Source organism: Pseudophaeobacter sp. (assembly GCF_048267565.1).
GTDB classification, from domain to species: domain Bacteria; phylum Pseudomonadota; class Alphaproteobacteria; order Rhodobacterales; family Rhodobacteraceae; genus Pseudophaeobacter; species Pseudophaeobacter profundi.
The window spans coordinates 1-56849 of sequence record NZ_JBLWXG010000011.1 but is presented as its reverse complement, the minus strand read 5'-3'; the positions used below and the strand labels follow the sequence as shown (position 1 = coordinate 56849).

The following is a 56849-nucleotide window of genomic DNA, read 5'->3' as shown; positions in this document are numbered from 1 at the left end:
GATGGGCGCGGTCTTCATGGCGCTCACCTTTGTGGTCTTTGTGCTCTATGGGGTCTTTGCCGCCCAGGCCCGGCAATTTGTGCTTGGCTCTGAAACCGTGGTGACCTGGCTCAACCGGGGGTTTGCCGCCATTTTTGCCGGTCTTGCCACCCGCCTGGCCCTGGAACGCGCCTAGAGGTCCGATGATGAGCGATCCCGAAACCCTGCAGATCTATGACACCCGCGCAGCGGATTATGCCGCCAGGAATCGCGATCATCTGTTGCAGGATCCGCGCCTGCAGAGCTTCATTGCTGCCTGCCCCACAGGCGGGCGCGTGCTGGATCTTGGCTGTGGCCCCGGCACCTCTGCCCTGGTGATGGCCAAGGCGGGATTGCGGGCAGATGCCATGGATGCCTCGCGCGAAATGGTTGCGCTGGCCAATGCCCAAGACGGCGTCACCGCCTGGCAGGCAACCTTTTGCGACCTCGCACAAGACGCCATCTATGATGGGGTCTGGGCCAACTTCAGCCTGTTGCACGCCCCGCGCCAGGACCTGCCGCTGCATCTGGCAGCGATAAAGTGCAGCCTCAAACCCAAAGGTGCCTTTTATATCGCGCTGAAGCTGGGTAAGGGCGAGGCCCGCGACACCCTGGGGCGGCTTTATACCTACTACAAGGAAGATGAATTGAAAAATCTGCTCAAGACTGCCGGTTTTACCGTGCTGGATTGTTCTTATGGCAAGGGCGAAGGCCTGGACGGCAAGATGGCCCGCTGGATTTCGGTGGCGACCCATGGCTAAACTTTATGCCTATACCGATGGTGCCTGTTCCGGCAATCCCGGCCCCGGAGGCTGGGGTGCGCTGTTGCGGGCCATGGACGGCGATACCGTGGTCAAAGAAAAAGAACTGAAGGGCGGCGAGGCCAATACCACCAACAACCGGATGGAGCTTTTGGCGGCCATCAATGCGCTGGAAAGCCTGGACCGGCCCTCGACGCTGACCGTGGTGACCGACAGCAACTATGTGAAAAACGGCATCACCGGCTGGATTTTTGGCTGGAAGAAGAACGGCTGGAAGAATGCCGCCAAAAAGCCGGTGAAAAACGTCGAGCTTTGGCAGCGCCTTGATGCCGCCCAAAACCGCCACCAGGTCACCTGGGAATGGGTCAAGGGCCACGCAGGCCACCCCGAGAACGAACGCGCGGATGAGCTCGCCCGCGCGGGCATGGCCCCCTTCAAAAAGAGCAAATCAAAAGCATGACTGGCGCGACAGGGATCCGGGAGAGACAGCCATGACCCTGGTCACCCTGCTGGATTACGCCTCGGTTCTGGTCTTTGCCCTGACCGGGGCGCTGGTGGCCAGCCGGGCGCAGCTGGATATCGTCGGTTTTGCCTTCATTTCCTGCCTGACGGCGGTGGGCGGCGGCACGGTACGGGATTTGTTGCTGAACCGCGATCAGGTGTTTTGGGTCGGTGATCCCAATTTCATTCTGCTGGCATCCGGTGCGGCGGTGGTGGTATTCTTCACCGCCCATCTTGTCGAAAGCCGCCTGCGCTGGGTGATCTGGCTGGACAGTTTTGCCCTTGCTATCGCGGTATCTGCCGGCACTGGCGCGGCCCTGTCGATGGGCAAACCCGCCGTCATCGTCGTCTTGATGGGCATGGCCACCGGGAGCCTTGGCGGTTTGATGCGTGATGTGGTGGTGGGCGAGGTCCCCCTGGTGCTGAAACAAGGCGAGCTATACATCAGCTGCGCCATGATCGGGGCCATTGTCGCCGTTGCCGCAATTTCACTTGGCATCACATCGGGGCTGGCGCTTATTCTCTGCGCAGGCGTGTGCTGGGGGTTGCGGGCGGGCTCTATCGCTTTTGGCTGGCATCTACCTGTCTACAAAAGCCGCCCACCGCGCAGCTAGGCCAGGCCAGCCCGGTTGGGCAGATCACGTCAGCCCGTGCTGCTAGCGTTTGACATAGACTTGCCAAAGCCAGATCAGCACCAGCGCCCCAAGAACCGCGCCCACCAGCCCGGCCATCATCCCCATCACCGACAGCAGCATCCGCAAAACCAGCCCGCCAATCAATGCACCCGCGATGCCAATCACCACAGTGGAGATGATATCCAGCTCAAGCCCCATGATCCGCGTTGCCAGAAAGCCTGCCGCAGCGCCAATGATGATCAGAAAGATAATAGCCATGAAAGCTCTCCCTCAGCGGCGCCAGTGGAACGGCACTATGATCAGCGCACCGATAGAGGACAGGATGGCGTTCACCCCCGGCGATACAAAGCCAAGGCCGAACATGATCCGCATGAAATAAAACAGAAAGGCTCCGCCGATACAGATGATGATCGACGCCAGATAGCCATTCTGAGTAAAGCCGCTTTTCTCGGCAATATAGCCGGTGATCCCGGCGATCACCATGGTTCCCGTCAGGGCTAAAAACATCGCCACGCTCTCCTTATAGCTGACGACCACTTTCCAGCGGAAAGCCCAGCACAAATATGTCGCGATCCTGCGCGCCTTTACCGGCCCGTTGCAACCGCAAAAGCTCAATCGCGCCAGCACCGTCGCCCGTGCCACAGGCAATGGTCAGGCGATCACCATCCAGCACCTGCCCCGGCTGGCCAGTTCCGCTCGCCAAACGCGAGGCCAGCAACTTGACCCGCTGACCATCAATTTCCACCCAGGCACCGGGAAAAGGCGACAGCCCGCGGATCTTGCGGTCGACCTCCTCGGCGGGCTGTGTCCAGTCGATCTGCGCTTCGGCCTTGTCGATCTTGGCGGCATAGGTCACGCCCTCATCGGGTTGCACCTGCGGCGACAGCCCATCGAGATGGCCAAGCGCGGTGACAATCAGCGAGGCACCCATGTCTGACAGGCGGTCGTGCAGCTGGCTGGTGGTTTCTTCTGCACCAATGGGGGTGCCTTCGCGCAGCAGCACCGGGCCGGTATCCAGACCTGCCTCCATCTGCATGATGCAGACGCCGGTTTCCTCATCCCCTGCCATGATCGCGCGATGAATGGGGGCTGCGCCGCGCCACCGCGGCAGCAGGCTGGCATGAATATTCAGACAGCCGCGTTTCGGCGCATCCAATACCGCCTGCGGCAGGATCAGCCCGTAGGCTACAACCACTGCAACATCCGCCTGCAAGGCCGCAAAGGCCTCTTGTTCGGCCGCGCCCTTCAGCGATACCGGATGGCGCACCTCAAAACCCAGTTCAAGCGCGCGGGCATGCACCGGGGTCGGCCGATCCTTCTTGCCGCGCCCTGCGGGGCGCGGGGGCTGGCAATAGACGGCGGCGATGTCATGTCCCGCTGCAACCAGCGCGTCCAATACCGGCACCGAAAAATCCGGCGTTCCCATAAAGATGATGCGCATGGAGCTGCTCCCTGGCTTTTAGCCGTTCAATTTCCTGGATTTCTTTATCAGCATGTCACGCTTCACCTTGCTGAGGTGATCAAAATACAGCTTGCCGTTCAAGTGGTCGATCTGATGCTGTACGCTGGTGGCCTCGATGCCGACAAAATCGCGTTCCGTCATCGCGCCGGTTTCATCCATGTAGCGCACGGTGACGGCACGCGGGCGTTTAATCTTGGCCGAGACACCAGGCAGATTGGGGCTGGCTTCTTCGTGTTCGCGCAACTGAGTGGAGGCATGCAACACCTCGGGATTGGCCATCCGCACAGCGCGGCCACGCTCCTTGGAGCCATCAACCACCGCAAGGCGCAGCATCACCCCGATCTGATTGGCACCAAGTCCAACACCGGGCATCGCCTCCATCGTGTCGATCATATCCTGCCAGATCTGGCAGATTTCATCGGTGATTTCATCAACCGGGGCAGCCGCAGTCCGCAGGCGTTTGTCGGGCCAGGGCAGGCAAATACGTGCGGTCATGCAGAACTCTCCAGAGTGCGGCGATAGGTGCCTTCGGCCTCGGCGCGGGCGGCAGGGCCCAGCCGGTCAAAGGTGACAAGCCCATCAAGGTGGTCATATTCATGCTGAATACAGCGGGCGGCAAAGCCATCAAAGCGTCCCTGCTGCCAGGCGCGTCCAGCGTCCTGCCAGCGCAGTGTCACGGTGGTGGGGCGCTGCACTGCCACAAGAACGCCTGGTATGGACAGGCAGCCTTCTTCACCCGGCTGCTGGGCCTCGCCAAAAGACAGGATTTCGGGATTGATCATCACCAGCGGCGTCGGCGCGCCCTCTTTCCAGCTGACATCCATCACGAACAGCCGTTTCAACACCCCGACCTGCGGCGCAGCCAGGCCGCGCCCCGGCGCGTCATACATGGTATCAAACATATCCGCGATCAGCGCTGTCAGATCCTCATCGCCCACCGCAGCGCAGTGGGTCGACAGGCCGGGATCGGGCCACTGAACGATCGGCAAGAGCGCCATCCCCGTCAGTCCCGCGCCATTTCGCGCTTCAGCTTTTGCATCTTGCGCGTGATCATCTGCCGCTTCAACGGTTTCAGGTAGTCGATGAACAGCTTGCCTTGCAGATGGTCGATTTCATGCTGGACACAGGTGGCCCAAAGCCCATCAAAAGTCTCGCGCTGCACCTTTCCGTTCCGGTCCACCCACTGCACCTCGACCTCTTTGGGGCGGGTCACTTCGGCATATTGGTCCGGGATCGACAGGCAGCCTTCGTCATAGACGTTTGTCTCGTCCGAGGCGGCGATGACTTCAGGGTTGAACATCACCAGAGGCTTGGCCGCGACACCCTCGGCCTTTTCGCAATCCAGCACGATCAGGCGATCCAGAACCCCGATCTGCGGCGCAGCCAGGCCAATGCCGGGGGCCGCATACATGGTTTCCAGCATGTCATCGGCCAGCAGACGCAGTTTATCCGAAAGATCCGACACCGGGGCGCAGACCTTTTTCAAACGGGGATCAGGATGGATCAGGATCGAATGTTTCATGGGGGTGATTTAGGCCATTGCCCCCATCACTGCAACGGCTAGGCACCGCAGATCCCTGCCCGCCGCCCAAAAAGTACCGCAGGCGCCATGCCATCGCGGACTGAAAGCACGGATACGCTTGCACATGGCGCGTTTGCCGCTAGCTTCGCTGAAAACAACCGGAGGATCTCATGGATTTTGACAGCATCATTGACCGTCGCGGCACCTATTGCGCCAAATGGGACTACATGGAGAGCCTCTATGGCGTCTCTCCTGATGATGGGCTGGCGATGTGGGTCGCGGATATGGATTTTGCCGTGCCACCCATGGTCACAGACAAGATGCGCGAAATGGCCGATCACGGGATCTATGGCTATGTCAACTGTGACACCCCCTACAAGGATGCGATTTGCTGGTGGATGCAAAACCGTCATGGCTGGACTGTCGAGCCAGAGGCGATCTTTACCACCACCGGCCTGGTGAACGGCGTTGGCATGTGCCTGGATACCTTCACCCAGCCAGGCGACGGCATCGTTCTGTTCACGCCTGTCTATCACGCCTTTGCCAAGGTCATTAACAATGCCGGCCGCGAAGTGGTCGAATGCCAGATGATCAATGAAAACGGCCGCTATGAAATGGATATGGCAGCCTATGACGCCCAGATGACCGGCAAGGAAAAGATGGTCATCCTCTGTTCACCGCATAACCCCGGCGGCCGCGTCTGGACCCAGGAAGAGTTGCAGGCGGTGGCGGATTTTGCCAAACGCCATGACCTGATCCTGCTGTCGGATGAAATCCACCACGATCTGGTGTTTGATGGCGCGACACATATCCCGATGCAGAACGCGGTCCCCGAGATCACTGACCGGTTGCTGATGCTGACCGCTCCGTCCAAGACCTTTAACTTTGCCGGGCTGCACACCGGGCAGGTGATCATCCCCGACCCCGATCTGCGGGAAAAATTTCAGCGCCGCATGCTGGCGCTGGCGCTGGCGCCAAATTCAGCCGGACAGCTGGCCACCGCGGCGGTCTATTCGCCCGAAGGTGCCAAATGGGCGGATGAGCTGGTCGCCTATATCGATGGCAACCGTCAGGTCTTTGATGCCGCCATCGCGGAAATTCCCGGCCTCAGCACGATGAAGCTGCAGGCGACATATCTGTCATGGGTTGATTTTTCCGGCACCGGGATGAGCCGGGAAGAATTCACAAAACGGGTTGAACAGGGGGCCGGCATTGCTGCCAACCATGGCACCACCTTTGGCACCGGCGGCGAAACCTTCCTGCGCTTCAACATGGGCACCCAGCGCAGCCGCGTGATCGAGGCAGGCGAACGTCTGGCGCGGGCCTTTTCAGACCTGCAGTGAAACATCCAAAGACCCGCTAAACAAAAGACCCGCAGCCATCCGACTGCGGGTCTTTTTTCATTCTGGCCTAGGCCTGTGCAGCACAGATGAACGCGCTGTCGTTATCCAAGGCGGCTTTCGGCGCCCTCATTGCCCAGCAGACCCACCGGCGCATCCGGGGCGCGGTAGAAATCCAGCGGGGCGCTGGCCGCTGCTGCGGTGGAACGCTTAAACTCATAGCGCATTTCACCGCCCTCGGCCTCGGAGGCGACGATCAGGCACTGCGACACATGGCGCGCGCCATCATAAATATCGACCAGCCCACGCAGCTGCGGCACAAATGCCTCTTCGACAGAAAAGCCATTCTTCCAGGTGCGCAGCACCGGAAAATAGCCACCATCGACAGCCACCCGCAGGCGGCTTTTCTTTTTCAGGCCCGAAACGCGCGCAGCATCCAGCGCCTCTTGTACAGCTTTTGGCACATAGGTGGTCATGGCAGTGGCCCTTTTTGCAAGTGAACGAGCGATGGAGAATCGCATCCGGGTCGGCTGTGTCTTTCCCTTCTGAGGGTGACTTGAAAATGGATAAAATCAAGTGAACATTTTGAGACAACCGCGCCGTCTGCCTGCAACACCCAGGTGTGATGTGCGCCGATGCAGAGCCCCTGCGCGACCACAAGCCTAGGCCTGAACGCCAGCTGCGCCTATCTGTGATGCAACGACGATACACCGACGGGCTGGCCCGCCCGCAGTTGAGGAGAGATGCGCCCATGGGACTTTTGATTGACGGGATCTGGAAAGATCAGTGGTATGATACCAAATCAACCGGCGGTGCCTTTGAGCGTTCCAAATCGCAGTTTCGCAATTGGATCACGCCGGATGGCAGCGCTGGTCCCAGCGGCAAGGATGGCTTTCAGGCCGAAAGCGGACGCTATCATCTTTATGTCTCGCTGGCCTGCCCCTGGGCCCATCGCACCCTGATTTTTCGCGCCCTGAAAGGACTGGAAGATCATATCTCGGTCTCGGTTGTGCATCCTGACATGCTGGGCGACGGCTGGACCTTTGAGCGCGACGACCATGGTGCCACCGGCGATCATCTGTTTCAGTCCGACTATGCGCATCAGATCTATACACGTGCCGATCCCAAATACTCCGGCCGCGTCACCGTCCCGATACTCTGGGACAAGCAACGCGGCACCATCGTGTCAAACGAAAGCGCCGAGATCATTCGCATGTTCAATTCGGCCTTTGATGACATCACCGGCAACACCCGTGATTTTTGGCCGGAAGAGCTGCGCGAGCCAATCGAGGCGGTCAATACGCGGGTCTATGACACGGTGAATAATGGCGTCTACAGATGTGGATTTGCCACCAGCCAAGAGGCCTATGACGCCGCCGTGGGGCCGTTGTTTGACTCGCTTGACTGGCTGGAAGATCTGCTGTCGCAGCATCGCTATCTGATGGGCACAGAACTGACCGAAGCAGACTGGCGCCTGTTCACCACGCTGCTGCGGTTTGATCCAGTCTATCACCTGCATTTCAAATGCAACAAGAAGCGGATCATCGACTATCCCAATCTCTGGGCCTATTGCCGCGAACTGTTTCAGATTCCTGGTGTTGCCGACACCGTGGGCATGGACCATATCGTGCGCCACTATCACTACAGCCATGACACCATAAACCCCTACCGCATCATTCCGGTGAACCCGGATATCGACTGGATGGCCCCACATAATCGCGGCTAACCCCTGCCCGGCCCCACCCCAGAACGGCCCGGCAGAGCTGGCTTGCCTTATGCTCTGGCCTGTTTCATACCCGCATGGCACACTCGCGATATGCGGTGGGGTTGATAGCAGGTCGGAGCCTTTTCCATGTCGGCAAAAACGTCTGAAGCCAGGATAGAAACCGGCGCCACCCAGCGCGACCATGGCGGCAACCTGAGCGCCGCCATCACCCGATATGGCGGGGCGCGCGCCACTTGGATTGATCTCTCGACCGGGATCAATCCCACCCCCTATACGCTACCGTTTTTCACTGACACAGATTGGACCGCCCTGCCGGACAGTGCCGCCAATGAGGCGCTGCAACAGGCCGCGCGACAATTCTGGTCGGTGCCCGACGGGGCTGCGGTTCTGCCTGCGCCCGGTGCTTCGGCGCTGATTGCCCTGTTGCCCGGCCTTGTCCCTGCGGCTCAGGTCAGGATCGAAACGCCCACCTATAACGAACATGCTGCGGCCTTCGCGCATCATGGCTGGTCCATTTCCGCTGCGGCAGCAACCGCCGCACAGGTGGCCGTGCATCCCAACAACCCCGACGGCCGTCTGTGGCGCGCGGCGGAACTGGATGCGCCATTCACCATCATCGACGAGAGTTTCTGCGACATCTGCCCCGATCAGAGCCTGATCCATATGGCCGCGCGCCCTGGTGTGGTCGTGCTGAAAAGCTTTGGAAAATTTTGGGGCCTTGCCGGGATGCGGCTGGGATTTGCCATTGGCGATCCGGCCTTAATCCAGGCGCTGGCGCATATTCAGGGGCCCTGGGCCGTCTCTGGCCCGGCGCTCAAGACCGGGATCAAAGCCCTGCAGGATCATCACTGGGCCAGCCAGACCCGCCAGAGCCTTGCCCGCGACGCGATACGCCTGGATCAACTGGCAACCAAGCGGGGCGCCCGACTGGTCGGCGGCACCGATTTGTTTCGCCTCTATGAGGTGGACGAGGCCGCCGCCTGGCAGGACCGTCTGGCCAAGGCTCATATCTGGAGCCGCACCTTCCCCTACTCTGAAACCTATATCCGTCTTGGCCTGCCACCCGCGTCCGGCTGGGATCGGCTGGAGGCCGCGCTATGAACACCGCCGAAATGCTGCTGCTGGCGCTCTTGCTCGATGCCCTGCTGGGAGAGCCAGGCTGGCTCTGGTCGCGGGTGCCACACCCGGCGGTCTTGATGGGCAAATGCGTCACCTGGCTGGACACCCGGCTGAACGCTGGAACGGCCAAGCGCGCCAAAGGGATGCTGGCCGCCGGCAGCCTGCTTGGGCTGGGCTTGACCCTCGGCTGGCTCCTGTCGCTGTTTGGCCCATTTGTCGAAGTGCTGATTGCCGCCATCCTTTTGGCGCAGCGTTCGCTGGTACAACACCTGCACGCCGTGGCCGAAGGGCTGTCGCAATCGCTGGCCAAAGGCCGCGCGGCAGTGGCGATGATCGTCAGCCGCGACACCGAAACCATGACAGGACCACAGGTTGCGCGTTCCGCCATCGAGAGCGGCGCGGAAAACATGTCGGATGGGGTGGTCGCCCCGGCCTTTTGGTTCCTGCTGGCCGGTCTACCGGGATTGCTGGCCTATAAGATGATCAACACAGGCGACAGCATGATCGGGTATCGCAATGCCCGATACCGCGATTTTGGCTGGGCCACAGCGCGGCTGGATGATCTGGTCAACCTGCTGCCCGCGCGGCTAACGGCAGTGCTGATGGCCACGGTCGGCGGTTGCCTGCGTGACTGGCCTGCCATTGGCCAGGATGCAGCCCGGCACCGCTCGCCCAATGCCGGCTGGCCCGAAGCTGCCATGGCGCGCGCGCTCGGGCTCTCTCTGGCCGGGCCGCGATCTTACGATGGCGAAATGCACAACTTTGCCTGGGTCAATGCGGCTGGCACCAAGAGCATAACCGGACCCGCCATCCGGCGCTGCTGCGATGTTCTTTGGCAGACCTGGGCCCTGGGGCTGGGGCTTCTGGTTGCTTTTACCGTCATCTTTTAGCACATACGTTGCTTTAGAGCTTCATCAAGGACCGCCCGACATGCGCATTTTGCCCCTCGCCCTTGCCGCCCTGCTGATGCCCTCTGTGGCCCTCGCCCAATGTGGCGGCAGCTTCTCCGGCTTTGTGGCGTCCCTGAAACAAGAGGCCCTGACCGCAGGCTATGATCGCACCACGGTCAACGGTTTTTTCAAAGGCGCGCGTCAGGATCCAAAGGTGCTCAGGGCGGACCGCGCCCAGGGGGTGTTTCAAAAACCCTTCATCGACTTTTCGCGCCACCTGATTTCACAAAACCGTATCGACCGTGGGCGTTCCATGGCGCAGAAATACGACAGCACCTTTCGCCGGATCGAGGCCACCTATGGCATCAATCGCGGTGTTTTGCTGGCCTTTTGGGCGTTTGAAACCGACTACGGTGCCTTTCAGGGGGATTTCAACACCCGCGATGCGCTGATGACCCTGGCGCATGATTGCCGCCGCCCCGCGTTGTTCCGCCCGCAGATCTTTGCCGCGCTGGAACTGTACAAGAGGGGCAATTTTGATCCCGCCAGAACCACCGGCGCCTGGGCGGGCGAAATTGGCATGGTACAGATGCTGCCGCAGGATATTCTCGACAACGGGGTTGATGCCGATGGCGACGGCCATGTCAGCCTCAAGACCTCGGCGCCGGATGCGCTGATGTCCGGTGCCAAGATGCTGTCGCATCTGGGCTGGCAGCCGGGACAACCCTGGCTGCAAGAGGTCACCCTGCCGCGCGATCTGGATCTGGCACAAACAGGCACCGAAACAAAGCTGTCAGTCCGGGACTGGCAGCGCCAGGGCCTGCGCGCCAAAGAGGGGTCTTTGGCCTCTGGCAATATGATGGCCTCTCTGCTTTTGCCGCAGGGCCACCGGGGGCCGGCCTTTCTCGCCTACCCCAACTTTGACGTCTATTTTGAGTGGAACCAAAGCTTTACCTATGTTTTGACCGCCGCATACTTTGCCAACCGCCTAGAGGGCGCTTCGATCTATAACGCGGGCAAACCCGATCAGGGGCTGTCTAGCGCGCAGATGAAGCAACTGCAGGAGCGGTTGCAAAACCTGGGCCATGACGTGGGCAAGGTTGATGGCATCCTTGGCGCCAAAACACGCGCCGCCGTGCAAAACGAACAGCAACGCCTGGGCCTGCCCGCCGATGCCTGGCCAACACCGGCGCTGCTGAAACGGCTCTAGCTCCGGCAGAGCGGCACAACAGAAAAGGGGCATGATGGATATCATGCCCCCAGCCAACCAGACAAAACACCAGAACAGTCCAGCCGCCTTCAGGCCTGGCGGCTGCTGGCTTTAGTTGAAGTCGATAGCTGCTTCAAAATCGCTCATGTGGCGCGACCACAGGCCTACAGTGGTGGCAAAATCATCGGCGCTGATGCCCGCATCGCCCATATAGACATCCATTTCCAGCTTGGTGGACCCATCATCCGCCACATAGGCCCGCACCCAGCGCTTTTCAGCGTTGAATTCATTCACTGTTTTCAGCCGCACACCACCATTGCTGGCATAGCCAGAATAAAACTGAATGGAATCACAGTTGGTGCTATCGGAGCAACCATAATAAAAAATCGTGAACTCACTACCATAATGGGTGACGTTCAGCTGCGGGTCGCCAACATTGTCAGTCAACAGCTCGACATCAGCACCTTCACTCAGAAAGAAAGATTGCAGGCTGCTGGCCGATTTGGCTGTCACATTTTCAGCATGGGCAGCGAATGGGGTGGCTGCCAGTGCGGCAACTGCAAAAAATTTGGTCAGGTTCATAATGTCCTCCGATTGGTATTGTTCTTGTCATGGGCGCGAGCGACCTCGCCTCTGGTTATAAAACCATCACCCTGCGGGGCAAGGGGGCCGTTTGGCCCTGTTTTCCCCCAAGACCACAACGCGATGCCGACGCCAGCTATCAAAGCTTGCGCGGGTTTCACCTAGGCCACAAGGGCTTCGGCCTTTTTCAGATCAACAGAGACCAGCTGACTAACGCCTTTTTCCTGCATCGTGACGCCAAACAGCCGATCCATCCGCGCCATAGTCACCGCATGGTGGGTAATGATCAGAAAACGGGTTTCAGTCTGGCGGCACATTTCATCCAAGAGATCGCAGAACCGTGTCACATTGGCATCGTCCAGCGGCGCGTCCACCTCGTCGAGCACACAGATCGGCGCCGGGTTGGACAGGAACACCGCAAAGATCAGCGCCATGGCCGTCAGCGTCTGCTCGCCGCCGGACAACAGCGACAGGGTCGACAGCTTCTTGCCCGGTGGCTGGCACATGATTTCCAGCCCCGCGTCCAAGGGATCATCGCTTTCCACCATCACCAGATTGGCCTCGCCGCCGCCAAACAGATGGGTAAAGAGATTGGCAAAGCTGGCGTTCACCTCTTCAAAAGCGGTCAGCAACCGTTCGCGCCCCTCGCGGTTGAGGCTGGCAATACCGCTGCGCAGGGTTTTGATCGCCTCTTCCAGATCCAATTTTTCCGAGACCAACTCATCATGTTCGGTCTGAATTTCGCGGGCGTCTTCCTCGGCGCGCAGGTTCACCGCGCCAAGGGCATCGCGCTGCCGTTTGTGCCGGTTCACTTCCGCCTCCAACTCCTCGGCGTCAGGCATCTGGTCGGGGCTGACCTCTAGCTGCTCCAACAGGGTCTGAGGGCTGCAATTCTGCACTTCGCTGATCCGTTCAGCCGCATGGGTCACGGTTTCACGCGCCGCCTCACACAGGGCTTCAGAGCGCGCCCGCGCCTCGCGCGCTTCCGAGGCGAGCCGCTCTGCTTCGCGTTCGATCTGCACCTTTTCACGCAGGCTGTTTTCTGCGGCAACCAGCGCCTCCGAGGCCGTGGTCTTGCGCGCCTCTGCATCCTCAATGGCCTCGCTCAGCTCCTCGCGCTTTTCAGCGAGTTCAGCAGGGACGGCATGGGCTTCTTCCAGCTCTTCCTGCGAGGCCTCGCGCCGTTCCGCCAGTTCAGCGATACGCCGTTCGGCAGTCTCCAGACGGTGGCGCCAGCCGGACAGTTCCTTTGTCACCTGCTGGGCGCGTTTGATGCGCGCCTCGCCGTCGCGGCGCAGCTCATCATGGGATGACCGGTGGGTGAGCATGGTAATACGCGCCGCCTCGACCGCCTGTTTGACGTCTTCAACCCCGGCACGGGCAGCGTCCAGATCCCCCAGATCGGCTTGGGCCGTCTGGGCCTGCGACAACTGCAACGCCGCATTCATCGCATCCTCGCCGTGGCGCGTCACCGCAATGCCCAGGGTTTCCAGCTTGCCTTCCGCCAGGTTGCGCTCTGCCTCGGCCCGGCTGAGCGCGCGCGCCGCATCCGCCACCCGCTGATCCGCCACCCGCCGGGCCTGGCGGGCGTTTTGATCGGCTTGGGTCACCTCTTCCAAGCGACGCATCAGCGTTTCATGCGCGGCACGGGTGCCATCAGCCTTGGCGCTGACCCGCTCCAGCTCTTGCTTTAGGGATTCCAGCCGGTTCAGCTGTTCCAACCGCAGCGCCGCCGCGCTGGGGGCATCCTCGGCCCAGGCGCGGTAGCCATCCCAGCGCCAGATATCGCCCTCCAGGGTGACCAGCCGCTGCCCCGGCTGCAGATCTGCCTGCAGGTTGCGCGCGGTGTCACTGTCGACAAGGCCAATCTGGCCAATACGACGCGCCAGAGCGTCAGGCCCTGAGACATATTTCGCCAGCGGATCCACCCCATCCGGCAGGGGCACATCGCGGTCATAGCTCGGCAGGGTCAGCCACCCTGTCGGACCATCCGCCGCAGCCAAAGGCGCGCGCAGATCATCCGCCAGCGCCGCCCCCAGCGCCTTTTCATAGCCTGGAGATACGCTCAGCTCATCCAGGATCTGGCCGCTTTCGGCGGTGTCGCGTTCCAGCAATTTGGCCAGGGCGGTGACTTCAGCACGGATCGCGCCCAGCTCGCCCTCGGCCTCGGATCGCTGCGCCCGGGCGGCGGATTCCAGCGCCTGGGTATCGGTGCGCGCCTCATCTGCCGCCGCCAGCGTCTCTTCGGCCAGTTCAGCCGCCTCGCGCGCCTCTTCCTCGGTGGCGAGAGCCGCCTCAAAGCCTTCGCCTGCCAGCTCCAGCGCCTCGGCGGCGTGATCCTGGGCCTCTTGCGCTGCGGCGCCTTCGTTTTCAGCCCGGGTCAAAGTGCGCTGGCAGTCCTCGACCAGACGCTGCGCCGACTGATAGCGAGCCGCGAGCCGCGCCACATCTTCGTTCAGCTGCGTCAAGTGATCTTCACGCGATTCAAGAATCTGGGCCGCCTCGCGCGCCAGATCGGCCGCCTCTTGCAGGCGGGCCTCATGGCCCTCGCTTGCCTTCGCCAGTTCTCTTTGTTCCCAGTCGAGCCGTTCAATCGTGTCGCCAGCATCGCGGTTCAGCCCGCCTTCGCGGTCGATATCATTGCCCAGCTGCTGGATACGACTGACGAGCCGTTCAATCGCTTGGCGCGCTTGGGATTCCTGGTCACCAAGCGAATCGCGCTGCACCACCAGCCGCTGCAGCACCGCTGCGGCAATCGCCTGTTCTTCGCGCAGGGCAGGCAGCCCTTCTTCGGCCTCGGCCCGATTGGCAGATGCCGCGCGCGACAGCGCCTCGCCCTTGGCCGCCTGGGTAACGCGCAGGGTCAGGTCCTGTTCCGCGCTCAGCCGGGCATCATCTGCCTCGCGCCAGCGGCGGTACAGCAACATCCCCTCGGCCAGGCGCAATTTTTCGCCGATGTCACGATAGCGTTGCGCTTGTCGGGCCTGACGGGCCAGCTGCCCCAGCTGCCCCGCCAGCTGTTCGATCACATCATCCACACGCAAGAGGTTCTGCTCGGTATTCTTCAGCTTCAGCTCCGCCTCATGGCGGCGCTGATACAACCCCGAAATCCCTGCCGCTTCTTCCAGAATGCGCCGCCGCGCCTTGGGTTTGGCGTTGATCAGTTCAGAAATCTGCCCCTGACGCACCAGCGCCGGCGAATGCGCCCCGGTCGAGGCATCGGCAAAGAGCATCTGCACATCGCGCGCGCGCACATCGGTGCCATTGGATTTATAGGCGCTGCCCGCATCTCGGGTGATCCGGCGCACAATCTCTAGCTGATCTGCATCGTTAAACCCCGACGGGGCCAGCCGATCCGAGTTATCAATCAGCAGGTTCACTTCGGCAAAGTTGCGGGCCGAACGCGAGGTGGTGCCGGCAAAGATCACATCCTCCATGCCGCCGCCGCGCATTGCCTTGGCGCGGGTTTCCCCCATCACCCAGCGCAGGGCCTCCAACAGGTTGGACTTGCCACAGCCATTCGGACCGACCACGCCTGTCAGCCCGTCGCCGATAATCAAATCGGTCGGATCAACAAAGCTCTTGAAGCCAGTAAGCCTGAGTTTGGAAAAGCGCAAAGCCGCCCCTGAGTGATTCTGTGTTTGTCTGACTCGAGCAGCTTCGTGACTGTTATGTCAATGTAAACAGGCAGCAAGAGCCGCCTCATCCCACCCCTGGCGGCGTCAGATCGTGGAAACAGTGATGTGGACGTGCTACCACGCCCCTAACAGTGCAAGATTCCGGTCATGACCGCCTGATCGCCAAGAACTCCGCGCACCTCGCAGCCGCTTACCCGCGCCATGGCGGTGGCGGCCTGTTGGCGCAACGGCCCCAGTCGGGGCGCATATTGCGGATTGACGCGAGTCGCCTCGGCCAGGGTGCCGCGCAGGCGAACCTCAAACCGGCTACCGCCAACCTCAACCAGCGTCGCGGGCACCCCGGCAAAATGCCCCAGCCTGTCAGAACAGGCCGCAAGCCAACATATCAGGACAAGAACAAACCCGCGCATATCCAAGTCAACCTGACGCAATCCAGACGCGAAATCCAGTCAAAACCCCGCGAAGGCGGCGCCCCTACGCCTTGCCCTAGGCCTGTTGCAAGAGACGCCCGAGCCGCTCTACCCCGCTGTGAATCGCCTCTGGCGCCAGCACAGAGAAGCTTAGCCGGAGCGTATTGGCACCGTTGCCATCAGCGAAAAAGGCCGGGCCGGGGACAAAGGCGATATTTTCCTCGTCCAGCGCCCGCACCAGAAGTGCCGCGGCATCAATATGCGCAGGCAGGGTCAGCCAGACGAACATGCCACCTTCGGGGCTGGTCCATGTGATGCCCTGGGGCATATGTGACTGCAGCGCCGCAAGCATGGCATCGCGGCGGTTGCCATAGGCCTGCCGCAGCTGCGCGACATGGGTTTCAAAACAGCGTTCTGCCACCTGATGCACCGCCATCTGGTTCAAGGTCGCCGAGTGCAGGTCTGCCGCCTGCTTCATCAGAACCATCTGTGCGATCACTGGTTTGGCCGCCACCACCCAGCCCAGCCGCAGCCCCGGCGACAAGGTCTTGGAGAAAGAGCCGCAATAGATCGTGCGGCATAGCTCCAGATCACCGCGCCGGGCAATTTCCAGCCCCAGAATCGACGGGATCTGATCGCCGTCATAGCGCAGCGCCTGATAGGCCCCATCCTCGACAATGGCGCAGCCCAGATCTTCGCTCAGATCCAACAGCGCGTCGCGGTCCTGCTGCGACAGGGTCTGCCCGGTGGGATTGGCAAAATCAGGCGACAGATAGGCGAATTTGACCTGACTTCCCGCTGCCTCTGCCGCCTGCCGATAGCTGAGGGCAGATCGGTTGCCCCCCGGATTCAGCTGGTCATAGCGCGGCTCATAGGCGTTGAAGGCCGCCAGCGCCCCCAGATAGGTGGGCCAGCCCACCAGCGCAGTGTCATTTGGCGACAGAAACAGCTTGCCCAGATAGTCCAGCGCCTGCTGAGAGCCCGATGTAATCAGGATGTTGTCGACATCACAGACCACGCCCATCCGCGCCATTTCCCCCCGGATCCACTCGCGCAGCGGCAGATAGCCCTCGCTGAGGGAATATTGCAGCGCCTCGGACTGGCGTTCTGGTGTCAGGCAGTCCTGGAATGCAGCCGAAAACTCCGCCGCCGGAAACAACGCCGGATCCGGGATCCCGCCGGCAAAGGACAAAAGGCCGGGACGGTTCAGCAGCTTCAGCAACTCGCGAATTTCCGAGGCTTTCATCCGCTGGGTTCGGCTGGCAAAGAGCTGTTGCAGCAACATTGGCGTGCTCCGTTTGAGGTTTCCCGATCAACGTAAGAATATTTCAATATGAGTCAATAGTTATGACCTAAAATTTCAAACCTCGCGGCCCCAGCCTTTGATTCCTGCTCGGCGCTTGCAGGCTTGCGCCGGGCGTGGTCATATGTTTTGACCAATTTGCAGCGCCCGCGCCGCTGTACTGCGACATGATGATCAGCCAGAGGCCCCGATGCCGTTTCAGAAAATCCAGCCCGAAAAACTCTCTGCCTCGGTGGTGCACCAGATTGAACAGCTGGTGTTGCGCGGCATCCTCTCTCCCGGCGAGCGCCTGCCATCAGAACGCGAACTGGCCGAGCGCCTTGGCGTGTCGCGCCCCTCGCTACGCGATGCGATCTCGCAGTTGCAGGCGGATGGGTTGCTTTGCGCCAAGGCCGGTTCGGGCATATTTGTCGCCGATGTGCTGGGCTCCGCCTTTTCCCCGGCGCTGATTGAACTGTTTGCCCGCCACGACGAGGCTGTGTTTGACTACCTCGGCTTTCGTCGCGACATGGAAGGGCTGGCAGCCGAACGCGCCGCCAAATTTGGCTCTGACGCAGATCTGAAGGTGATCCAGACCATTTTTGACAAGATGGTCGCCGCCGGAGACCCCTCAGTTTCGGATGCAGCGGCCAATCTGGATGCCCAGTTTCATTCCGCAATCATGGATGCCAGCCATAATGTGGTGATGCTGCACATGATGCGCGCGATGTTTGATCTGCTGCAAAAGGGCGTGTTCTACAATCGCCGTATCATGTTCAGCCGTCACACCACCTACGAGGCGCTATTGGCCCAGCATAGCGCCATCAATGCCGCCCTGCAGGCCCGCGACCCCGCAGGGGCCCGTGCCGCCGTCGAGGCCCATCTGGACTATGTGAAACAATCGCTGATCGACCACCAGCGCAGCCTGCGTAACGCAGAAATTGCCCAGCAGCGGCTAGAACATGAAAGCAGCAAGGGATAGTGCGCTACTCGCGCCAAAGTTCCCAGCGTCTACCTAGCAGCGACGGGTCACTGTGCGCCTTGCTCGGACGTGCAAAAAGGTCGATGGCCGCGCGGTCGCATCAAATTTGTGCTATGATGATCATCAGGGGGACGTCCGCGGACCTCTGGACATGGTGTCTGGGGCCGAGAGGCGCATTGCTCCCTTAGGGAGGCACGAATGCCTAGATTCATTGTAACTGGTAGCTACACATCGTCGGCTATCAAGGCCATGCTGGAGACGCCAAGCGATCGCGAAGCAGCCGCGCGCGCAATAGTCGAAGCCGCAGGTGGCAAGCTTGAGTCCTTCTACCTAACAACGGGCGACAACGATTTCTCGATCAAGGTCACCATAGATGATGTCACTGACCTTATGGCGGGATTGATGGCAACTGCCGCCAGCGGAGCAGTAAGTAACCTGAAGACAATTCGGGCCTTTACAGCAAGTGAATTCACCGAAATCCAAAAGAAGGCGGGCAAGATCGCCGGATCTTACCAAGCGCCGGGTGGCTGAATTTCATAATCGCTGGGGCGGTTTTTGGATTTACCCCAGAGATCTGGGATGAGAACGGCGGATGGCAGCTCTGCAGCGAGGACCACGTTGATTTTGCTAAGCAACTGGATGCCGCGCGTCGGCCCCGTCATCGCCGAAATCGTATAGAGCATGACCAGCCCCGCGACCACCAAGGCTTGCGTGGCAAAGCTGTCCGGGATGCCAAAGAGCGTGTTCAGACCGTAGCTGACCTGTAATCCGAGGAAACCGATCGGCCCCACGGTGCCCGCGACCACGGCGATGATGCAGGATGCATCCGCCGCCAGCCCAATCAGCCCCTTGAGCGCGCGCTCTCCGAACAGCGGATAAAGGAGGGTGCGCAGGGCAAGCGGCAGACCCTTTTCATAGTGGTAATGCATCAGCATCACGGTGGTCAGCGCGCCGAGGATCGCCCAAGCAAGAAAACCCCAATGCATGAAGCTCTGCGCCTGCACAAGCGCGGGCGCGACGGCCTCAGAGGTTCCAGCCTCGGCCCCAAACAACGGCGGCGAAGACAGGAAATGTGCCATCGGCTCCCCCGCGGCCCAAAAGACCCTGCCCCCCAACAACTTGGGTACACATGATCATCGCCCCCCATTGGAAGGTCGAGAACTCTGGCCGAACCAGCCCCCCATCACAGCGCGGCTGCCCGACAGCACGAACAGCACCAGTCCGATCAGGAAGGTGGCCAACAAAAGCACCTGCCAATATGCGTTTCAGCCCGCATGGCTCAGCCGCACTATCTCATCGAAGTGCTGGCCATCGCCGCAGAGAGATAAACGCTCGGCGGTCGAGCGAACCGCCCTGATCAAGCCAATATCAGCCTCTCCTAACATTCGCAGGAGAGGCCGCTACTTTTCTTAACTTTGAGCTGCATGCTACCAGTTAGATGTTGGCAATGAGAATATTGAAAACGACTTGATCGAGCAGCTTCAGGACTTCTCCACGCGGCAGATTAAGTACCGGTTTGCAAGATGCTGTTCGGACGAAGGCCCGCTATCTTATCATGTTCATGCTTCCGCCGAGGGAGACCTCCGTTTGCCTGCGCAAAGTCTTCTTGGTGAAGTTTCTTGAGCGATCCTTTATTGCCCATCTAGCCAAGGTCGCGAAGGTATGTAGCCAGTTCCAACCGAACACGGATGGCCCCGCGCAAATCGAAGCCCCGAGGATATTCATCCTCAGGGCAGGTATTGCCGGTTTACAGGTCTTCCGGCAACAGGCTGTCAGGCATGTCCTGGTAACAAACAGGCCGAAGGAAACGGCGGATTGACAGCGTTCCAACTGAGGTGGCGCCAAAGTTGGTTGACGCCGGATACGGCCCCCCATGAACCATTGCGTCGCTGACCTCAACACCGGTCGGGAAACCGTTGGCCAGAATTCTGCCCGCCTTACGTTCAAGAACCGGCATGAAACCAGCGGCAGCTGCGGCATCTTCGGCATCCACATGCACCGTGCAGGTCAACTGTCCCTGAAGGCTCTGTGCGACCGCAAGCATTTCCTCGACCGTCTCGGCGGTGACAATCACACCAAGCGGGCCAAAGACCTCTTCGGCCAGTTCTTCGTTGTCCAGCCATGCCCTTGCAGTGGTGGCGTATAGATACGGCGTCGCGTTTCGCAGATCGCAACTGGTTGTCAGAACCTCACGAACGCCTGACGCCTGTGCGACACGTCGCTGGCCGCTGCGATAAGCATCAGCAATTCCGTCGGTCAACATTGTTTGTGGCCCCACCTGCGACAGGGAGTCACCTGTGGTTTTGACAAATGCGTCGGCCGCGTCCCCTGCCAGCATCACGGCAACGCCAGGATTAGTGCAGAACTGGCCCGCCCCCATCGTCAACGAGCCGGCCCAGCCTTGTGCGATGGCTTCGCCACGATTTTCAAGCGCCGCTGCAAAGATAAACATCGGGTTTACCGAACCCAGCTCACCAAAAAACGGGATCGGCTCGGGGCGGGCTGCACAGAGATCGAACAGCGCGCGACCACCACCAAGCGATCCGGTAAAACCGACAGCCTTGATCAGGGGATGTTGCACCAAAGCTGCGCCAACCTCACGGTTGCCGCCTTGGATAAGACTAAAGACCCCTGGGTGGGTTCCGCATGTTTTGACAGCCGCACAAATGGCTTCGGCGACGATCTCGCTGGTGCCGGGGTGCGCGCTGTGTCCCTTGACGACAACCGGACAACCGGCGGCCAGCGCTGCAGCAGTGTCCCCGCCCGCGGTGGAAAATGCGAGCGGGAAATTCGATGCCCCGAACACAGCCACAGGACCAACCGGACGCTGGATCAATTGTAGGTCGGACCGGGGCAGCGGCTGTCGATCCGGCAAGGCTTCATCGTGACGATGGTCAAGGTAGTCGCCCTTCAGGATATGGCTGGCAAACAACCGCAACTGGCCCGTGGTCCGGCCACGTTCACCGTTCAGGCGTGCCTCGGGCAGGCCACTTTCCTGCATGCCAATTTCTGTGATCGCCGTGCCACGTGCTTCGATTTCATCAGCAATGGCATTCAGCAGCGCGGCCCGTTCTTTCCGGGTGGAGTATCCGAAACTCCAAAACGCGTCTTCTGCCGCGGCAGCGGCCGCTTCGACATCCGCAATGCGACCGACCGCAAAATTATGTGGTGTTCCCGACGCGGGTTGCGACGAAAAGGTGCCATCCCCGTCGACCCATTTGCCTGCAATCAGGTGTTTTCCATGTGGTGTGAATGTCATCGAGCCCTCTTTTTCTGCTATCTAAGCAAACGGTTTCGCAATTGTGGATAATGTATCCAAAATTGCGAAAGATGCAAGAACCCTCTCAGCCCCCGGTCAGGTTTCAGCCTGTGTCGCCGTTGCGTTTGGCAACCATAAGTTTCAAGAGATTTTCTTTGGTCTGCGAAATATGGTGGGTCAACACCGCGCAAGCCTCTTCCACTTTTCCTTCGCGGGCCAGGGCCAATAGTTCACGGTGCTCTTCCCGGGCCGGATCACGTTGCTTCATAACGCTGAGGTGCATCCGAACGTAGCGATCAGATTGAAGGTTGATGCGCTGCAAAACTTCGTTGGTCAGCCAACGGTTCGCAGGGGCATACAAAGCCGAATGATAATCATAGTTCAACGCCCCCCATTTACCCACGTCATCAGCATCATATGAAGTTTCCATCGCCTCGAGAATCTGTTCGCAGCGGGCAATCTGCGACGCAGACATTACCGGAATAGCGCTCCTGAACAGATCTACTTCGATCAGGATGCGCAGGTCGAAAATCTCGCCAATTTCATCCAGTGAATGTTTGGTGACCGTCGCGCCCTGATTGTTGGTCAGCTGCACCAAGCCTTCGGCATCGAGCCGTTTCAACGCCTCGCGCACAGGCATTCGCGAAACGGTGTATTCTTCTGCCAGCGCCTCTTGCCGGATGGTCGCGCCTTCAGCCAGATCACCATTCAAAATGCGTTCGCGAATGTCGTCGGCGATCACATCAGGAAGACTTTGTCGTTTGATCGCCCGTTTGCCGCCCATTTCACACTCTCTTACGGTTTCGAATTTTGGATACAGTTACCCATTTCGGATTGTTATTCCAAGAAACTATTGCCCGCAGTTACCGACGCCTGCCGGTGGTATGGACAATTGGATGAATTGTATCCATTATCCAATACATACCATTCACGACAGAAAAGTCAAACCGATGCACAACACCGTCAAGATCCCCCTAGAAGAAGTCAAAAGTCTCGCCTTCAACATCCTTACCGGTGCTGGCTACGGCAAAAACCATGCCGAAACTATTTCCGAAATGCTGCACACCTGTCAGCTGGATGATTGTCAGTCGCATGGCTTATTCCGGTTGTTGATGTGCGTTCAAACGATCAAAGCAGGGCAAATCGACGGGCAAGTCGAACCACAGATTGCACATCCCGCAAAGGCCATCATCCAAGCGGACGCACGGGGTGGAATGTCTCTGCTCGCGATGGAAGCCGCCATTCCCCTGCTGATCCAAAAGACCCGCGAATTTGGTATTGCCGCAGTTGCAATCAATCGCTGCTTCCACTTTTCGGCGCTATGGCCCGAAGTTGAACGGCTATCGGCGGCTGGACTTGCCGCGATCGCGATGGTCCCCAGTCATTCATGGGTCGCGCCAGCCGGCGGGACACGTGGGACGCTTGGGACCAATCCGCTCGCCTTTAGCTGGCCGCGCCAGGGCACAACACCATTCACGTTTGATTTCGCGACCAGCGCTTTTGCACGCGGCGAGATTGAGCTTTACAAACGGACCGGGAAACCACTGCCGGAAGGCGTCGCGATCGACAAGAACGGCAACCCGACCACCGATCCTGATGCAGCGCTGGAGGGTGCTATGCTGACCTTTGGTGGCTACAAAGGCTCGGCCCTGTCAATCATGATCGAACTCATGGCAGGCCCGTTGATCGACGATCTGACCAGCTTTGAAAGTATGGAATACGCGCAGGGAAACGGTGGTGCGCCCTACCATGGGGAAATCATTCTGGCCTTTGATCCAGTGCAATTCTCGGGCGGTAAGAGCGACGCCAATAATGCCCGCGCCGAACGGCTGTTTGCCGATATTGTTGATCAGGGCGCGCGGCTGCCGTCACAACGGCGCTATGCCGCACGCGCGCGCAATCTGGATCGCGGCTTTGTCGAAATTTCAGCCTCTCTGTTTGATGATCTACTGGCCCTGTTGCCATAACTACGGCGCAAATCAAAACCGCGATGGCGCATCGGTTGCCATCGACAGTCCTAGATCAGCACCCAATATCAGGTCCGTCACCAGTTCTGCGGTCGCCGCAGACTGGGGCAGACCAAGATGCCCATGATCAAGCATAAAATACGTTTACCCAGTCCGGCGTGTGATCGGGATGGGTGAAGCGCGGGTACAGACCAGGCTCGATCTCCGCAATTGCCTCGGGGCTTTGCAGATGATCGAACCCAACGCCATGACAGCGGCGCGGCCAATGGCACCACATCGGTAAAGGCAAAGGCCCCGGCACTAGCCGCCGAGGCCCCCTGCGCGACGCCAGCAAGGTCCAGCACCCGCGCGCTGCAACCTTGCAGCTTCCGGGCGGCGCTGATGCCGAGACCTCTTGCGCCTATGACGATTACGTCGCGCTGCCCCACTAGAGGCCCACAAGGACAGAGGGCAGCCATGTCACCAAGGCGGGGAAGAGAATGATCACGACCAAGACCAGCATCTGCGCACCAACAAAGGGGAGCACACCACGATACATCTGCCCGTAGGTCATACTGCTCGGTGCGATTGAACGCAGATAGAAGATCGATGGGGCCATGGGCGGTGTCAGATACGAGGTCTGGATGACCACAAGAACCATCATCGCGAACCAGATTGGATCAATACCGGCGCTTTTTACGATCGGAGCAAAGATCGGAACGAAGATCAGAACAATCGACACCCAATCCAGCACAAAGCCGGAAAAGAAGACCACTGTCAGGAAAAACACGATAATTCCGACATTGCCATAGCCGATTGTTTCAACCGTATCGCGGACCAAATCCCCCCCGCCAGTGACCGCAAAAATGCTGGTGAACATGGTGCCACCCGCAATGATAAGCATGATCATTGCCGTGATCCTCAGGGTCACCCCAAGAGAATCCATCAGCAGTTTCACGGTCAGTTCGCGAAACATCATCGTCAACACCAGCGTACCTGCGGCGCCGACAGCGGCGGCTTCTGTTGCTGATGCGATACCCGCCAAAAGAGAACCAAGCACCATGACAATGAGCGCAAGCGGCGGCAACATCGCCGTCAGCGATACCGACACCTTTTCCTTCAAGGGGATTGCGCGGTCCTGGGTCGGCAAGGGCGGCGCATCAGCTGGATGTCGCAGGCTACGGATCAGAATGTAGCCGACAAAGAAGGCCACCATCAAAATGCCCGGGAAGATAGAAGCCGCGAAAAGCTGGCCAATCGAAAGCTGGGCAATAGAGGCATAGACAACCACGATAACGGAGGGCGGAATAATCGTGCCCAATGATCCACCTGCGCAAATCGTACCCGCGATCAAATCATTTTTGTAGCCCGCTTTCATCATTGGCGGGATTGCCATTAACCCGACGACAATTTCAACCGCACCAACAACGCCAGACGCGGCGGCAAAAATTGCACACATCGTAATCGTTGAAAGCGACAAACCACCTGGAAGACCGCCGAGCCAAAGCTGCAGCGCATAAAACAATCGCCGCGCAATGCCGGATCGTTCAAGGACTGCGCCCATAAAGATGAACAGCGGAATCGCCGCCAATACGAAATTCGACGCGGTGCTCAGCAACGGGCCGTAGAGTTGAAGAAAGATCAGATCACCGAACACGAAATAGCCAAAACTCACTGCGATAATCATCAGTGAAAAGGCGACTGGAATTCCAGCAAAGACAAGCACAAACAGTGCGGCAAACATCAGCAGGGGTATCATCTATCAGATCTCCAACTCGGTTATTTCGGACTCGGCGGTTCCGGGTTGTTTTTGACCAGAGAGGTATTTTACCGCTTCGGCAACGAACTGCAGCGAAAAGGCAAAAAGCCCCAGCGCAATTACCGCGTAAAATGGCCAGACCAGTGGAGCCCAGGGGCTGACCGCTTCAACTTCGGCTGTGGTAAAGGCCTTGAGTGCTTTGGTTGCGGCGACCCAAGTGAATGCAAATGAGATAGGGGCCATCACCAGCAGATAGACCGACCCATTCAGAAGTTGCTGAACACGCATGGGGAATTTTTGCGACAGAAAATCGATGCGCACATGCGCGTCTTCTTGCAGCGAATAGGCCGCGCCAAGCAGAAAGATGGACCCGTTCAACATGTAGGAAATGTCAAAAGCCCACAAAGTCGGGGCGCCGAATGCATATCGTGCCACGACTTCGTAAAGCATCGCAACGATCAGAGCAAAGATGGCCAAGCGGCCAAAAAAACCCAACGCTTCTGAAAATCGTTCACAGAGGTTTTGTAAAAGTGCCATGTGGGCCTCCTGACAGGGTGGTCGGCGTTGCTGCCGACCACCCGGATTTTGATGCGTTACTCAGCGGTGTCACGAACAAGATAGTTCGTGTTCTTTGCCCAGTTCGATTGGTATGCCAAGTAGCTATCAAGCACGTCCTGCATCCGCTGGCTTCCTGCATCGCTTTGGGCTTTGGCTTCGCTCTGCGCCCAGCCCCGGCCCGCTTCGCGGATCTTTTCGGATTCTGCGCGATCCATCACGACCAGCTCGACATTGGTTTCGCGAAAATCGGCCATGGCCCGTACATCACTGTCACCGAAACGGGTATACCCTTCATATGTTGTCAGTTTTGCCGCGGCTGTGATCAACGCCTGCAAATCCTCTGGAAGCGCGTCCCACGTCTCTTCCTTTACAAACACTTCCCACAGGAACGATGGCTGGTGGACACCAGGCATGATCATATAGGGGGCAACTTCGTGGAAACCTTCGGTGATATTCGCACCCGGAGTAGACCATTCAATCGCATCCACGCCTTTGCGTTGCAGCAGGGTGTAGATTTCATTCCCCGGCACAACCGTCGGAACCCCGCCAAATTCGTTCTGCAGAACTTCGGCAAAGGCACCGGAAGTACGGAACTTTACCCCGGCAAGATCTTCGACCGTTTCAATTTTCACGTTCGAATGCGCCATGATTTCAGAGGTGCCGATACCGACAACAATGCTGTGCAATCCCATCTCTTCACGACGGAATTCCTGCAACATTTTTTCGCCGCCACCTTCATAGACCCAGTGCAATGTCGCTTCTGCGGACATCCCACCAGGGAAACTGGCAAAGATCGCATTGGTGGCATCCTGATTGACCAGATAAGAGGGGGTCGAATGCCCTGCTTCAACGATGCCATCCTGCACGGTTTCATATGCTTTGAACGCAGGGGCCAGAACACCCGCCCCAAACGATTTGATTTCGACCCGGCCCTGCGTAAGGGTGTCGACGTTGCCAACAAACCGTTCCATGAAGTTTTGGTAAAGAAACGACCCCTCACCAACGCCGGCGGTCATTTTCCATTCGACTTCAGCCGCCTGAACGGGGCTTGAAATTGCAAGAGCAATTGCCCCTGCGGTAACAAAGTTGGATATCTTCATGTTGTCCTCAGATCTGTTGAACGTTGAAGCATGGCACCATTGGAGCATGCAATATTGCTGCGGCCGAATTGCTTCCGGCTCTGGTTATTAAGGGCGTCGGAGATGCCGTTTTTATGGGGATCGTCCGTGTTGAAATGCAGCATGGCTGCCGCGCGATGAGTGCGAAGGCGCGCAATGTCGGTGATGGAGACCGTATTTGCACCGGACAGGCAGTTCTCGACAACGCCAACGACACAACCGGGATCGACAGGATCATCCAATAGCGCACCGACCATCGCAGTCTGACCGCGAGGTTCCATCGTCACGGACTGGTAAAAATCTCTGCGCTGCGTTGCAAACACTTTCGCGCGTTCCGACAAAGGCCCCGACCCAAAGTCGGGGCCACCACTCAGGATCATGCGGGCTGGCTCCCCGCCTGTGTGGTTGTCGATTACATGCATTCGGTAATAATCCCACCCTGCTTGGACCAGTCAGCAAACCATGTCTGGAACAGGGCGTATTGCTGTTCGCAGTAGTTCCGCTGCGCATCCGACAGGGCATCGGTTTCGTTGAAATGCAGGCGGTATTCTTCTTCGCCATTCAGCACGAGAAGGTATTTGTAGAACAACACAAGATCCGTGCCTTCATCAAAACTGGACAGAACGCCGAAGGCTTCTTCCAGTTCCAATGCCCGCATCCGCGCTTCGGCATGTCCGGCAGCTGCTTTTTGCGACAACGCAGCCAACAACAAAGCCTCTTTTGGCAGCGCTGTACCGATCCCCGTAATCGAGCCCGTTGCGCCGCAATTGACGAAACCGTGAAAAACCTCGGTATCAACACCAACCATCAATGTGACCTGATCGTCCTGCGAGGTAATATGCTCTGCTGCATATCTCAGGTCATCTTTTCCGCCGAATTCTTTGAAGCCGATCAGATTTGGATGCTCAGACCGCAGTGCAAAGAACAGATCGGCCCGGGTGGCAAACCCGTATACGGGGCTGTTGTAAATCACAGCCGGCACATCCGGTGCCGCGCTCAGGATCGACTTGAAATGGTTCTTTTGTGCGATGGGCGATAAACCACGCGACAGAACCCGCGGAATAACCATCAGACCTGCCGCGCCGACGGCTTGGGCATGGGCTGCATGCGCTGTTGCAACTTTTGAATTGATCGCGCCAGTGCCGACAACAACCGGAACGCCTGCCTTCACCAGCCTTTCAACGCCTTCCATCCGCTGTTCATCCGAAAGCAACGGCCAATCCCCCATGGAACCACAATAAACAACGGCGGACATCCCTGCCGCGATCATCTCGGTTCCTTTCTTGACCAGCGCGTCGAAATCAGGCGTGCGGTCGGCTTTGCACGGCGTCATCAACGCGGGCATCGTTCCGGAGAAGATATTGGACATAATAGTTTTCCTTCGCATCAAAATGGGCTCGCTTTCGAGCTGTAGCTGGCTGCATCGCAACATCTGCCTTCGCAGGAATTCATCCTGGTGAAGCTGTTCCCAACGCATTCTCACGCGCCGTGCAGCCCCGGTTTTGTGGTTCCCCTTTTGCATAATGGATGTTGTATCCAAAATCCATACCTAAATTTTCTGGACCGTGTTCAGGCCCATCCGGCTTGCCGAATGGCCGCCCAATAAGCGCCTGAATACCCTGTATTCACATGTTTTAGCTTAGAAAAATATGCAGAAGCCCAAATCACATACGCCCGCTTCCCCGCTGCTGGCTCTGCGATCTCTGGCGCTCCGTTACCCGAATGTCTGACGATTCTCTTCTTCATCATCACTCAGGGAACAACAGCGGCAAAAAGCCACGAGTTGAAACAGTTCCGCCGTAGCTGCTCCGCCCCGTCCCCTGGTTTGAACAGACTCCTATTGCGCGGACCATGCGGGGCAACCGACGAATTTCTCCTCGCCGCGACCGCCTAAAACCCCCGCAAACTGGCCGAGATTTATCCTGCACCGCAGCAAACGAGAAAAGCCTAAAGAAACGGCGTTCGCGCCACCCTCAAAGCCTATTTTTCTGCACCAGCAACACGCTGTTTTTCCACCGAGCGGGCTGACAGCAGTCATTGGTCATATTCGGGCAAGGGTTCGCGTCGCCCGCTTTGCGGACATTGACCTGCCCCCCAAATAGCTCGCACCGGGGGCGGTCTGTCTAATGCCGTATCGCTGCCTCGCCAAATCAGACGATCACGTCTTGGCGTTCTTGCGCGCCCACCTCGAAAACACGTTTGTAGCGAGCGATTTCAGCCGCAGGGCCCATGGCCTTTTCCGGATTGTCCGACAATTTCACAGTGGGTTTGCCATTGGCAGAGATCGCCTTGCAAACCAATGAGAAAGGCGCAAGCGCATCCCCTGGCACCAGACCGCGGAAATCATTGGTCAGCAGGGTGCCCCAGCCAAAGGAAACCTTGGTGCGGCCCGCAAATTGCCCCTGTAGTTCGGCAATCTTGTCCACGTCCAGACCATCCGAGAAAATCACGCGCTTGCCCTGCGGGTCCTCGCCGCGGTCCTGCCACCACTTGATCGCCACCTCTGCCCCGGCTGCCGGATCACCGCTGTCGATGCGAATGCCTGTCCAGCCTGCCAGCCAGTCGGGCGCATGGTCCAGAAAACCCTGGGTGCCATAGGTATCGGGCAGGATGATGCGCAGGTTGCCGTCATGTTCCTCATGCCAATCCGACAGCACGTCGTAGGGAGCGCGCGCCAAGGCGGCATCATCCGCCGCCAGGGCGGAATAGACCATAGGCAGCTCATGCGCGTTGGTGCCGATGGCCTCGACCTCGCGCCGCATCGCAATCAGGCAGTTCGAGGTGCCGGTGAATTTACTACCCAGCCCTTCGCGCATCGCCTGTACGCACCAATCCTGCCAAAGAAACCCATGCCGCCGACGGGTGCCAAAATCTGCAATGCTCAGCCCATCGATATCACGCAGGCGTTCGATCTTTTCCCAGACGCGGGTCATGGCGCGGGCATAAAGCACCTGCAATTCAAACCGGCCCATGTCGTTCAGCACCGCCCGCGAGCGCAGCTCCATCAGCACCGCCAGGGCTGAAATCTCCCAGAGCATGACCTCGTGCCATTTGCCTTCAAAGGTCAGCTCATACTGATCGCCAATGCGTTCCAGATGATAGGCCGGCAGGCGCAGGCCTTCGAACCACTCCATGAAATCCGAACGGAACATCTGGCGCTTGCCGTAAAAGGTATTGCCGCGCAGCCAGGTGCTTTCGCCACGGGACAGCGACAAAGAGCGGATGTGGTCCAACTGCTCGCGCAGCTCTCCCTCGTCGATCAGTCGGGCCAGCGGCACCGATGTCGTCCGGTTGATCAGAGAGAACGTGACCTCGGTGTCCGGCTTGTTGCGAAACACTGATTGGCACATCAGAAGTTTATAAAAGTCCGTATCAATCAGCGACCGGATGATCGGATCGATCTTCCATTTGTGATTGTAGACGCGGGTTGCGATATCCACCGGCGGCCTCATGCAAGTTGGGTCAAGGATTGATAGGCTAGGCCACCGGTCAGAGCAAGGCAATCAGGGCGCGATCAGCCCGCGCGTGGCCGCCGCGCCTTATCGCTCCAATAGGTTGCCAGGACATCCTGTAGCTGTCTTCGGTTCACCGGCTTGGTCACAAATTCGTCCATGCCCACTGCCAGGCAGGCCTTGCGGTCGGTGTCAAAGGCATTTGCCGTCAATGCGATGATTACCGGCTGCGGCTGCGGCCAGGACCGGATGATCTGCGTCGCCTCCAGCCCGTCCATCACGGGCATGCTCACATCCATCAGGATAATGTCCGGCTTGAAATGCTCTGCCTTGTCCACCGCCTCGGCACCGTCATGGGCAAATTCCAGCTCCAAATCGGCGTCTTTCAGGAATTTCTGGATCAACAGGCGATTGACCCGGTTGTCCTCGGCGACCAAGAGCCGCAGCCCGGCCAGCTCATCCTCGCGGCTCCCCGCTTCTGGTGCCAGCGAAAGGGCAGCTTCAACGCTGTCGGTGGCAGCGTCAAATGGCAGAACCAGCGTAAAACAGGACCCCGCCCCAATTTCCGAACTGACGGCAATCCGCCCGCCCATGGCCTCGGCCAGACGCCGCGAAATCGCCAACCCCAACCCCGAGCCGCCAAAGCGGCGGCTGATGGCCGCATCTGCCTGCGAGAAGCGCTCAAAAATCCTGGTGAGCATATCCTTCGGAATGCCAATCCCGGTGTCGGACACCGCACAGTGCAGCAACACGCCCGCATCCTTGGTGGGTTCCACCTCGACAGAGACCTTGACCCGGCCTTTTTCGGTGAACTTGATGGCGTTGCCCACCAGGTTGATCAAAATTTGTCGCAGCCGGTGATCATCCCCATGAAGGGATCTGGGCAGATCAGCATCCTGCTCGACGATCAACTCCAGCCCCTTGATCTCTGCCTGACTGCGCAGCAGGCGCACGGTCTCGTCAAAACAGGCCTGCAGGTCAAAATTTGTTGGGCTCAGGGTGATTTGCCCTGCCTCCAGCTTGGACAGATCCAGAATATCATTGATCAAGGCCAGCAGCGTCCGGGCAGAGCTGAGAATAGTATCGGAGTAAAGCTTCTGGTCCTCGTCCAGGTCGGTTTCTTCCAGCAGTTGCGCCATGCCGATCACCCCATTCATCGGGGTGCGGATTTCGTGGCTCATCGTGGCCAGAAAGTCCGATTTGGCGCGCGCGCCTTCTTCTGCGGCGCGGCGGGCATCGTCCAGCTTTTGCGCGTTTTGTTTGGTCGCCGTGATGTCCCGTTCAATGGCGATATAAGAGGTCACCTCGCCTTGGTGATTCTGGATAGGCACTTGATTGGTTTCGATCCAGATCCCGTGGCCCTCCTTGTGCAGGTTCAACACCTGCACCCGGATTGGGCGGGCCGCAGTCCGGCAGTCTTCGATCAACTGAATGGCGGCCGGATCGGTATCAGGGTGGTTCAACAACGTTCCAAGATTGCGCCCGACGGTTTCACCAAAGCTATGGCCGGTAATGCGGGTAAAGGCCTCATTCACCCATTGCGCCACGCCATTTCGATCCACAAGGATAACGCTGTCATTGGCGTGACGGGCCACCAGGGCCAGTTTCTTGGCTTCGGCCTGCTGTTCTACCAGGCGTTCATATGCCCCTTCCAGTTCCTGCTGTTGCAGCGCCTGGGTCAGCAGAATGCTCCGCGTTCGGGCAAAACTGCGGGTCACAAAAATTAAAAACCAACCCAGCCCAGCATAGAGAATCGCCAGGCCGGCCACCTGCAACTGTACCTGCTGGTGGCCCACATCAACCATATCAACAAAAAGTAGAACCACTGGCGTCAGCGAAAAGATAGTGAGCCGCGCGATCGCTGCCGGGCGGTGATAGGGAAACACCAATCCAACATTAATGGCGGTTCCCACCAACAGGCAGATGGTAAAGACAGAGGCAATCTCATCCGGGTTGACCTCGCCCCCCATCAAGGCATTGCCCCAAGCGGGTGTTGTGGCGCAAAGGGCCACAGCGCCTCCATGCAGCAAGGCTGTCCCGGTGGTAATCCGTCGCCAGACCAGCCCGGACGCACCGGCGCTGACCCGTTTATATCCCAGACGCAAGCAAGTTGCTTCGATCGCTTCGGCCAAAAGGGCAACTGTCAGGGCGATCACGGCTGCCTGCAGTGAAACAATACCCCAGAGAATCAGGCTACCCACGACATAAAAGGCGACACGCGACCACAATATCCTGATTTGACCGCGGGCATACCGCAGGAATAGCCCATCAGGGCTATATCTCTCGTGATGTAGGTCCAGCGGTCTTGTCACAGCCCCACTTTCCTGGTCCCTCGTCATGCCTGCCTGTTGCCTCCGCGCAATGCCAAATTCATAGGCTTGCAATGTTTCAAATTCCCTAAAGCCCGCCTGCGCCCGCGCGTTGGGGTATTAGGCTGGACCAGTCGGCAACTGCACCCCAGCGGCATGCATATCTGCAAGGGCACGTTTCAGGGATCCGTCCAGATCAATGGCCCGACAGGCTGAAAGTTCGACACTGACATCAAACCCCAGTTTTGCTGCATCCATTGCCGTGTAGGCAACGCAGAAATCGGTCGCCAGACCAACCAGCGTCAGCTCTGTGATGCCCCGCGTCCGCAAATAGCCCTCAAGCCCGGTTGGGGTCTGTTGGTCGTTTTCAAAAAAGCCCGAATAGCTGTCGATGTGGCGGCGAAAGCCCTTGCGCAGAATCAGATCGCCGCTGGTGTCCAGATCCGCATGGAAACTGGCCCCCTTGCGGCCCTGCACGCAGTGATCCGGCCACAAGACCTGGGTGCCATAGGCCATTTCAACCAGATCGAACGGTGCCTTTCCCGCATGTGAACTGGCAAAGGAAGAATGCCCCGCCGGATGCCAATCCTGGGTCAGGATCACGGTTTCAAAATCTGCCATCATGGCATTGATTGGCGCCACGACGGCGTCGCCATCGGGCACGGCCAGGGCGCCACCGGGGCAAAAATCATTCTGTACATCAATAACGATCAGTGCCTGTGACATCTGTTCCACTCCTCACGGTAATACCAGCTTTTACCCGGCTGCAATCTTTATGGGAACCGTGTCGTCACGCCACACTGGAAATACGCCACTCCCTCCGGCAGAACGGGCATATTGCCGCAATATTTCCGTGCACAATTGGTTTTCCTTGAAAAATCTGCCGCGTGGTTCTAAGGCGCGGTATGTACAGAATCGCAGCTCTCTATCACTTCACCCGCTTCACCGATCCCGCCGCCCTGAAACCGGCGCTGCTGGATCTTTGCCTGCAACAACAGGTCACCGGTTCTTTGCTGCTTGCGCAGGAAGGTATCAATGGCACCATCGCAGGCCCTGCCAGCGGAATCGAGGCGGTGCTGAGCCATATCAAGGCGCTGCCCGGCTGCGCTGATCTGGAGTGGAAAGAGGCGACAAGCGATCACGCCCCCTTTGGCAAGATCAAGGTGCGTCTTAAAAAAGAGATCGTCACCATGGGGCAGCCCGATGTCGATCCCAAGGCCAGGGTTGGCCACTATGTCGAACCAGAAGACTGGAACGATCTGATCCGGGCCGAGGATGTCGCGGTCATCGATACCCGCAACGACTATGAGGTCAAGATCGGCACCTTTGAAGGTGCCATTGACCCTGAAACGGCCAGTTTCCGTGAATTCCCCGCCTGGTGGCAGGCCAATAAGGATCGCTTTCACAACAAGCGGGTGGCGATGTTCTGCACCGGCGGCATTCGCTGTGAAAAATCGACCAACTATCTGCTGAGCCAAGGGGTAGAGGACGTCTATCACCTGAAGGGGGGCATTCTGCGCTACCTGGAAGAAACCCCGCCCGAAGAGAGCAGCTGGCAGGGCGAATGCTTTGTCTTTGACAACCGCGTATCGGTTGGCCACGGACTGGTCGAAGGCCCGCATGAATTGTGCCACGGCTGTCGCCGCCCGATCGTGCCCGAAGACAAGGCTCACCCCAGTTTTGAACTCGGTGTGTCTTGCCATCAGTGCATTGACGAAACCTCAGAGGCCGACAAGGCGCGCTTTCGTGAGCGGCAGAAACAGATGCACCTGGCCCGCGAACGTGGCGAAGCCCATCACGGTGGGCGCAGCGTCTGAAGACGGCGACAAGACCCAGCCCCCACAGGGCAACAGGCTTGAATTTCGCCTTTCACGAAGAACGCCCCCCGATCGCGCGGCCTGCTTGTGTCATGCTCTAGCTGCCGATTGATCGGTCGCTGCCTACCTCGTGATCGGTCAGGCATTCAGAATGGTTGCGCAGCACCTCCAACACCCGGCATTGCGCCACAGAATCCTGGCCGCAGTCGCTGATCATCCGCTTCAGTTCAAGCTGAAGCGCCTGCAACCGGGCAATGCGATCCTCCACCTGTTTCAGCTGCCGCTGCGCAATCGAATCCGCATCAGCGCAGGACTGGGCCGGATTATCGGCCAGATCCAACAAATCGCGAATGGCATCCAGCGAGAACCCCAATTGCCGCCCATGCCGAACAAAGGCCAGGCGATCCAGTTCCGCTAGGTCATAGCGCCGCTGGCCGCCCTCGCTGCGGGCGGGTTCAGGCATCAGGCCGATGGTCTCGTAGTAGCGGATCGTCTGCACCTTGGTGCCGGTGCGTTTGGCCAGTGCGCCAATGGTCAGCATATCAAATCTCCTTTACGCGCAGCAGTCGCAGCGCATTGGCCACAACCAGCAGCGACACCCCAACATCCGCGGCAATCGCCCCCCACATGGAGGCCAGGCCAAAGACGGTTGCCAGGGCAAATGCCAATTTGGTCACCAACGAGACCGTGACGTTCTGCCGGATCACCGCCATGGTACGACGCGAGTGCCGCAGCAGCCAGGGCAGGCGGCTGATGTCATCGCTCATCAAGGCGATATCGGCGGTCTCGATGGCGGCATCAGATCCCACGGCCCCCATCGCCACAGCAAAATGCGCCCGCGCCATCGCCGGGGCATCATTGACCCCGTCCCCGACCATGGCCACCATCTTATGCTCTTTGGTCAGTCGCTCGATCACCGCCAGCTTGTCGCCCGGCAGCAGCTCTGCGTGGATTTCGTCGATGCCGGTTTCAACCGCGACGGCCCGGGCCGTGACCGCATTGTCACCGGTCAGCATCACCACCTTCTTGACGCCAAGCCGGTGCAGCGCCGCCACCGTCTCGCGGGCCTCAGGGCGCAGCCGGTCCCGCAGGGCGATCAGCCCTAACAGCCCGCTATCGGTACCCACAACAACCAGGGTGGCGCCTGCCGCCTCGATCTCGGCCATCTGCGCCATTGGCAGCGCCGCTTCGAACCCTTTTTCAACGGCGAACCGGGGCGAGCCCAGCCAGAGCGCGCGGCCCTGAAACTGCCCCTCGACGCCGCGTCCCGGCACGGTCCGGCTGCCGCTGGCCGCCACGACGGCAACCCCCTGCTGCTGCGCCTCGGCCAGAATGGCCTGCGCCAGAGGGTGCGAGGCCCGTGCCTCCAGTGCGGCGGCAGCCTGCAACAGATCCGCCGCATCGCCCCCCCCAAGCGGGTACAGGCCGCTCACTTCCGGGCGGCCCTCGGTCAGGGTGCCGGTCTTGTCCAGGGCGACGGCGTCCAGTCGGCCTGGGGCCTCTATATAGGCACCGCCCTTGATCAGAACCCCAGCCCGCGCCGAGGCAGCAAGGGCGGCAACAATCGACACTGGTGTAGAAATCACCAATGCGCAGGGGCAGGCGATAACCAGCAGCACCAGCGCATTATAGACCCAAAAGCCCCAGTCGCCCCCCATCAGCACCGGCGGCAACACCGCCAGCGCCATGGCCAGCCCCATGACCACAGGGGTATAGATACGGGCAAATCTGGTGACCCATTGTTCCACTGGGGCACGCCGCGCGTGGGCTTCGCCCACCATGCGGGTGATCTTGGCCAGCACCGTGTCGCTTGCAGCCTTGCTGGCCGCCACCGTCAGGCTGCCCTCACCATTGATGGTGCCGGCATAGACCTCGTCCCCGGCCTCTTTGGGCACGGGGGCGCTTTCGCCGGTGATGGGCGCTTGATCAACCTCTCCGGCGCCGGCAATCACCTGCCCGTCCAGCGGGATCCGGTCACCGCCCCGCACCACAAAATGCTGCCCGATCTGAACCTCGGCGGCGGGCATCTCTGTCTCCCGTCCATCAGCGGCAAGCACCAGCGCCGTAGGGGGCGCCAGGTTGAGCAGGGCCGCCACTGCCGTGCGTGCCCGCCCAACGCTCCAGGATTCCAGCGTCAGCGACAGGGCAAAGAAAAAGGCAACTGTGGCGGCTTCGAAATATTCCCCAAGGGTCAGCGCACCAGCCACCGCCACCACCATCAACAGGTTCATATCGGGGGCAAGATTGCGCAGCGCATACCAGGCCTTGGGCAGCACCAGCCAAACCCCCAGCAGGATCGCCACAAGAAAAAGCGCCAATTCCGGCAGTGGCACCGGCTGCGCGCCATGGCTGGCAAAGAGCTGCCCCAAGCCACCTGCGCCAGAGTGGCCAATATGCCAGGCCAGGCCAGCCGCCCAAAACCCGGCACTTGCGCCGGTGAACCGTTTTTGCCGGGTCAGATGCGCCGCCTGATCGGCCGTGGCACTGGCGTCGTCCCATGGGGTGGCCCGCATGCCCGTCTGTGCCACCAGGCGCAGCACCTCGGCATCGGCAATCGGCGTGGCCGTGGCCAGCAGTGTCATCCGTCCGTTCAGCACATCAAAGCCGAGCTGCGCTGCCCCGCCCACCGCGCCCCCCAGTGCCCGGTTCAAAATCGCCACTTCTTCGGCGCAATCCAAACCATTCACCCGAAAGCTGCGCCCCGCTTTCATCTGGCCCGCATCCATCACGGGCACCGCCCCGGCACTGCCACAGCAGCCCCCGGCCACAGCGGTAGTCTGATCGGGATCCTGTGCGGCAGGCGTGATATCGGCAGAGCGGGGGGAACAGCAGTTTTGGGACATGGTCTGGCCTCGGAATTTGTAAAGACCTCCCCTAGATAGACCCTTCAGCGACTAGAGGTTCAAGACCTATTTCAAAAAGCTTTGCCCCGGCAGGAAGCAATAGCTGTCAGATCCGTTTCAGACCCGCAGCGCCGTCAGTGCAGCAGGGCGGAGCCATCTCGCTATAGGCGCGGCGACGCACCACCTGCGGGCTGACACCCAGCTGTTTGTGGAACCAGCGCGACAGATTAGAACGGGTGCCAAACCCGGTTGCCGCAACAATTTCATAGAGGTTGAGGCTGGTATGGGTGAGAAGCTGATGCGCCCGCTCTATCCGCAACAGGCGATAGGCGGTCTGTGGCCCGCCGCCAGTGCGCTCGCGGAAGCGGCGCTGCAGTTTGCGGGTCGACACGCCCTGTTCGCGCGCCAGTTCACAGATTGACAACGGTTCTTCCATGTTCTGCTGCATCAGGGACAGGCTTTGCCTGATCAGGCTGTCGCCGCCCGCTCGGTGCAAGATGTCCAGGGTGACCTTGCTTTGCAACCGGCTGTCACCTGCATCAAGCCCGACATATTCCCCCAGCGCGTCGGCCATGAACGCGCCATAGGTGCGGCCGATCAGCTCTTGCAGCAGACGCAGCGCCGCCAGCGGGCTGACAGCGGAATGCACCGGATCACCCAGATGGTAGGGCGCGCCAGTCTCGGTCGCGTGCAGGGCCTCTTCTTCGGCAGCAGCAGCAAAGTTCGAATGCACCGCCAGGGCCTGTTTGTCAAACATCCCCGCCTCGCGCAGCAGGAACACCGCGCCGCCCACCAGAACCGGCTGGCCCGAGCGCTGCAACAGCACCTGCAGAGCGGCACGGTCCTGGCGGCTGACCCGCCAGCGGGCCCGGATATCGCCAAGAAAGATGCTCATGGCGCGCCGCGGATCGTCCCGGCTGGGGTGTTGCACCTGCGACAGAGGCTGGATCGTCACCCGAAACTGCGCCTCCGGGATCACTTCATTTGCCGCAAGCAGCAGATCCGCCAGCACCTGTCCCGCACCTGTGGGGGCTCCCTCTGGAAGCAAGATAGCCACCTGATCAGAGGGAGCGGCAGGATGTGATAATAGGCTGTGGGCGGTCATTCTGGCCTCCTCCGATTGCGGGCGCGCCCAGCCAGTCGGGCGGCGCGCGATGTCAAAGGGGAGCGCCCGCCGCCACACCATGGGCAGGGCGGCGGGCCTTGGTCGTCTTGGTCAGCTGGTGCCGTCTTCTGCGTAGTCCGACATCGGCGGGCAGGTGCAGACCAGGTTGCGGTCGCCATAGGCATTGTCGACCCGGTTGACCGGTGACCAGTATTTATCCACCCCAAGCGCGCCGGGCGGGAAGCAGGCCGCTTCGCGGCTATAGGGTCGATCCCAGTTGCCCACCAAATCGCGCACCGTGTGGGGGGCGTTTTTCAGCGGGTTGTTTTGCGGGTCGATCTTGCCATCGATGACATCCTGCGCCTCGCTCCGGATCGACAGCATGGCGTCGCAGAAACGATCCAATTCGGCCTTGGGCTCAGACTCGGTTGGCTCAACCATCAAGGTGCCAGCCACTGGCCAGGACATGGTCGGCGCATGGAACCCTGAATCGACCAGGCGCTTGGCCACGTCATCCACAGTGATGCCGCCCTCGTCATTCAGCGACCGGGTATCAAGGATGCATTCATGCGCCACACGCCCGGTTGCCGAAGTGTAAAGCACGCCGTAGGCGTCCTTTAGGCGGGCCGCGATATAGTTGGCGTTCAGAATCGCAACCTTGGTCGCCTGGGTCAGCCCGGCGCCGCCCATCAACAGGATATAGGCCCAGGACACCGGCAGGATCGACGGAGAGCCAAAGGGCGCCGCCGAAACCGGCCCAACAGCAGTGCCATATTCCGGGTGGCCGGGCAGGTGTTCTGTCAGGTGTGATTTCACCCCGATGGGTCCCATGCCGGGGCCGCCACCGCCATGGGGAATGCAAAAGGTCTTGTGCAGGTTCAGGTGGCTGACATCGCCGCCAATATCACCCGGACGTGCCAGGCCGACCATGGCGTTCATATTGGCGCCGTCGATATAGACCTGACCGCCGTGATCATGGGTGATCTGGCAGACCTCTTGCACGGTGGTCTCAAACACGCCGTGGGTAGACGGATAGGTGATCATGCAGGCGGCCAGATTGGCACTGTGCTTGTCCGCCTTGGCCCGGAAATCAGCCACGTCGATATTGCCGTCCTCATCCGCGACAACCGGCACAACCTTGTACCCAACCATCTGGGCAGTCGCCGGGTTGGTACCATGGGCCGAGGTCGGGATCAGACAGACATTGCGGTGCGCTTCGCCGCGGGCCGCATGATAGTTTCGAATGGTCAGAAGGCCCGCGTATTCACCCTGCGCCCCAGAATTGGGCTGCTGGGAAATCGCATCATAGCCGGTAATCTGGCACAGCTTGTCGTTCAGATCTTCGATCATCTGCTGATAGCCCTGCGCCTGATCCTGCGGGCAGAAGGGGTGCAGATTGCCAAATTCAGGCCAGGTGACCGGGATCATTTCAACCGTCGCGTTCAGCTTCATGGTGCAAGACCCCAGCGGGATCATGGACCGATCAAGCGCCAGATCGCGATCTGCAAGACGGCGCATGTAGCGGGTGATTTCCGCCTCGGCACGGTTCTTGTGGAAGATCGGATGGGTCAGATATTCGCTTTCGCGCAGGGCATAATCGGGCAGACGATAGGCGCGATTGGCCTGGCTGTCGTCTTTCTTGTCGATGCCAAAGGCACCCCAGACAGCCTCAATTGTTTCGCGGCGGGTTTGCTCATCCAAGCTGACGCCAACCTTGGTGTCCCCCACCCTGCGCAGGTTGATGCCACGGGCCACTGCAGCCTCCATGACGGTTGTCTGCAGCGGGCCAACCTCAATCGTGATGGTATCAAAGAAGACCTCTGGTTCGACCTTGAAGCCGTGCTCTTCCAGCCCGGCCGCCAGACGCGAGGTCTTGCGGTGCACCGACTGGGCGATGGCCTTGATGCCGTCGGGGCCGTGATAAACCGCATACATCGATGCCATGACCGCCAAGAGCGCCTGCGCGGTGCAGACGTTGGAATTGGCTTTTTCGCGGCGAATGTGCTGTTCGCGGGTTTGCAGGGCCAGGCGATAGGCCTTGTTGCCATGGCTGTCGATCGACACACCAATGATACGGCCGGGCATGGCGCGCTTCAGTTTGTCGGTGGTTGCCATATAGGCCGCATGTGGCCCACCATAGCCCATGGGCACGCCAAAGCGCTGGGTCGAGCCGATGGCGATATCCGCGCCCATTTCACCGGGGCTTTTCAGCAGCGCCAGCGACAGGATGTCGGCGGCAACAACGGCAATGCCCTTGTGTTCATGCAGGGCCGTGATTTCATCGGTGAAATCACGCACATGGCCATAGGTCCCGGGATATTGGAAGATCGCGCCAAAGACGGCACCGGCATCCAGGTCATCCGGATCGGCAACCACCACGTCGATGCCCAGTGGGGCAGCGCGTGTCTGGATCACGGCAATGGTCTGGGCGTGGCAGTTCTGGTCGACAAAAAAGGCAGCGTTATTCGCCTTGGAACGCGCCCCACGGAAGGCCATGGCCATGGCCTCGGCGGCGGCGGTGGCCTCGTCCAGCAAGGAGGCATTGGCGATATCCATGCCGGTCAGGTCGCTGACCATAGTCTGGAAGTTCAACAGCGCTTCAAGCCGACCCTGCGAAATCTCGGGCTGGTAGGGCGTATAGGCGGTGTACCAGGCAGGGTTTTCCAGGATGTTGCGCAGAATCGGTGCAGGCGTGGTGGTGCCGTAATAGCCCTGACCGATCAGTGAGGTCAGAACCTTGTTCTTGCTCGCCACCTCTTTCATGTGGAACAGCGCATCGCGTTCGGTCATCGCCGGGCCCCAGTCCAGCGGCTCTTGCTGGCGGATCGCTTCGGGCACGGTCGCGTTGATCAGCTCATCCAGGGTCTTGAAACCAATCACCTTCAGCATCTCCGCCATCTCTGTGGGCGACGGGCCGATGTGGCGACGGTTGGCAAAGTCATAGGCTTCGTAGTCGGTTAGCTTAAAGGCCATGGGTCTTGGTCCTTGGGTCAGAACATTTGAAAGAGGCCGGTGGAAAGCAGCGTTCCACAAGGGCCGCAGAAAGCAGAAAGGTGGACAGGCGCACAGACAGCTGGGCAGGGCCGCGGTCTGGCGATGCCCGACGCCCCCGGCCGCAACAGCCAGGGGCGCAGCAGGCAGTATCCTACCCGATAAAGGCCTTATAGCCGTCCAGATCCATCAGATCTTCCAGCTGGGCCGCATCGGTGAGCTTAATCTTGTAGATCCAGGCCTCACCTTCAGGGCTTTCGTTCAGGGCACCAGGGTTTTCTTCCAGCGCAGGGTTGGCCTCGATCACTTCGCCATCCAGCGGTGCGTAGATTTCCGAGGCGGCCTTGACCGATTCAATCACGCCGATCTCTTCCGCCTTGTCAAAGGTGTCGCCCACCTCTTTTTGCTCGCAAAAGACGATCTCGCCCAGCTGATCAGCCGCATGCTGGGTGATGCCAAGCGTGGCGGTCTCCCCTTCAACGGTGATCCATTCATGCTCTTCGGAATAATAGGTGGTCATATGTGACGCTCCTCATAGTCTGTCGTGATCTGTATTCAGCGTTTGTAGTTCTGGGTGACAAAGGGCAGCGCGACGATTTCCGCCGGTTGGGCCTTGCCCCGGATAATCAGGTTCACCGCCTGGCCCGGTGTCGCTTGTTCTGTTGCGACATAACCCATGGCAACCGGGCCGCCAACAGTGGGGCCAAAGCCGCCCGATGTGATCATGCCGATCGTCTCGCCCTCTGGCGACTGCACCTCGACCCCCTGGCGGGCCGGGGCGCGCCCCGTGGGCTTGATGCCAACCAGCTTGCGGGCAGCGCCCTCGGCCAGTTCTTTCTGGATGCGCGCAGCGCCGGGAAAGCCGCCCTCTTCACGGCGGCGTTTCTGCATTGCCCAGGTCAGCGCGGCCTCAACCGGGGTGGTGTCATTGTCGATGTCATTGCCATAGAGGCACAGGCCGGCCTCCAGCCGCAGGCTGTCGCGTGCCCCCAGCCCGGCAGGGGCGCAATCCTCATGCGCCAGCAGGGCGCGGGTGATTTCGACGGCCTTGTCTTCTGGAATGGAAATCTCATATCCATCTTCGCCAGTATAGCCGAGACGCGACAGGCGGCATTCCACCCCCATGATATCGGCGACAATTGTCTCCATGAATTTCATATCGCGCGCGGCGGGACAGAGATCACCGACAACGGCTTCGGCGGCAGGCCCCTGCACCGCCACCAGGGCGCGGTCAAAGATCTCTATCACCTCAACCCCGTCAAGGTGTTTCGCCATGTGTGGAATATCCTGGTGACGCATCGAGGCATTGACCACCACAAAGAAATGATCGCCAGCGTTGGATACGATCAGATCATCCATGATGCCGCCGGCGTCATTGGTAAAGAAGGTATACCGTGCCTTGCCCTCTTTCAGCGTGGTAAAGACCGAGGGCGCAATGGTTTCCAGCTTGGCGGCGATATCGTCGCCTTTCAGGATCACCTGCCCCATATGCGACACATCAAACAGTCCGGCCTTTTCGCGACACTGCTTATGCTCTCCCATGATCCCCATGGGATACTGAACCGGCATTTCCCAACCGGCAAAATCAACCATCTTGCCGCCAAGCTCTACGTGCAGATCATAAAGCGGGGTCCGTTTGGGTGCGTCAGTCATCATGTGAAGCCTTCTTGTCAAAGATCGGTTGCCAGGAACCATAACCATGCAATGCGCATCGCGAAGCAAAGGAGCTCTGCGCGGCCTGCTTTGGGGCAGGATTGCATCCCAATCGGTCGCGCTGCAGGGCTCCGCGCTTTAAAAGGACAGGGCCTTCACGCACGCCACAATGTTCCTATAGGAAACTTTTCCCCATTTAACAACAAAAGAAGTCATGTGGAAATTTTTGACGCCCAGAGACATCAACGCTAAAGTTTCCGGGCAACAGGAGAAAACAACTAGATGGAACCGGTTCAGTCAGAAGAAGCAAGGCTCGCGCCTGAGGCAGGCGAAGCCCCGGACGGGCAAGTTCTGGGCAAGATGATTCGCGACGCGCGCAAAGACAAGGGTCTTACCCTGGAAGAAGCCGCCAAGGCTGCGGCCATTGGCCGGTCGACCCTGTCAAAGATCGAGAACAACCAGACCCGCCCCAGCTTTGAGATCATCCGCCGCCTGATGCGAACGCTTGAGCTGGAAACGCCGCAATTGTTTGTGCAATCGGCCCAAAGCTCCATCTCGGGGCGACGCGATTACACCCTGGCCGGGCGCGGCGAGCACCAGGAAACCAAGACCTACGACCACGAACTGCTCTGCACCGAACTCACCAGCAAGCGGATGCTGCCCTATATCAGCACCATCAAAGCGCGCGACGTTACCGAATATGACAACTGGGTGCGCCATCGTGGCGAGGAGTTCATGTATGTGATCAGCGGTGAACTGGTCCTTTATACAGAACACTATCGCCCCCTGGCGATGAGCGCCGGTGATTCTGTCTATTATGACAGCGGCATGGGCCATGGCTGCGTGTCCACCAGCGAGGAAGACGCCCAGGTGCTTTGGGTTTCTCTCGAAATCTAGCCCCCGAAGACTGCCCGCAGGGGCGCGACCCTGCCAGATCCCAACCTGCAATAGCCGGAGCCACAAAATGACAAAGACCCTGTTTCCCTTACCAGACCCGCTGGTCATTCCCGTCCGCGACGAAACGGGTGGCTACCCGGTTGGGCGGATTTTCTGCGTTGGGCGCAACTACGCCGCCCATGCAGCTGAAATGGGGGTAGAGGTCGACCGCGAGGCGCCCTTTTACTTTACCAAGTCCAGCGCCAATGCGGTGCTGAGCGGTGTCAGCAGCCCCTACCCGCCCGGCACCGATAACTTTCACTATGAAATGGAGCTGGCCCTGGCGATCGGCGCGCCAGTGTTTCGCGCCACACCGGCAGAGGCCCGCGCCGCCATCTATGGCTATGGCTGTGCCCTGGACATGACCCGGCGCGACCTGCAGATCCGCGAGCGCAAGAAACAGCGCCCCTGGGATCTGGGCAAGGATCTGGAACAGGGCACGGTCTTTGCGCCGTTGACCAAGGCGACCGACTGGTCACCGCAGGGGGATAGCCGTATATGGCTTACCCTGGACGGGGAAACCAAACAGGATGCCACCCTGGCCGAACTGATCTGGTCGGTCGAAGAAATCATCTGTCACCTGTCAGGCTTTTACCACCTGCGCCCTGGCGATCTGATCCTGACGGGCACCCCCGCCGGAGTTGGCCCTGCACACGCGGGGCAGCAGATGCAGGGCGGCATCACTGGGCTAGAACCTGTCAGCCTGTCCCTGACGGCAGCGCAATAGGAAAAGGCGCCTCGCAGGTCACAAGGTGCGAAACAGACAAGATCATGTGCGCTCAATCCATTCGCACGGATCACTTTGCTTTGCATAGTGAAGGCGAGACAGCCTAGGCTGCTCTGCGATATCCAGTTTCGGATGATGGGGGGGGCGAGACGCAAAGAAACCCGGATCACCTGCGCCCTCGTGTCGCCCGGTAAAGTTTCAATGAGGGATTGAAACCTGCGCCGCGTAGTGCTGAAGTGTATCACACATCCGGCAGAAGGCATATTTCAGTAACATCACATCGCAAAGCCCACCCCACCAGCAGAGCAGTCCAGCACAGCTAAATCGGGCGAGCGAAACACGATCACCACAATCTAGACGGGTCGCCTCTAGCGGCCTGGCACGGTGGCCGCTAATTTATGAGTGAAAAATGCATGATCCGGCATTGATAGTTACAAATGCACCCAATAGCAGGGGGCCCAGATCGTTCGTTTAGTGAACTCTGCCCGGCAATTTGGGGTCAAAATGAAAAGAAATGCGCCAGTTGTTGCAATATCGTTTTACCACCGCGACAACTGACATTGAACGAAGGTCAAAGGGAGGAAACACATGACCACTCGCAGGAAGCTACTCGGAGCCGCAGGCGCAACCGCCATTGCAGCCCTATGCGCAACCCAGGCATTTGCCGACAACGTAACCCTGAAAATGCACCAGTTCCTACCAGCCCAGGCCAATGTGCCAAAGCTGATCCTGGATGTCTGGGCCGATAACGTAGAGGCCTCTTCTGGTGGCGAGATCACCATTGATCGCTATCCGTCAATGCAGCTGGGTGGCAAACCCCCAGAGCTGATGGACCAGGCCATGGACGGCGTTGCCGATATCGTCTGGACGGTTGTGGGCTACACCCCTGGCCGCTTCCCTTCGACCGAAGTCTTTGAACTGCCCTTCATGATGACCAATGCCCGTGCCACCTCGCACGCCTATTGGGAAATGTTCGAAAAGCACATGAAAGACACCGAGTTCAAGGATGTGAAAATCCTGGGCACCTGGGTACATGGCCCCGGCCTGATCCACAGCGCAGATCCGGTGGAAACACCTGATGACCTGCAGGGCATGAAGATCCGCGGCGGTGGCCGTTCGGTCAACTCTTTGCTGACACAGCTGGGCGCAACGCCGGTTGGCATGCCGGTTCCTGCGATCCCCGAAGGCCTGTCCAAAGGCGTGATCGACGGCACCACCATCCCATGGGAAGTCACCACCGCGCTGAAAGTGCCGGAACTGGTGGAAAACCACACCGAATTCACTGGCAAGGCGCTCTATACACTGACCTTTGTTCTGGCGATGAACAAAGAGAAATACGAGAGCCTCTCGGATGCACAGAAGCAGGCTATCGACGAAAACTCCGGTCTGGAATTTTCCGTCTTTGCCGGTGGTGTGCAGGAAGATTCCGACGCGCCAGCGCGTGAATTCGCCTTGGACAACGGCAACAATGTTATTACCCTGGATGCCGATCAGACCGCAGAATGGCGGGAGCTTGCACAGCCTGTCTACGACAAATGGCTGGCAGACATGACAGAAAAAGGCATCGACGGTCAGGCCCTCTTGGAAGAGGCCAGCTACCTGATCGAAAAATACACGCCACAATACGTGAAGTAAGATTGTAATACTGTCAAAGGGCCGCAGCAGCATTTGGTGCCGCGGCCCTTTGCGCACAATAAAGGGTTTCAACCATGCACAAGCTCATGATGGGGCTGGCCAGATCCATGGCCATATTAGGCGGTATGGTCCTCTCATCCCTGATCATCTTGACCTGCCTGTCGATTGTTGGGCGCATGCTCAATACTCTGTTTCACGGCGACTTGCTGCAGGCCATTGCGCCGGGCTTTTCCAACTGGGTGATCAACTGGGTCGGACCAATCAACGGAGATTTTGAACTGGTCGAGGCAGGTGTTGCCTTTGCCATCTTTGCCTTTCTACCGCTTTGCCAGATCTCAGCCGGCCATGCCTCGGTTGATGTGGTCGCCAATTCGTTTCCGCGCGGCGTGAACCGGTTTTTGCGCATGGTGACCGAACTGCTGTTTGCCGCCGCCCTGGTGTTGATCGCCTGGCGTCTTGGCGCGGGTACGATCAGCAAGTTTGAAAATGGCGAGACCTCTTTCCTGCTGGAATTCCCGGTCTGGTGGGCCTTTGGTGCCAGCCTGTTTGCCGCCGTGATCGCCGCCATTGTGGGGATCTATATGGGCGCTGTACGCAGTTATGAATTTTTTACCGGCCGCATCCAGATCTGGGACGGCGTGGAGGGTGAACAGTGACTACTCTTGAAATTGGCATTGCCTCCTTTCCCGTCCTGATGGGACTGATCTTTCTGCGGGTCCCGATTGGCCTGTCGATGTTCCTCGTTGGCCTGGGCGGGCTGATCCTGGTCACCGATGGCACCCAGGTGGCCTTTGGTCGTCTCAAAAGCGAGACCTACACGACCTTTTCCTCCTACTCGCTGACCATCGTGCCGATGTTTCTGCTGATGGGGCATTTCGCCACCTTGGGCGGCATGTCATCGGCGCTGTTCAAAGCTGCCGAAGGCTTTCTGGGCCATAAAAAAGGCGGCGTCGCCATGGCCTCGATCGGGGCCTGCGCCGGCTTTGGCGCCATCTGTGGATCATCACTCGCCACAGCGGCCACCATGGGCCGGGTCGCCCTGCCCGAACTGAAGCAATACGGCTATGCCGGTGGCTTTTCCACCGCCACGCTGGCGGCGGGCGGCACCCTGGGCATCCTGATCCCGCCATCGGTGGTGCTGGTGATCTATGCCATCCTGACCGAACAGAATATCGCCAAACTGTTCCTTGCCGCCTTTATTCCCGGCCTGCTGGCGGCGATTGGCTATGTCATCGTGATCTCGATCTATGTGCGGCTTTACCCCGAGGCCGCAGGCACCCGCCCCGCCGTGCCCTGGGGCGAACGTCTTGGTAATCTGGTCAAGGTCTGGCCCGTACTGCTGGTCTTTGGCCTGGTTGTTGGCGGCATCTACGGCGGCTTGTTCACCCCGACCGAGGGGGCGGCGGTTGGTGCCTTTGGCACCGGGCTTATCGCTTGGATGAATGGCGGGCTGGACCGGCCCAATTTGATCGACAGCTTCATGGTAACGGCGCGCTCTACCGCGATGATCTTTTTCATCGTCCTCGGCGCGGGCTTCTACAACGGCTTCCTCGCCCTGACCAAGGTACCGCAAGAGCTGGCCGATTTTGTTGTCAGCCAAGGGTTTAGCCCCTGGGTAGTGCTTGCACTGATCCTGGCGTTCTATCTGGTCTTTGGCTGCCTGATGGACAGCCTGTCGATGATCCTGTTGACCATTCCGATCTTCTTTCCGGTGATTTCGGTGATGGATTTTGGCCTGCTCTCGCTGGTTGATATGCAGGCAGACGCCGCGATGGAGGTGCTGCGCAACGGGGTGCCCGAAGGCATGGGGGCAGAGATGCTTGCCTCAATCCAGGACGCCATCGCCACAGGCACCGAACTGACCCGCGAACAGATGAAGGAACTGGGCATCCGCGTCACCGAGGGCCGCGTCAACCGGATCGAGGCCGAATATGTCGCCATCTGGTTTGGTATTCTGGTGCTCATCGTGGTCGAGGTCGGCCTGATCACACCACCGGTGGGGATGAACCTGTTCATCATCAACGCGATGGATCGCAAAACCCGCATGGTCGATACCTACAAGGCGGTGATGTTCTTTGTCGCCTCTGATATCATCCGGGTGATCATCCTTGTGGCCTTCCCGGTCATCACTCTGCTGCCGCTACTGCTGTTTCTCTGACCCAGCCCGCGCAGCGCGGATCGACAAATCCATTGGTCTGTCACAGAAATTCCCCCCTTCCAGCGCCGCTGGGAGGGGGGAATTTATACAAAGCCGTTTGTATGCCCCAGCGCCACTAGCTAGAGTGGCGCGGCAGGACAGATGACAAAGGACAGGCAAATGTCACACCCGATAAACGACAGCAATAACAGCCCCACCTTTGTGCATTCTATCCGCGTCGGCTGGGGCCACTGCGACCCGGCGCAGATCGCCTATACCGGGCACTTGCCCAGCTTTGCACTGGAAGCAATCGACGCCTGGTGGGAACACCAGCTAGACGGCGACGGCTGGTTCCAGATGGAACTGGATCGCGGCACCGGGACACCCTTTGTCAGCATGAACTTGGAGTTCCGCTCCCCCGTGACCCCGCGGCATCGGCTGGAGTGTGAGGTCTGGCCTTCAGCGCTTGGCACCAAATCCGTGACCTTTCGGGTTGATGCACGCCAGAATGGGATCCTCTGTTTTGAAGGCCGCTTTACCTGCGTGTTCATTCAACCCGATGTGTTCAAAGCCAAACCCGCCCCTGCCGATTATCGCGCCGTGATAGAGGCCAATCTGCGCCCCGAATAACCCCCCCTTGGTGGTCAGACGGGCGCGCGCAGCCAATCATTGGCAAACACGACGCTGCCCAGCCCGGCAAAACGGGCGACCCGCGCCAGTTCTGCCTCCAGCCGTTTGACACGGGGGGCCGTAAAGGTGACACCGCGCTCGGGCCAGAGCGCCGTCACCACCAGGCAGTCGGCGCTGCGCTCGGCCTTCATGTCGATCCGCCCCACCAGTTTCTGCCCCTCAAGCAGGGGAAAGACATAATAGCCGTATTGCCGCTTGGGCGCGGGGGTAAAGACCTCGATGCGATAGTGAAAGCCAAACAACCGTTCAGCCCGCTTGCGGTCGCGCAACATCGGATCAAAGGGACTGAGAAGCCGCAGCCGCCCCGGCGCAGGCCCCAAATCGGCGGCCTGCGATACCGTATCTGGACGGGCAAAGCTCTTGCGCAGGCTACCATCGGCGGCCTCGACCTCGATCTCTTCGATTTCACCGCGCGCCTTGGCGGCCTGACACCAGGCCCGTGCTTCGGCGGCGCTGGCGGTATCCCAAAAAGCGGCGAGCTCTCCCGACGTGGCAAAGCCAAGCCGATCCAGCGCGTTATTGCACAGCCAATCCACCGTATCGGCGGGATCCAGCGGATCCCTGGGCGCGTGCAGGCCCGCGTCGATCACGCGTTCGGTCAGATCATAGCATTTTTGAAACCCGGATCGGCCAACAACTGTCAGCGCGCCAGTCCGCCAGAGATACTCCAGCGCGGTTTTGGACGGGTGCCAGTCCCACCAACCGCCCGAGCCCTTTTTTTCATCCTTGCCCAGATCAGAAGAACTGACCGGGCCGTGTTCGCGAATATGGTTCAGAACGGTCTCAAATTGCTGCTCAAACCCGTCACGACGCCAGTTGCGCCAACGTTTGCGCAGCAATTGCTCATCGCGCTGAAACCGCAGATGCCACTGCGGATAAAACCCCATAGGGATCATCGCGGCATCATGGGTCCAGTGTTCAAACAGAGCCCCCCCACCATGATAAAGATCGCTCAGGTACTGCGGGCGATAGCTGGCACGGCGCGAATACAGGATCACATCATGCGCCCGCGCCACGGTGTTGATGCTGTCAAGCTGGACAAACCCCAGCCGAGTGAGCAGCTGCAACAGCTCTGCCCCCTTGGCGCTCCCGCTTGGCGGCTCTAACAAGGCGTGGCGCTGCATGAACAGCCGCCGCGCCGCAGAATTGTCCAGTCGTGCCAGCGTCATCAGCGCCGTTTCAGGGTATCACCATAGGAAATGGTGGGGGTCAGCGTCACATGGCGCTCTGGCTCGGCCTCTGGGTCATCCAGCTGTGCCGCGATGATTTCAGCGGCCCTGCGACCAATGTCCAGACGGCAGGCATCCATGGTGGCCAGTTGCCGGGGCAGCCCCTGCAACAGCTCAACCCCGTTGAACCCGGCAAGACCAATCTGGCCAGGCACATCAATGCCCTGATCCATCAGATACAGCAGCCCACCTGCCCCAATCATATCGTTGGAATAATACAGAAAATCCAGATCTGGCGAGCGCTCAAGCATCTCTTGCGTCATCTCGCGCCCCTTGGCCAGGGCGGAACCGCCTGAATAAAACGCCCGATCTTCGATCTCGACGCCCTCTTTGGCCAGGGCCTCGGTGAAGCCTTCAAATCGTTTGCGAGCGCGGTGATCCAACGGCATCTTCGTGCCCATAAAGCCGATATGGCGATAGCCCGCCTTCAGGATGGCCTTGGCCATCTCGCGGCCAGCGCGACGATGCGAAATCCCAACCATGGCATCCACCGGCTTACCATCAGTATCCATGATTTCCACCACCGGAATACCAGAAGCATTCAGCATCGCCCGCGCCGCTTCGGTATGTTCCAACCCGGCAATGATCACCCCCGATGGCCGCCAGGACAGCATCTCATAGAGGACCTTTTCCTCTTTTTCCGGCTGATAATCCGTCACCCCGACCACCGGCTGCAATACGGTATTTTCCAGTACCTGATTGATGCCGGTCAGCACCTCAGGGAACACCATATTGGACAGAGAGGGGATGATCACCGCCACTAGATTGACCCGTTTGGAGGCCAGCGCACCCGCGATTTTGTTAGGCACATAGCCCAGTTCCTTGGCAGCGGTCAGCACCTTGACGCGGGTTTTTTCCGACACGTCGCCGCGATTGCGCAACACTCGGCTCACCGTCATTTCTGACACGCCTGTGGCCTCTGATACATCGCGAAGGGTGAGCGGGCGCTTGGGTTGCGTGGTCACGATTAAAGGCCTCATATCTTTGGTTGGTTTCAGGTTAGCCAGTGCGCGCCGTCAGTACAATGGGCGGCATACCGGGCTGCAGATTTAATATGTGCAGGTTGGAGACGAATAAACTCCGCCCAACCAGCCAGAGCTGCATTGTGGTAACAGATATCATTTGCTATCGCCTTAATCAGGCCCGGCCCCGTGGCTCAACTGGATAGAGCAGCCCCCTCCTAAGGGGCAGGTTGCAGGTTCGAATCCTGCCGGGGTCGCCAAAAACACCCGAAAAATATGGCTTATTTACAGGACGTTGTGCGGGTGCGTGCAAAAAGTCCCGCCAGCTTTCAGCCCGAAATCGGCTGAGATGGCCGATTTCTCGTACAAAACCTGTACAAAATTCGCACGTTTGTGCGTGTTTCGGGGGCCAATCATGAGCCGCCATAGCTTTGATCCCGAAATCGCCAGACGCGTGGGCCTGAACGCAGCGGTGATTTTCCAGAACATCACCTTCTGGATCGAGAAGAACCAAGCCAATCGCCGTAACCTTCGCGACGGTCGGTATTGGACCTACAATTCGATCTCGGCCTTTGGTGAACTCTTCCCCTATCTGAGCGAAAAGCAGATCCGCACGGCGCTCGAAAAGCTGGTCAGCGCAGAGCTGATCATCAAGGGCAATTTCAGCGATGATCACTATGACCGGACCTGTTGGTATGCCTTGGGCAACTCCATTTGCCCAAATGGGCAAATCGATCCGACCGAAAGGGAAAATGATGCATTTGCCCCTGAGGGCAAGCCATCTGCCCCAGAGGGCAAATCCTATAAGAACAGATATAAACCATATCAAAAACCAAATCCTTCGCACGCGAAGGCTGCGGTAGAGGATGAGATTTCAGAAAAGATTTTGTCCGCCTATCCCGAGGATCGCGTTCGCGGGAAAGCGGTTTGTATCTCGCAAATCCGCCAAGCGCTGGCCGACGGAGTGGACGCCAAAGACCTCGAGGACGCTGTGCGGGCCTATGCGAGCGAGAGCGAAGGATTCACCCGCTCGAAGGTGTGCTTCTCCGACAATTGGTTCTCCTCTGGCCGTTGGTTGAAGTACCTTCAGGACGTTGAGGAGGCGCGAGAAGCGGGCAAAGCCAAAGAGGCCGAATTGCTGAAAGGTTTGGCCGATTGGGTCACAGACCGTCATCCGCTGTGCCGCCACATCACACCCGGCCAAGTGACCGCGCTGCTGGCCGCAAACCTGGTCAGCCCTGCTGAAATCGAGGCGGCGGGGCTTCGAACATGAACGCAACTGGTCCCGACAAAGAGCAGAGAGCAAGGTTACCCACCGATTACATCGGCGGGACTTGTGAGGGGCGGCAAGCCTCCCCTTCAAACCCCAACCAGACGCACGCAAGCGGCGTCAAAGAGGGCTTTTCCGAGAGTGTGATCTTTCGATGCACACCGTCCGAAAAGGCAGCGCTTGTGGCCAAGGCGCGCGCCGCTGGCCTGCCCAATGCCACGCTGATGCGCGAGGCCTTGGGGCTGACCGAGGCACGTCGGCGCAAGCCCGTCCCCCGAGTTGACCCGAAGCTGACCTTTGCGATTGCCCGTGTCGGCGGCAACCTCAATCAGCTCTCCCGTTGGATCAACGGCGCGGTCAAGTCCGGCCGCGCGAGCCAGATCGATGCGTTCAAGGTCGCTGCTCGGCTGGTGATCATCGAACGGCAGATGGCGCAGATTGTGGCGGCGCACACAGGCGGTGACGCATGATCATTTCGTTCTTCTCCACCGGCACTGGTGGCGGTGCAGCTCCCGTGGATTACCTGACAGCTCGCGAAGTTCTGGCCTATGACGAGAACCGCAACCTGATCCGCGACGACACCGGCCAGCCGCAAACCAAGATCCGCGACCCGCTGCCCGAGGTACTGCACGGCACCCCCCACCAAACCCGTGACCTGATCGATGCGAGCCCCAACAAGTGGAGCTACACGGCAGGCGTGATCAGCTTTGCCGAGAGCGATGATCCCAGTCCCGACGCCCAACAAGAGGCCATTGAGCTATTTGAGGCTCTGGCCTTTGCTGGGCTGGACAGGGATCAATACGATTGTCTCTGGGTGCGGCATACGCATGAGGGCAACGTCGAGCTGCACTTCTGCACGCCACGCCTTGAGCTCAGCACCGGCAAGGCGCTGAACATCGCTCCGCCGGGACATGAGAACGCCTTTTCCAGCCTGCGCGACCTGTTGAACAAGACGCACGGTTGGGCAGACCCTTTGGACCCAGAACGCGCCCGTGAAGTGAGGGCAACGATTGAAGCGCCGACGCGCGCGCAAGGTCGCGAGGCGCTGCACGATTGGATCCTCGATCAGATCAGCGTCGGCACCATCACTGACCGAGCCAGCATGATCGACGCACTCACTGACGCGGGATTCGAGATCCCTCGTGCCAGTAAGAATTACATCACCGCTCAAGACCCCGACACCGGCGAGCGCTGGCGATTGAAAGGAGAGATTTTCCATGACGACTGGCAAGCCGAACCGCCTCGCCGAGAAACTGAACGCGGACCTGGAGACCGTACGCAGCGACCACGCCGCCTTGATGGCATCTCAACTGGAGAGCTTCAGGAGCGATTTCAGCAGCATTGCGACCAGCGCGCTGCATACAATCGAAACCGATATCAGGTTCTTTCTGAGCGACAGCAAGAGCGAGTTGGAGAGGCGGAGCGAGACGATCAGGCGCAGGTTGACGATCTCACCCTGGGTGGTCGTGGGGATGGTCTCAGCCTGGATCGCGACGGTGCTGATCGCGAGTTGGTTCTGGACGGGTTTGATCACGCGCTCGGAAATGGCGAGGCTTGGCCTGACACGGATCGAACAGGCCGGGCAGACATGGGTGACGCTGGACCCCGACCGGACCGAATTGAAGACCTGCACGATGGGGCAAACGCCCGTCATCTGCATCGAGATGAAGGAGCCTTAGATGACCAATTCACCGACGACACCCCTATTCACCGACGACACCCCTGACAGCATTGGAGCGCGAATTGCTCTCATCCGTCGAACGGTTGGTGACGGCCTGCGAGAGCTCGGCCAAGGAGTTGCACGCCTTGGAGAAGCGCTCGACCAGCAGGATCGAAAGCAAGGTGAATGGCTTGGCGCATTGCGTGGCGCTATTGATGAAATCACATCTCACGTCCGTCACCACATTGGCCGACTTGCTGCGCGAGGAGCAGAATTACGCGACGCTGCAGGCGGGGTTAGAGACCAGCTGGAAACTAGCGAAAGACGCCGAGAAGCGGCTGAACGAGAGCTAGATGAGCGGGGTCACGACCGAAGGCGGACGCATTGAGTGAGGCGCTGAGCGAAAGATTGCCACCAATGTCTTAGTTTGTGTTCTAAAGGTTTGGGGTCGTGTTCTATTTAGGTGAAAGTCTCAAATTAGTTCGGTCGTGTTCTGCCGTGCTTCCCGGTGCTTTTTATCGCCTCCCAAGGTTGAGAAACGGGAAGCGACTTTGACTTCTTCAATCGCAAAGTAACGCTCGGACAAATCCGCAACGTCTTCGCCACTCAATCCGTTGCTCGCGGCACCAGCCGGAAAAGTTACGATTGCAGATGCCCCTTTTTGTGAAATCACCTTGAGCAAACCATCAAGAACCGGCTTGGACCTCGTCCGTAAACTGTATTGTGAGCGGGGGCGCTCCTCCGGAGGAGGGTACCGGCCGTTACCTGATATCTCGCCCACTTCCCCGAGGGCGACAGTTTCCAGAACGTGATAAAACCGACTGTAATGTACGCCGGAATAAGGTGGGTCCAAGAAAACTAGGTCCCCTTCAATAACTTGGTTAGCCAGTTCGTTCGCATCAACGACAATTGCCCTACCTGCCTTTTTGGCATGTTTTTCGGACAAGGAGACGGCTGCTCGTTTGACCAAGAATTGGATATCCCTCATCCAAGCTTCTTTCAGGAAGCGCCCAGCTGTTTCATTCGGTTTAAACGGCTGTGCCGTGTGACCCGGGGCGGCGGCTGATTGGCTCGCTGCGATGATTAGGGCTGCAAGGCCAATCCTGCGCTGATTGGCATTCTTTGGAAGAGTAATGCGTAGCGTGTCAAGCCAAAGCGATTGGAGCGGCGAGTAGTAGTAGCCTCCGTAAGCAAAACAGACAGGCAAGTTAAAGTCTGCACAGAGTTCCCGTGCCTCAATCGCAGACCCCGCGATTTGCTCAACCTCCAGTTTCTCTTGAAGGTTTGTGGCCTTCTGAAGGAAGCGACTTGGCTGCATCTCTTTAGCACGGTCAAACCAGCTGTCTAGCCAACGATGATCAGCTAGAGGCTCGGTTCTTTCAATTACCCCGGCGGCTAGTGCGACTGCGTAAGATTGGAGATCGGAGGCAATTACTTCACGATCGTATTTCTGAGCGACGTGCCACGCAACGGCTCCAGACCCTGTGAACATGTCAAATACACGATTGCATTCCGCTATCGATTGGCTGAGCGCGTCCCCAAGCCCGTTGGTCAACATGGACCGTTTTGAGCCCATATACTTCACGGACAGATACCCCACATCGCAGCGCGCTCAAGCTGCGTGACGTCGGGAGTCCCGTTGAGGTTTGCGGTAATAAAGGCGTGCGGTTCATACGAGCAGTCAGTCAACGATGCTTGGAAGTCTTCGACTGCGAACTTGGTACTATCCCACAGATCAGCCATTCTATCTGGCAACGCATCTGCAGCTACAATTCCACGATGAACCAGCAAGGGATCAATCCATGGTCTAATCTCTGTCCCGTCTTGAGAGAATCCAGCCTCGTTTAGAGTAAGCACATTTAGTGCCGTCGCAGCTCTCAGCAGAAGTACGGCACGCGAGATCATTGCGCGAGGGGTCGACCCGTCCGTAGACGCCAGCTGAAATAGCTAAGGTTCACCTGTTCCAGCCTCGTCTAGAAGAAATGCTTTCGGAACAGCCTGCTGAAGTGTGGGCTCGAGCTCGCTGTATCTAGTCACCACTGAGCTATTAGCCAACGGCACTCTGTCTGCCAAATCCAATACAGAATTGTCTTGCTGGTGGACCATCTGAAACATGCGCCGCAACATATGGTTATCGAGCTGAGTAAACCCACTTGGTGTCGAGGGTTCCAAGGCTTTCCACGTCTCCGACAAGAAGTCCATTTCATCTTGTCTGACGTCAGCACCTGTGGGACAGATTTGATGATTTGAACAACGGAGGGTTTCTGGTTCATCGTAGCCTTTAAGGAGCGAAGATGAACAAGAAGCCCGGAACATAGAAAGACGCAGCTGACAAGCTGGTCAAAACATCCGCCGCAAGACCCGCCAGACCTATTCGGCGGAGGAGAAGATCCGCATTGTTTTGGCCGGATTGCGCGGGGAGGAAAGCATCTCGGCGTTATGTCGCCGCGAGGGTATCTCTGACAGCCTGTATTACACTTGGTCGAGGGAATTCCTGGAAGCGGGGAAGCAACGCCTTGCGGGGGATACGGCCCGCCAGGCGACCTCGCCTGAGGTCAACGAGTTGCGCTTCTTTGCCTGAACCACTTTGTCCACTGCGCCTTTGCTTTTCAATTTGCTCTCGCGTCGTTTGATCCAACGTTTTGCGGATCGCTGACATTGGAAATGTTTCGGTCAGTGTCAGGACGACTTTGGCCTTTTGCTTCTTTCTAATGG

General features: G+C 59.1%; 53 protein-coding genes, 1 tRNA gene and 2 pseudogenes (1 of these 56 running past the window's edge). 25 read left to right on the top strand and 31 right to left on the bottom strand.

Annotation, left to right across the window (positions count from 1 at the left end):
* The 4 genes in view from ACN0VH_RS18250 to ACN0VH_RS18235 are tightly spaced (at most 31 nt apart) and all read left to right on the top strand, a layout consistent with a single transcriptional unit that may run on beyond the window.
* Positions 1-175 carry the 3' end of a LysE family translocator gene (locus ACN0VH_RS18250; RefSeq protein ID WP_417701750.1) on the top strand. Its footprint begins 440 nt before the window's first position, so only the last 175 of its 615 coding nucleotides appear in the window; its start codon lies beyond the left edge, outside the window; its stop codon occupies positions 173-175.
* Positions 176-185: 10 nt separating this feature from the next.
* Positions 186-779 (top strand): class I SAM-dependent DNA methyltransferase, encoded by a 594-nt coding sequence (locus tag ACN0VH_RS18245; protein ID WP_278924173.1) that lies wholly within the window; start codon positions 186-188, stop codon positions 777-779.
* Positions 772-1239, top strand: coding sequence for a ribonuclease HI (gene rnhA / locus ACN0VH_RS18240; RefSeq protein WP_278924133.1), 468 nt, complete (start codon positions 772-774; stop codon positions 1237-1239). The genes ACN0VH_RS18245 and rnhA overlap by 8 nt, the downstream gene beginning before the upstream one ends.
* A 31-nt stretch (positions 1240-1270) precedes the next feature.
* Positions 1271-1894, top strand: coding sequence for a trimeric intracellular cation channel family protein (locus ACN0VH_RS18235; RefSeq protein WP_278924132.1), 624 nt, complete (start codon positions 1271-1273; stop codon positions 1892-1894).
* 42 nt (positions 1895-1936) lie between these two features.
* On the opposite strand, the gene ACN0VH_RS18230 is transcribed toward ACN0VH_RS18235, so the two are convergent.
* From ACN0VH_RS18230 to def (ACN0VH_RS18205), 6 genes are read right to left on the bottom strand one after another with little or no spacing between them, the layout of a single operon-like run.
* Entirely contained in the window at positions 1937-2173 is a 237-nt protein-coding gene (locus tag ACN0VH_RS18230) for a GlsB/YeaQ/YmgE family stress response membrane protein (protein ID WP_278924131.1), read from the bottom strand.
* Positions 2174-2185: 12 nt separating this feature from the next.
* Positions 2186-2422: a hypothetical protein gene (locus tag ACN0VH_RS18225; RefSeq protein WP_278924130.1), complete on the bottom strand. Its 237-nt coding sequence runs from the start codon at positions 2420-2422 to the stop codon at positions 2186-2188.
* 13 nt (positions 2423-2435) lie between these two features.
* Entirely contained in the window at positions 2436-3356 is a 921-nt protein-coding gene (gene fmt / locus ACN0VH_RS18220; protein WP_278924129.1) for a methionyl-tRNA formyltransferase, read from the bottom strand.
* An 18-nt stretch (positions 3357-3374) separates the two neighbouring features.
* On the bottom strand, positions 3375-3872 hold the full coding sequence (def, locus tag ACN0VH_RS18215) for a peptide deformylase (RefSeq protein WP_278924128.1): 498 nt from the start codon (positions 3870-3872) through the stop codon (positions 3375-3377).
* Positions 3869-4375 carry a peptide deformylase gene (gene def, locus ACN0VH_RS18210; protein WP_417701746.1) on the bottom strand — a complete coding sequence of 169 codons (507 nt, stop codon included), beginning with the start codon at positions 4373-4375 and terminating at the stop codon, positions 3869-3871. Before def (ACN0VH_RS18210) ends, def (ACN0VH_RS18215) begins: the two co-directional genes overlap by 4 nt.
* Before the next feature lie 5 nt (positions 4376-4380).
* Positions 4381-4899 carry a peptide deformylase gene (gene def, locus ACN0VH_RS18205; RefSeq protein WP_278924126.1) on the bottom strand — a complete coding sequence of 173 codons (519 nt, stop codon included), beginning with the start codon at positions 4897-4899 and terminating at the stop codon, positions 4381-4383.
* 170 nt (positions 4900-5069) lie between these two features.
* Here def (ACN0VH_RS18205) and ACN0VH_RS18200 point away from each other — a divergent pair, with 170 nt between their 5' ends.
* Entirely contained in the window at positions 5070-6242 is a 1173-nt protein-coding gene (locus ACN0VH_RS18200; protein ID WP_278924125.1) for a MalY/PatB family protein, read from the top strand.
* Positions 6243-6343: 101 nt separating this feature from the next.
* Here ACN0VH_RS18200 and ACN0VH_RS18195 read toward each other — a convergent pair whose 3' ends face one another.
* Complete coding sequence (locus tag ACN0VH_RS18195) at positions 6344-6715, bottom strand: hypothetical protein (protein ID WP_278924124.1); 372 nt, start codon at positions 6713-6715, stop codon at positions 6344-6346.
* Between the two features lie 275 nt (positions 6716-6990).
* Here ACN0VH_RS18195 and ACN0VH_RS18190 point away from each other — a divergent pair, with 275 nt between their 5' ends.
* From ACN0VH_RS18190 to ACN0VH_RS18175, 4 genes are all read left to right on the top strand, one after another.
* A complete protein-coding gene (locus ACN0VH_RS18190; RefSeq protein WP_278924123.1) occupies positions 6991-7965 on the top strand; it encodes a glutathione S-transferase family protein in 975 nt (324 codons plus the stop codon).
* Positions 7966-8091: 126 nt separating this feature from the next.
* Positions 8092-9066: a threonine-phosphate decarboxylase gene (locus tag ACN0VH_RS18185; RefSeq protein WP_417701743.1), complete on the top strand. Its 975-nt coding sequence runs from the start codon at positions 8092-8094 to the stop codon at positions 9064-9066.
* Positions 9063-9974: an adenosylcobinamide-phosphate synthase CbiB gene (cbiB, locus tag ACN0VH_RS18180; protein WP_417701742.1), complete on the top strand. Its 912-nt coding sequence runs from the start codon at positions 9063-9065 to the stop codon at positions 9972-9974. The genes ACN0VH_RS18185 and cbiB overlap by 4 nt, the downstream gene beginning before the upstream one ends.
* A gap of 40 nt (positions 9975-10014) precedes the next feature.
* Positions 10015-11184 (top strand): lytic murein transglycosylase, encoded by a 1170-nt coding sequence (locus tag ACN0VH_RS18175; protein ID WP_278924120.1) that lies wholly within the window; start codon positions 10015-10017, stop codon positions 11182-11184.
* A 111-nt stretch (positions 11185-11295) separates the two neighbouring features.
* Here ACN0VH_RS18175 and ACN0VH_RS18170 read toward each other — a convergent pair whose 3' ends face one another.
* From ACN0VH_RS18170 to ACN0VH_RS18155, 4 genes are all read right to left on the bottom strand, one after another.
* The gene (locus tag ACN0VH_RS18170; protein WP_417701740.1) at positions 11296-11766 is read right to left on the bottom strand and encodes a YbjN domain-containing protein; all 471 of its coding nucleotides are present in this window, start codon (positions 11764-11766) and stop codon (positions 11296-11298) included.
* Between the two features lie 161 nt (positions 11767-11927).
* Positions 11928-15383 carry a chromosome segregation SMC family protein gene (locus ACN0VH_RS18165; RefSeq protein WP_417701738.1) on the bottom strand — a complete coding sequence of 1152 codons (3456 nt, stop codon included), beginning with the start codon at positions 15381-15383 and terminating at the stop codon, positions 11928-11930.
* A 146-nt stretch (positions 15384-15529) separates the two neighbouring features.
* Positions 15530-15814, bottom strand: coding sequence for a hypothetical protein (locus ACN0VH_RS18160; protein WP_417701736.1), 285 nt, complete (start codon positions 15812-15814; stop codon positions 15530-15532).
* 76 nt (positions 15815-15890) lie between these two features.
* Complete coding sequence (locus ACN0VH_RS18155) at positions 15891-17099, bottom strand: aminotransferase-like domain-containing protein (RefSeq protein ID WP_417701734.1); 1209 nt, start codon at positions 17097-17099, stop codon at positions 15891-15893.
* A 208-nt stretch (positions 17100-17307) separates the two neighbouring features.
* Here ACN0VH_RS18155 and ACN0VH_RS18150 point away from each other — a divergent pair, with 208 nt between their 5' ends.
* Both ACN0VH_RS18150 and ACN0VH_RS18145 read left to right on the top strand, forming a co-directional pair.
* Positions 17308-18078: a FadR/GntR family transcriptional regulator gene (locus ACN0VH_RS18150; RefSeq protein WP_417701732.1), complete on the top strand. Its 771-nt coding sequence runs from the start codon at positions 17308-17310 to the stop codon at positions 18076-18078.
* Between the two features lie 198 nt (positions 18079-18276).
* Positions 18277-18609, top strand: coding sequence for a GYD domain-containing protein (locus ACN0VH_RS18145; protein WP_417701730.1), 333 nt, complete (start codon positions 18277-18279; stop codon positions 18607-18609).
* Between the two features lie 47 nt (positions 18610-18656).
* Here the strand turns inward: ACN0VH_RS18145 and ACN0VH_RS18140 are convergent.
* The 3 genes and pseudogenes from ACN0VH_RS18140 to ACN0VH_RS18130 all read right to left on the bottom strand — a co-directional run.
* Positions 18657-19337: pseudogene (locus ACN0VH_RS18140) on the bottom strand (BCCT family transporter); the annotation flags it as partial.
* A 488-nt stretch (positions 19338-19825) separates the two neighbouring features.
* Positions 19826-21337, bottom strand: a complete 1512-nt coding sequence (locus tag ACN0VH_RS18135; protein WP_417701728.1) for an aldehyde dehydrogenase (NADP(+)) — start codon at positions 21335-21337, stop codon at positions 19826-19828.
* A 103-nt stretch (positions 21338-21440) separates the two neighbouring features.
* Complete coding sequence (locus tag ACN0VH_RS18130) at positions 21441-22121, bottom strand: GntR family transcriptional regulator (RefSeq protein WP_278924112.1); 681 nt, start codon at positions 22119-22121, stop codon at positions 21441-21443.
* On the opposite strand from ACN0VH_RS18130, the gene ACN0VH_RS18125 reads away from it, so the two are divergent.
* Complete coding sequence (locus ACN0VH_RS18125) at positions 22099-23304, top strand: Ldh family oxidoreductase (protein ID WP_417701726.1); 1206 nt, start codon at positions 22099-22101, stop codon at positions 23302-23304. The genes ACN0VH_RS18130 and ACN0VH_RS18125 overlap by 23 nt on opposite strands.
* 427 nt (positions 23305-23731) lie before the next feature.
* On the opposite strand, the gene ACN0VH_RS18120 is transcribed toward ACN0VH_RS18125, so the two are convergent.
* From ACN0VH_RS18120 to pncA, 8 genes are all read right to left on the bottom strand, one after another.
* Entirely contained in the window at positions 23732-25027 is a 1296-nt protein-coding gene (locus ACN0VH_RS18120; protein ID WP_278924110.1) for a TRAP transporter large permease, read from the bottom strand.
* Between the two features lie 18 nt (positions 25028-25045).
* Positions 25046-25579, bottom strand: a complete 534-nt coding sequence (locus ACN0VH_RS18115) for a TRAP transporter small permease subunit (protein ID WP_278924109.1) — start codon at positions 25577-25579, stop codon at positions 25046-25048.
* 56 nt (positions 25580-25635) lie between these two features.
* Positions 25636-26700, bottom strand: coding sequence for a TRAP transporter substrate-binding protein DctP (gene dctP / locus ACN0VH_RS18110; RefSeq protein ID WP_278924108.1), 1065 nt, complete (start codon positions 26698-26700; stop codon positions 25636-25638).
* A complete protein-coding gene (locus ACN0VH_RS18105) occupies positions 26697-27098 on the bottom strand; it encodes a proline racemase family protein (RefSeq protein ID WP_417701723.1) in 402 nt (133 codons plus the stop codon). Before ACN0VH_RS18105 ends, dctP begins: the two co-directional genes overlap by 4 nt.
* 32 nt (positions 27099-27130) lie before the next feature.
* A complete protein-coding gene (locus tag ACN0VH_RS18100; RefSeq protein ID WP_278924172.1) occupies positions 27131-28090 on the bottom strand; it encodes a dihydrodipicolinate synthase family protein in 960 nt (319 codons plus the stop codon).
* A 778-nt stretch (positions 28091-28868) separates the two neighbouring features.
* Positions 28869-30158, bottom strand: coding sequence for a nicotinate phosphoribosyltransferase (gene pncB / locus ACN0VH_RS18095; RefSeq protein WP_278924106.1), 1290 nt, complete (start codon positions 30156-30158; stop codon positions 28869-28871).
* Positions 30159-30232: 74 nt separating this feature from the next.
* Entirely contained in the window at positions 30233-32326 is a 2094-nt protein-coding gene (locus tag ACN0VH_RS18090) for a PAS domain-containing hybrid sensor histidine kinase/response regulator (protein ID WP_417701721.1), read from the bottom strand.
* 273 nt (positions 32327-32599) lie between these two features.
* Complete coding sequence (gene pncA, locus ACN0VH_RS18085) at positions 32600-33205, bottom strand: bifunctional nicotinamidase/pyrazinamidase (RefSeq protein ID WP_417701719.1); 606 nt, start codon at positions 33203-33205, stop codon at positions 32600-32602.
* A 179-nt stretch (positions 33206-33384) separates the two neighbouring features.
* Between pncA and trhO the strand changes: the two genes are divergently transcribed.
* Positions 33385-34296, top strand: a complete 912-nt coding sequence (trhO, locus tag ACN0VH_RS18080; protein WP_417701717.1) for an oxygen-dependent tRNA uridine(34) hydroxylase TrhO — start codon at positions 33385-33387, stop codon at positions 34294-34296.
* Between the two features lie 97 nt (positions 34297-34393).
* On the opposite strand, the gene ACN0VH_RS18075 is transcribed toward trhO, so the two are convergent.
* The 6 genes from ACN0VH_RS18075 to gcvT all read right to left on the bottom strand — a co-directional run bounded on the left by ACN0VH_RS18075 (position 34394) and on the right by gcvT (position 42888).
* Positions 34394-34837: a MerR family transcriptional regulator gene (locus ACN0VH_RS18075; protein ID WP_417701715.1), complete on the bottom strand. Its 444-nt coding sequence runs from the start codon at positions 34835-34837 to the stop codon at positions 34394-34396.
* A 1-nt stretch (position 34838) separates the two neighbouring features.
* Complete coding sequence (locus tag ACN0VH_RS18070; RefSeq protein WP_417701713.1) at positions 34839-37139, bottom strand: heavy metal translocating P-type ATPase; 2301 nt, start codon at positions 37137-37139, stop codon at positions 34839-34841.
* A 106-nt stretch (positions 37140-37245) separates the two neighbouring features.
* Positions 37246-38244 (bottom strand): helix-turn-helix domain-containing protein, encoded by a 999-nt coding sequence (locus ACN0VH_RS18065; RefSeq protein WP_417701711.1) that lies wholly within the window; start codon positions 38242-38244, stop codon positions 37246-37248.
* Positions 38245-38355: 111 nt separating this feature from the next.
* Positions 38356-41217 carry an aminomethyl-transferring glycine dehydrogenase gene (gene gcvP / locus ACN0VH_RS18060; protein ID WP_417701709.1) on the bottom strand — a complete coding sequence of 954 codons (2862 nt, stop codon included), beginning with the start codon at positions 41215-41217 and terminating at the stop codon, positions 38356-38358.
* Between the two features lie 172 nt (positions 41218-41389).
* Positions 41390-41755, bottom strand: a complete 366-nt coding sequence (gene gcvH, locus ACN0VH_RS18055; protein WP_278924099.1) for a glycine cleavage system protein GcvH — start codon at positions 41753-41755, stop codon at positions 41390-41392.
* Positions 41756-41790: 35 nt separating this feature from the next.
* Positions 41791-42888: a glycine cleavage system aminomethyltransferase GcvT gene (gene gcvT, locus ACN0VH_RS18050; RefSeq protein ID WP_417701784.1), complete on the bottom strand. Its 1098-nt coding sequence runs from the start codon at positions 42886-42888 to the stop codon at positions 41791-41793.
* Positions 42889-43170: 282 nt separating this feature from the next.
* Here gcvT and ACN0VH_RS18045 point away from each other — a divergent pair, with 282 nt between their 5' ends.
* The 6 genes from ACN0VH_RS18045 to ACN0VH_RS18020 all read left to right on the top strand — a co-directional run bounded on the left by ACN0VH_RS18045 (position 43171) and on the right by ACN0VH_RS18020 (position 48953).
* On the top strand, positions 43171-43785 hold the full coding sequence (locus tag ACN0VH_RS18045; protein ID WP_417701707.1) for a helix-turn-helix domain-containing protein: 615 nt from the start codon (positions 43171-43173) through the stop codon (positions 43783-43785).
* A gap of 67 nt (positions 43786-43852) precedes the next feature.
* The gene (locus ACN0VH_RS18040; RefSeq protein ID WP_278924097.1) at positions 43853-44551 is read left to right on the top strand and encodes a fumarylacetoacetate hydrolase family protein; all 699 of its coding nucleotides are present in this window, start codon (positions 43853-43855) and stop codon (positions 44549-44551) included.
* A gap of 588 nt (positions 44552-45139) precedes the next feature.
* Entirely contained in the window at positions 45140-46186 is a 1047-nt protein-coding gene (locus ACN0VH_RS18035) for a TRAP transporter substrate-binding protein (RefSeq protein WP_278924096.1), read from the top strand.
* Positions 46187-46260: 74 nt separating this feature from the next.
* Positions 46261-46842, top strand: coding sequence for a TRAP transporter small permease (locus ACN0VH_RS18030; protein WP_417701704.1), 582 nt, complete (start codon positions 46261-46263; stop codon positions 46840-46842).
* The gene (locus tag ACN0VH_RS18025) at positions 46839-48344 is read left to right on the top strand and encodes a TRAP transporter large permease (RefSeq protein ID WP_278924094.1); all 1506 of its coding nucleotides are present in this window, start codon (positions 46839-46841) and stop codon (positions 48342-48344) included. Before ACN0VH_RS18030 ends, ACN0VH_RS18025 begins: the two co-directional genes overlap by 4 nt.
* A gap of 159 nt (positions 48345-48503) precedes the next feature.
* On the top strand, positions 48504-48953 hold the full coding sequence (locus ACN0VH_RS18020; protein WP_278924093.1) for an acyl-CoA thioesterase: 450 nt from the start codon (positions 48504-48506) through the stop codon (positions 48951-48953).
* 14 nt (positions 48954-48967) lie between these two features.
* Here ACN0VH_RS18020 and ACN0VH_RS18015 read toward each other — a convergent pair whose 3' ends face one another.
* The gene (locus ACN0VH_RS18015) at positions 48968-50182 is read right to left on the bottom strand and encodes a winged helix-turn-helix domain-containing protein (protein ID WP_417701701.1); all 1215 of its coding nucleotides are present in this window, start codon (positions 50180-50182) and stop codon (positions 48968-48970) included.
* On the bottom strand, positions 50182-51207 hold the full coding sequence (locus ACN0VH_RS18010; RefSeq protein WP_278924091.1) for a LacI family DNA-binding transcriptional regulator: 1026 nt from the start codon (positions 51205-51207) through the stop codon (positions 50182-50184). Before ACN0VH_RS18010 ends, ACN0VH_RS18015 begins: the two co-directional genes overlap by 1 nt.
* Positions 51208-51387: 180 nt before the next feature.
* On the opposite strand from ACN0VH_RS18010, the gene ACN0VH_RS18005 reads away from it, so the two are divergent.
* The 5 genes from ACN0VH_RS18005 (at position 51388) to ACN0VH_RS17985 (ending at position 54487) form a co-directional block, all read left to right on the top strand.
* Positions 51388-51464: transfer RNA gene (locus ACN0VH_RS18005), tRNA-Arg, on the top strand.
* Between the two features lie 155 nt (positions 51465-51619).
* Positions 51620-52477 (top strand): hypothetical protein, encoded by an 858-nt coding sequence (locus ACN0VH_RS18000; protein WP_417701699.1) that lies wholly within the window; start codon positions 51620-51622, stop codon positions 52475-52477.
* Positions 52474-52944, top strand: a complete 471-nt coding sequence (locus ACN0VH_RS17995; protein ID WP_417701697.1) for a plasmid mobilization protein — start codon at positions 52474-52476, stop codon at positions 52942-52944. The genes ACN0VH_RS18000 and ACN0VH_RS17995 overlap by 4 nt, the downstream gene beginning before the upstream one ends.
* Positions 52941-54200 carry a relaxase/mobilization nuclease domain-containing protein gene (locus ACN0VH_RS17990; RefSeq protein WP_417701695.1) on the top strand — a complete coding sequence of 420 codons (1260 nt, stop codon included), beginning with the start codon at positions 52941-52943 and terminating at the stop codon, positions 54198-54200. The genes ACN0VH_RS17995 and ACN0VH_RS17990 overlap by 4 nt, the downstream gene beginning before the upstream one ends.
* A 17-nt stretch (positions 54201-54217) precedes the next feature.
* Positions 54218-54487 carry a hypothetical protein gene (locus ACN0VH_RS17985; RefSeq protein WP_417701693.1) on the top strand — a complete coding sequence of 90 codons (270 nt, stop codon included), beginning with the start codon at positions 54218-54220 and terminating at the stop codon, positions 54485-54487.
* Positions 54488-54606: 119 nt separating this feature from the next.
* Here ACN0VH_RS17985 and ACN0VH_RS17980 read toward each other — a convergent pair whose 3' ends face one another.
* Entirely contained in the window at positions 54607-55710 is a 1104-nt protein-coding gene (locus tag ACN0VH_RS17980) for a DNA adenine methylase (protein WP_417701782.1), read from the bottom strand.
* A 771-nt stretch (positions 55711-56481) separates the two neighbouring features.
* Between ACN0VH_RS17980 and ACN0VH_RS17975 the strand changes: the two are divergent.
* Positions 56482-56703, top strand: a pseudogene (locus ACN0VH_RS17975) (transposase); the annotation flags it as partial.
* Between the last annotated feature and the right edge of the window lie 146 nt (positions 56704-56849).

Excerpts from the sequence above, each read along its gene's own strand:
- ACN0VH_RS18190 (WP_278924123.1), top strand. The coding sequence starts at position 6,991 with ATGGGACTTTTGATTGACGGGATCTGGAAAGATCAGTGGTATGATACC.
- pncA (WP_417701719.1), bottom strand. The coding sequence starts at position 33,205 with ATGTCACAGGCACTGATCGTTATTGATGTACAGAATGATTTTTGCCCC.
- gcvP (WP_417701709.1), bottom strand. The coding sequence starts at position 41,217 with ATGGCCTTTAAGCTAACCGACTACGAAGCCTATGACTTTGCCAACCGT.
- ACN0VH_RS18195 (WP_278924124.1), bottom strand. The coding sequence starts at position 6,715 with ATGACCACCTATGTGCCAAAAGCTGTACAAGAGGCGCTGGATGCTGCG.
- ACN0VH_RS18225 (WP_278924130.1), bottom strand. The coding sequence starts at position 2,422 with ATGTTTTTAGCCCTGACGGGAACCATGGTGATCGCCGGGATCACCGGC.
- ACN0VH_RS18045 (WP_417701707.1), top strand. The coding sequence starts at position 43,171 with ATGGAACCGGTTCAGTCAGAAGAAGCAAGGCTCGCGCCTGAGGCAGGC.
- ACN0VH_RS18020 (WP_278924093.1), top strand. The coding sequence starts at position 48,504 with ATGTCACACCCGATAAACGACAGCAATAACAGCCCCACCTTTGTGCAT.
- ACN0VH_RS18035 (WP_278924096.1), top strand. The coding sequence starts at position 45,140 with ATGACCACTCGCAGGAAGCTACTCGGAGCCGCAGGCGCAACCGCCATT.
- ACN0VH_RS18200 (WP_278924125.1), top strand. The coding sequence starts at position 5,070 with ATGGATTTTGACAGCATCATTGACCGTCGCGGCACCTATTGCGCCAAA.
- ACN0VH_RS17995 (WP_417701697.1), top strand. The coding sequence starts at position 52,474 with ATGAACGCAACTGGTCCCGACAAAGAGCAGAGAGCAAGGTTACCCACC.
- ACN0VH_RS18040 (WP_278924097.1), top strand. The coding sequence starts at position 43,853 with ATGACAAAGACCCTGTTTCCCTTACCAGACCCGCTGGTCATTCCCGTC.
- gcvT (WP_417701784.1), bottom strand. The coding sequence starts at position 42,888 with ATGACTGACGCACCCAAACGGACCCCGCTTTATGATCTGCACGTAGAG.
- ACN0VH_RS18245 (WP_278924173.1), top strand. The coding sequence starts at position 186 with ATGAGCGATCCCGAAACCCTGCAGATCTATGACACCCGCGCAGCGGAT.
- ACN0VH_RS18230 (WP_278924131.1), bottom strand. The coding sequence starts at position 2,173 with ATGGCTATTATCTTTCTGATCATCATTGGCGCTGCGGCAGGCTTTCTG.
- ACN0VH_RS18000 (WP_417701699.1), top strand. The coding sequence starts at position 51,620 with ATGAGCCGCCATAGCTTTGATCCCGAAATCGCCAGACGCGTGGGCCTG.
- ACN0VH_RS18175 (WP_278924120.1), top strand. The coding sequence starts at position 10,015 with ATGCGCATTTTGCCCCTCGCCCTTGCCGCCCTGCTGATGCCCTCTGTG.
- cbiB (WP_417701742.1), top strand. The coding sequence starts at position 9,063 with ATGAACACCGCCGAAATGCTGCTGCTGGCGCTCTTGCTCGATGCCCTG.
- ACN0VH_RS18235 (WP_278924132.1), top strand. The coding sequence starts at position 1,271 with ATGACCCTGGTCACCCTGCTGGATTACGCCTCGGTTCTGGTCTTTGCC.
- gcvH (WP_278924099.1), bottom strand. The coding sequence starts at position 41,755 with ATGACCACCTATTATTCCGAAGAGCATGAATGGATCACCGTTGAAGGG.
- ACN0VH_RS18185 (WP_417701743.1), top strand. The coding sequence starts at position 8,092 with ATGTCGGCAAAAACGTCTGAAGCCAGGATAGAAACCGGCGCCACCCAG.
- ACN0VH_RS17990 (WP_417701695.1), top strand. The coding sequence starts at position 52,941 with ATGATCATTTCGTTCTTCTCCACCGGCACTGGTGGCGGTGCAGCTCCC.
- ACN0VH_RS18075 (WP_417701715.1), bottom strand. The coding sequence starts at position 34,837 with ATGCTGACCATTGGCGCACTGGCCAAACGCACCGGCACCAAGGTGCAG.
- ACN0VH_RS18065 (WP_417701711.1), bottom strand. The coding sequence starts at position 38,244 with ATGACCGCCCACAGCCTATTATCACATCCTGCCGCTCCCTCTGATCAG.
- def (WP_278924128.1), bottom strand. The coding sequence starts at position 3,872 with ATGACCGCACGTATTTGCCTGCCCTGGCCCGACAAACGCCTGCGGACT.
- dctP (WP_278924108.1), bottom strand. The coding sequence starts at position 26,700 with ATGAAGATATCCAACTTTGTTACCGCAGGGGCAATTGCTCTTGCAATT.
- ACN0VH_RS18135 (WP_417701728.1), bottom strand. The coding sequence starts at position 21,337 with ATGACATTCACACCACATGGAAAACACCTGATTGCAGGCAAATGGGTC.
- ACN0VH_RS18170 (WP_417701740.1), bottom strand. The coding sequence starts at position 11,766 with ATGAACCTGACCAAATTTTTTGCAGTTGCCGCACTGGCAGCCACCCCA.
- ACN0VH_RS18150 (WP_417701732.1), top strand. The coding sequence starts at position 17,308 with ATGCCGTTTCAGAAAATCCAGCCCGAAAAACTCTCTGCCTCGGTGGTG.
- ACN0VH_RS18155 (WP_417701734.1), bottom strand. The coding sequence starts at position 17,099 with ATGTTGCTGCAACAGCTCTTTGCCAGCCGAACCCAGCGGATGAAAGCC.
- ACN0VH_RS18105 (WP_417701723.1), bottom strand. The coding sequence starts at position 27,098 with ATGATCCTGAGTGGTGGCCCCGACTTTGGGTCGGGGCCTTTGTCGGAA.
- ACN0VH_RS18130 (WP_278924112.1), bottom strand. The coding sequence starts at position 22,121 with ATGGGCGGCAAACGGGCGATCAAACGACAAAGTCTTCCTGATGTGATC.
- ACN0VH_RS18070 (WP_417701713.1), bottom strand. The coding sequence starts at position 37,139 with ATGTCCCAAAACTGCTGTTCCCCCCGCTCTGCCGATATCACGCCTGCC.
- def (WP_278924126.1), bottom strand. The coding sequence starts at position 4,899 with ATGAAACATTCGATCCTGATCCATCCTGATCCCCGTTTGAAAAAGGTC.
- trhO (WP_417701717.1), top strand. The coding sequence starts at position 33,385 with ATGTACAGAATCGCAGCTCTCTATCACTTCACCCGCTTCACCGATCCC.
- fmt (WP_278924129.1), bottom strand. The coding sequence starts at position 3,356 with ATGCGCATCATCTTTATGGGAACGCCGGATTTTTCGGTGCCGGTATTG.
- ACN0VH_RS17980 (WP_417701782.1), bottom strand. The coding sequence starts at position 55,710 with ATGGGCTCAAAACGGTCCATGTTGACCAACGGGCTTGGGGACGCGCTC.
- def (WP_417701746.1), bottom strand. The coding sequence starts at position 4,375 with ATGGCGCTCTTGCCGATCGTTCAGTGGCCCGATCCCGGCCTGTCGACC.
- ACN0VH_RS18145 (WP_417701730.1), top strand. The coding sequence starts at position 18,277 with ATGCCTAGATTCATTGTAACTGGTAGCTACACATCGTCGGCTATCAAG.
- ACN0VH_RS18120 (WP_278924110.1), bottom strand. The coding sequence starts at position 25,027 with ATGTTTGCCGCACTGTTTGTGCTTGTCTTTGCTGGAATTCCAGTCGCC.
- ACN0VH_RS18115 (WP_278924109.1), bottom strand. The coding sequence starts at position 25,579 with ATGGCACTTTTACAAAACCTCTGTGAACGATTTTCAGAAGCGTTGGGT.
- ACN0VH_RS18160 (WP_417701736.1), bottom strand. The coding sequence starts at position 15,814 with ATGCGCGGGTTTGTTCTTGTCCTGATATGTTGGCTTGCGGCCTGTTCT.
- ACN0VH_RS18030 (WP_417701704.1), top strand. The coding sequence starts at position 46,261 with ATGCACAAGCTCATGATGGGGCTGGCCAGATCCATGGCCATATTAGGC.
- ACN0VH_RS18015 (WP_417701701.1), bottom strand. The coding sequence starts at position 50,182 with ATGACGCTGGCACGACTGGACAATTCTGCGGCGCGGCGGCTGTTCATG.
- rnhA (WP_278924133.1), top strand. The coding sequence starts at position 772 with ATGGCTAAACTTTATGCCTATACCGATGGTGCCTGTTCCGGCAATCCC.